Consider the following 53,791-nt stretch of genomic DNA (forward strand, 5'->3'; position numbering starts at 1 on the left):
ATTGCCTTTCCACGAATCCTAACTTCAGCAATTAAGATTCTAGGCGATAACCGCTTCCTGCTTTCTACGGCCAGGGAAGCGGCCCCTTACACCAACATTCGGCACGCGATCAGTTTTTCAACGGGAATTCGATAAAAGGTGTCTTTGTAGCTGCAATTTAAATATGAGTCACCACACCTCAACCGTTACGTCAAATAGCTTCTGAGTCAAACCGAGCACATAAGCGAACCAATTTAATACAACCACCTGTAAAAAATCTGAGGCACGTTTTCGATATGACAAGAGCCGCTTGAACGAGGAGTACTTGAACCCCACCGCTCTTGCAGCTCTTGAGGGCACTTTGCCGGATCTTGAAATTACTTCGCTCTAAAGCAAGAAGTACTCACTGTCGGAGGATAGGTTCGGCCCGAGCCACGGATCGCCATCCAAGAAGAACTCAGGCCAGCGCCGCATGAACAGTGCTTGCTAGCGCTTCCAGCGGCGAAGTTTTTCCTCGTTGCCCTCTCCCCTGCCGCGCGAGGTGAACTCGTGGTGGTACAGCTCTGCATAGGGCGTAAAGATGGTGCGGTAGCCGGCCACCCACACCCGAGGGCAAAAGTCTGCGTCGTTAAAGCCGGCGGCGAGTTCCTCGTTGTAGCCTCAAACCTGCTCAAATACGTCGCGTAGGACCATCTGGTAGGCGCCCGTCACGGCACTGAAGTTGCCCGGGCGCACAGCACGGGCAAGATAGCCCCCACGCTTTGCAAAAGGCATCTTTGTGGCCGCAAATTAAAAAACGCAATATCATGCCCATATCGATACGTCATATGCGGCCAGCGCATTCTATTGATGTGGAAACCGGTTCGATTCCTTGATTTAAACCGAAGCCTCTACAGCAATTAATAGCGCCTCCAACAACACCAGCACCAGAGGCATGCCGACCGAGTCATCATCGACGGTCTCAGAAACTTAGCAACGGTTACCATGTCAGCCTTCGGCTCGATCGGCTTCTTAACAGCAGCCTCGGTGATAGTCGTCTTAGTTGCAACAACCGTGGGCGTTACCATGCCTCTAACAGGTTTTTCGTGCTCACGACGCGCTTTCCTAGATGATTATCGGCCAATCCGCTACAACCAGTGAACGCTGGTTCGGAATCCCAATCTTTCCACCACCAGCGTAGCGGGATCGTCTTCAAATCACGTATGCGGAAGAAAATATCAAAAGTCTTGGTTCTACGACAAAGCTTTATTTAACAAATCGAAAGGGCCGATAAAACGTATGATGAAACCAATCAAGAGCTTCCTGAGACCTTCCAACATTAAGCAAATCGTGAACACAGCTGTTGGAACCAGAAGTACCTGCAACATTCCCAGTCCAACGCCGACACGCGTAAAGGGAAACTGCGAGCTCCAGATCCAATTTTGGATAGGCCCATAGTCAGAAATAAGATAAGTAGCAAAACACAGTTTCGCAACAGTGTTAACGAAACGGGAGGAAAAATGCGGCATTTTTAAATCGATCAACAAGACAGAGATGGCTATAACTAGTGAAAAAATAGACGCCGGCGAACCAAAAAAGCCGTTATACAAATTCGCAAAGGTCGAGCCCAGCAAACCATCAAAATGGAATTGACCATAAAACGAGATTGCAACTCCAACAAAAGAAGCAATGCAGCAAGCAACCAAGTGCCTTATATTCACTGTTGACAAATCTACATACCAGCGAATATAGCAAACAAGAACGCAAATTATAATAAAATCCACTAGTAGCCCGTCGATGGGAATCCAAAAGAGCGGCACATAACGCAGGAATCCAAAGGCGAAGACCAGAAAGATTGATAGATAAAGATGTAGTTTCTGGTCCAACGCATGCAAAGCCGGAATTAAAAAGGGCAGTAAAAATACAAGCCAAGCATAGACGGTTACAAACCACCAACTAGAACCAGTAAGAATTGGTGCAAAAATATCTATCAAATTGGTTGGACTTACTTGAATATCGCCGCGAAGCATGAAGAAAAAACCCAGCGCAATACTATAAAAGAGAACCGTGCCTTCGATTGAAGCTATCTGTTTGACAGCTTGTTTAATGGAGTATCCAGCTTTCCCCGCAACAAACCAGATTGTTATTGCAACAAAACAGCCGACCGCAGTTCTTCCAATTGGATAGAAAAAGATATTGTAGAAAAACCTAGTAAACGAACCAGGAAATACGGAAACAGAATCAGCGTTGTGAACAACAAAATGATGAGCTATTACCGTCCACATAAGGACAATGCGAAGTAATTCGATACGGGAATCTCGTATTTTTGCCATAATGCCCCCAAGTAAAATCAAAACCTAATTAAGCCTCGACCTAGAACCGCTCGAGAATCTCCTCGGCATTTTCTCGCAGATAAATATCTAAATCCGGCACGGCAAACTGCACGTAACCCCTCTGTGGTGCCTGAATAACCTCTCTTTGTAGCAATTTGGCCCTAATAGAGCTGATCTCATTGGTCTTTTTACCCATGCGCTTAGCAATCTCGGCTGATTTGGACTGTTGTTTATCCTCGCACATGGCCAAAAGGTATTTGATATCGTTGAGCCCCAGTCCAGAAATCGCGGGCTCGTGAACAACATCGTGAAAACGAGCCTCTGCCAACGCAATGCCTTCGGTGACGTCGCGCTCGCTCACAATGGCACTTTTGGCACGATGCAAGTTGGCGCGCTGCCAAATGGAATAACCGACCAGTTGCACCAGATAGGCATAGCCCTTAGTGGCCTCAGCGGCTCTCGACAGAAGATCGTCCTCTATGGTCAAACCAGTCGCGACAAAGCTATCGCCCATAGAGAGCGCTACCTCCACCTGGTTGATAGGCGCCAGATCTTCGGGGAGGGCACGACGCAAGAACGTAAGCGCCTTGCCGTTAATAAGATCCATAACGCCGGCCGGTAAGCCGGCAAAGGCAAGTGCGATATCTACTTATATCGGATAATATCGAGTTATATAAGCCTGTATAAACTTATCGCGAAAGTATCGACCTTTCGTAATTTGTCTTAATAAGTATTCCAATGTTGCTTTCTTCCAAGCTCATACCGAAAGAAAGTTAAGGACTTCCTAAAAACCATTGCCTTAATACGAGAAATACTCGCTCTCAGCGGATAAATTCGGCCCCAACCACGGATCGCCCGTCAAGAAGAACTCCGGCCAGCGCTGCATGAACAGTGCCTGTTCGCGTTTCCAACGGCGCAGCTTTTCCTCGTCGGCCTCTTCCCTGCCACGCGAGGTGAACTCGTAGTGGTACAGCTCGGCATAAGGCGTAAAGATGGTGCGGAAGCCCGCCTTCCACACGCGCAGGCAAAAGTCTGCGTCGTTAAAACCGACGGCGAATTCCTCGTTATAGCCTCCGATCTGCTCAAATACGTCGCGTCGGACCATCTGGCAGGCGCCCGTTACGGCGCTAAAGTTGCCCGGACGTACAGCGCGGGCAAGATAGCCCTCTCGCTTTGCCGAGAAATCCTGGTTGGCATGGGCAAGTGCGCCGCGCACACCAATCAAAATGCCATCGTGCTGCACCGGATGATCGGTAAAGAAGAGCTTGGCACCCGCCACGCCCGCATCGGGGCGCTGCAGATACCCCATCAATTCCTCGATAAAGCCTGGCACTATAACCTTGGTATCGTTGTTGAGCAGCAGGCAGTCACCCTTAGCGCACCCAACGCCATAGTTGATAATCTTGGAGTAGTTAAACTCGCCTGGACGGTATTCAACGCGAGCGCTACCCTTACCGTCAGACGCGGCAGGCACGCGCTCCGGCAGGGCCTCGTAATGCGCAAACGTCTCCGGATCTTCGCTGTTGTTCTCCACCAAGACGATTTCGTAGTTGACTTACGTTGCATTCTCGGCAATCGACATCACGCAGGCATCGAGCGTCTCGACGTGATCCTTGGTCGGAATCACAATGCTCACCAGCGGCGCAGGTTTAGGCAGAGCATAGCGCATGCAATAGACAAATGGGGTCTCAGTCTCCTCGACCGTTCCGCAAATATCCAGCGAAGCAAAACGCCTGGCCAAGTGGACCGACCGCTACGACGTCATCCAGGGTTCGCGCCTGGACTTTGACGGCGGCGCCTTCTTTTGGCAGTACCAGCTCATCCTTTCGCTTGGTATCCCCAACCCCATCGCTAAGTGGGACCTGGGCCCCAAGGGCTACCGCGCCATGAACCAGTTGTGCTTTGAGGGCGGCCTGTTCTCACGCCGTGTTGTCGACAAGATCGGCCTGCCTGACGCTCGTTTCTTTATCTATGGCGACGATGCCTGCTATGGCTATGTCGCCAGCCAACACTTCCCTGCCGTCGTAGTCGCCGATGTGGTGCTCAAGCGCGCCCGCGCCGTCTCCAACTGGGATATCGCCGGTAAGCGTCAGCTCAATTCCACCAGTGACACCAATCGCTACTACATCATGCGCAATCGCGGCTATTTGGCCCGCTACATGCAGATCTACGGTGATTACCACCCCATTTTGTTCCGTTTGGGCAATGTGGCGACCTTCTGCAAGGAGTTTATCCGCCTTGCCGCCGTCGACAAGTGCTTTAAGACCGGCATTCCGGCGCTGCGCCGTGGCATGAAGGATGCCCGCAAGATCGTACGCGACCCCAACTGGAAGCCCATGCCGCCCATGAAGGAAACCGAGTAAAGCCGGCCCTCCTATAACTTCTGACATGCGACGGCAACTCGTTGCCCATCAAAGCCAAACCCCCAGCGCATGCGGCCCACGGCAGGACGCGGCACGCGAATGTCGTCGAGACCGCTCCGTTCGATATCGAGCAATGCCTGCACTGACAGAAGCTCTAGGCCCAACGCATCGACATCGGGGTCGTACAGCATGCTGACCGAGATCAGCGGGCGGCTATCCAATATGCCAAGTGTATCCGCCGCATCAAAGGTATTGGCGGTCGGAAACACCTGGAAACCCCCAAACTCCGAACCGTGCGCTCGTTTTGTAACAGGGTCGGCATATCCAGGCAACCCAAAACAAAGACCCTGCAGTGCCAAACGAAAAGCCAGTAGCAAATCCGACTCGTCTCCATCGACGCCCAAATCATTAATAATTACGCCCAAAGCTCGCCTAACTGCACGCTCGTCTCCGCGGCAAAGACCCTCTTGGAAATCGTCGATAGTCTCGGCACTCTCGGCAGCGCACTCGAACCATTCGATAATCACATGACGCATCGCATACCGGAGCTCGTTATTGGGAAGGCGCAGGGCGCGGGGCAGACTGCCGTCCGCCTGGCGATCAGTCGCATCTGTCGTCAGGAGTCCACTCAAATACAAATCGGTCCAAATACCTTCCGCTGTCCCGGCATCAGGCTTCACGGCGTCCAAGCACAGTGGCGCCTCAACACAGCCATACGGATTAAGCAAATCAAACATTGCCGCAAGCCATCTTAAATCCCAGGCGCCCACAGTCTCGTTCAGACAATCGGCATAGCAACATACATCAAAGCGGGTTGGCGGCAGGCAGCCCCGAGCCAAGAACTCAACCACACGAGCCGGGTTCGAACAATAGAACCCGCCAAACCGGTAGCCTTCGAACCATTCACGCGCGCAAGCCAGTCTGTCGCTCTGACCAGTGCAATCTAGCAGCGCCCTGTTTTCGGCATCCGAAAAACCAAAGCGGCGATCGCACCAGCTCGACAAGGGAGAAGCCAAACAATACGGGCAGTTGCGATGCGCAAATGCCGCCTGTGCGGGGCCGGGTCGCTCCCCCATCAAGCAAACCAGCCGCAAAGAATCGATCGAGGAGACAATGCCCTCAAAGAGCAAGCGGTCAAGCAACTCGACAAAGCACGAGCCATAGGCGCCCTTCGCCTGCATATGATTCGTAAACGCCGCGTCATACCCATCAACCAGCAGCACAACCTGTTCATCACATGCCATACGGAGGAGCAAGATTAACACGCCAAGAGCCGAATCGATTTCATCAGAACCGGCAACACCACGCGCTACGCGCTCGATATGGCGCACGTCGCCGCGCGCTAAATCGGGAACGTCCAGCAGCGGCAACAGACGAGCGCACTCACGAGCGACCGCATCGCGCATGGCGGCCTCGGCATCGGCGCCTCGATAGGAGGAAGTAGAAAAATCCAAAGCAATGACCGGATAGCGTGCATACTCATCACGATAGATGCCATCTTCTGCGTCCCATATTTGGCTACCGATGAACAGATTCACGCTCGACGAGCCGGGCACAGGACGCTCCAGATAACATTTGAGCATGGAGAGGTTCATGCTCTTGCCAAAACCATGAGGCCGACAACAAAGCGCCACAGTCGATTCGCAATCTAAGATATCGGCAATAAACATGGTCTTATCAACTAAAACACAATGATCGGCGGCATCGGCAAAATCATGAATATCAATCGGCAGAACAGCATTTCCGCCGGGATTGAGCAACTTCACGTCAAAGGTGTTATCAATATCATACATTGCCTGTTCAGACACCGTTTTATCTCCCCTTTTATAATAACGATGCCATTTTAGCGACCATCTTGATAACAATTTTGTTGTTCAACAAATGATTCGGGTAACGGTAGATGTGGCTCCATAAAGGGGGGCATAACAAAACGATTCGCAACAAATAGGGGTCCGGTGCTATCGCATCGGGCCCCTATTTGAATCGCTAAGGCAAAACGCTCGCTGAGAGCCTACTTTTGGGCGTCTTTCTCCGCAGCGTCTTTGTTTTGCTGATCAAGTTTATGCTTACCGCTCACAATAGACGTAGCGCCCAATGTGGCCAAGCTCGCGCTGGCAAGGCTCGCCATCAAAATCAAGTCACCCGTCTTGGGCATGCTGCCCTTAGAGGACTCAGTCGTCGTGGCTGAAGCAGTCACAACCTTGGTCTTACCCTGGTTCTGGTCGGCGGCATCATCAACCAGGCCCTTGGACCCATTGTCGTCCGTGTGCTTGCCATCCTTATCAAGGCGGGGATCCTTCGATTCCGCACCGTCTGATTCCGTGCCCTTGTCGGAATCAGACCCCTTAGAACCCTCGTCCTTCGAATCGCCCTTAGCATCCTCGGTCTTTTCCGTAGCGCCCTGGTCGGAGCCATCCTTCTTGGAAGACGAGCTGCTGTTGATGTCAACCATCAGCGAGGAGCCAAACATGGAGCCAAGTTGTTCGCTCGCAGAGGGTTTGCCATTCGTCGACGAGTCGCTCGAACCGGCAGTCGATCCACCGGCGGAAGAACCAGACCCTGCCGCAGCATCTGCGGAATTCGAAGGCGAGGCAGACCCCGCGCTGCCGCCCGATGCGACATCGCCATTTCCGTCGCTTGCTCCGGCATCGTATGAAGGAGCATCGACGGTATCCTCGTCAGCACCATTGGTATCGGCACTAGGCCCAGAGGGAGCAACGGGAGCGGCGGGCGCCTGGCTAGGCGCTGGAGTCACGGGCTTGGGCTCAGGCTCGGGTTCAGGCTCGACCGGCGGCGTCGCCGCGGCCTCGTCCTCGGTAATATAGACCAGGCAATCCTTAAGCTCGTTCTTGTAACGGTTCTTCCAGCCCTCGTGATATTGCGGCTGGCTCGAGTACTTACGGGCAACGTTATTGACCACGCTGCTGGAAAGCGCCGTCACAAATTCACGGTCGGTCATATCGTTTGTAAGATTTGCCCAGCGGAAAAAGTCCTGGCAGCCATAGGTGCCGCACATGTTGGTGATGCTCCACACCATACCCTTGACGCAATCGGCGCGGCCAGAGATATCAATACCAAGCGCGCTCTTGAGCCAGGCCTCGGTCACCGCGTAATAGGAGTTGTATGCATATGAATCTTGCAGCGCCGAGAACTCAGCCGGATCGGCGTTATAGGCGCCCTGGAAGGCCTCCTGTGCAATGCGGCCCAGCTCCGTCAGCTGGCCATTGGAATACATGGGGTTGCTTGCGTTGGAGATATCGCCCCCGCGGTCAATTGCAGACTTAAGCATGCCGTACTTGGCAGGATTGTAGTTATAGACCTGCTTCATAAACGGGACGAGCGACCAGCGTCGGTCGAACTGGTAATAGCCCAGCGCGTTATAGCCGTCGCCATACGAAAAGCCCTGGTTATAGTTGCCGTGGCTCTCATACTTGGTAAAGTACTTCATCTCGCTGGTCACATTGACAAACGAGACGCCTTGGACCGACCTCAGCACGCCCGAGAAAGACTGCTGGGTATAAAGGCCCTTATCGATATCGGTGGCATCCGAGGCAACGCCCGGCGTGGGCTCATCCGCAGCAGCGGGCGCGGGCGCGGCAACGGCGCCAAACGAAAGAGCCAGCGTCAATCCGGCAACAATCGCAGAATGCTTGGGCTGCATAAGATCCTCCTTGCATTGGTGTAGTTAAAGTGCAGTTTGCAAAGATAGATTTAAGTATCGCAGCAAGACCGATGTCGTACAACAACAACTCGACAAACGGTAACACCCTCCGCGAAATCTTAAGGAATTGTGCTCGAGTTACAGCTTGATATCGAAGTTAATCTCGGGCACGGCCGCCAAGTCGGCCAACGTCACGCCGTCGACGTACTTTTCAATCACGTCGTCCAGACCGCGCCAGAACTTCACAGTAGAGCACAGATCGCTGCGAGTGCAGTTGTTATCGATGCCATCGCACGCGACGGGCGCCGTGCTGCCCTCGACGGCGCGCAGTATGTCGCCGGCTCGCACCTTGGCCGGGTCCACGGCCATCATGTAGCCGCCGCCCTTACCGCGCACACTCTTGAGCAGGCCCGCCTTCATAAGCGGACGGACCAGCTGCTCCAAATACTTTTGCGAAATATGCTCACGGTCGGCAATCTCGCGCAGGGCGATTTTGCCCTCGGCGTCACCGAGCGCCGCGATATAAATCATCAAACGGAGGGCATAGCGGCCCTTAGAAGAAATGAGCATACCTACCCTCCCGGTGCGCTTGAGAAAAAATCATCAGCAGAGTTTGCCCCCGATGCCAAGCGTGTGGGACAGACGATCCCGACTATTATGTCCCACATCTGAAAAGTCGAGTGGATTAGTCGGATTTTCCCTTGACTAACGCCGAACCCATAGTAACTTTATTCCGAGAAGATTCCTAGGGTTTAGTACACCTATGAGTACACCATAAACAGAGAGGGACAGCATGAGCGCAAATCCGCTGCTTTCCATCGAAGGTCTGACCGCCTCCGTGGACGAAAAGACCATCCTCCACAACGTCAACCTCAACGTCGCCGCCGGCGAGACCCATGTGCTGATGGGGCCCAACGGCGCCGGCAAGTCCACCCTCGGCCACCTGGTCATGGGCGACCCCGTCTACACCGTGCAGAACGGCCGCATCGTCTTTGACGGCCAAGACATCACCGAGCTCACCACCGACAAGCGTTCGCGCGCCGGCCTGTTCCTGAGCTTCCAGGCTCCGGTCGAGATCCCGGGCGTGCCGCTGTCGAGCTTTTTGCGCGCCAGCATCGCCGGCCGCCCCGGCCTGGAGATGAAGGGCAAGGAATTCCGCCGTCGCGTCAAGGAGCTCGCGGCCGAGCTCAACATGGATACCGCTTACCTCAACCGTGAGCTGGGCGTAGGCTTCTCGGGCGGCGAGAAAAAGAAGGTCGAGATGCTCCAGCTTCTGCTGCTGCAGCCCAAACTCGCCATCCTGGACGAGACCGACTCCGGCCTGGACGTCGACGCCCTGTCCACCGTCAGCCACGGCATGGACGCCTACCGCAAGAGCTGCAACGGTTCCATGCTCATCATCACGCACAACACGCGCATCCTGGAGCACCTGGATGTCGACCGCGTCCACGTTATGGTCAAGGGCCACATCGTGCGCGAGGACGACGCCTCGCTGATCCCCTGGATCGACAAGAACGGCTTTGAGGCCTTCGAGCGCGAGGCTGCCGAGCAGCGCGCCCAGGCCGAGGCCGTCGCTGCCGAGCAGCAGGCGTAAAGGGGCGACGCAATGACCAAGAACCGCACCGAGGTCGCGGACATCGACCGCAGCCTCTACGACTTCACCTATGGCGAGGAGGGATTCGAGCGCCTCGACGCCGGCATCACGCCCGACATCGTGCGCGAGATCAGCGCCAAGAAGGACGAGCCGCAGTGGATGCTCGACCTGCGCCTCAAGTCCCTCGAGATTTTCAACCGTTTTCCCGACCCGACGTGGGGCCCCTCCATCGAGGGCCTGGACATGGACAACATCGTCACCTACGTCAAGCCCAACACCGACCAAAAGCACGACTGGGAGTCGGTGCCCGACGACATCAAGAACACCTTTGAGCGCCTGGGCATCCCCGAGGCCGAGCGCAGCTACCTGGCGGGCGTCGGCGCGCAGTACGACTCCGAGCTCGTCTACCACAACATGCAGGACACCGCGTCCAAGATGGGCATCGTCTACTCCGGCATCGAGGAGGCCCTGCACGACCCGCGGTGGGAGCCGCTCATCCACGAGAAGTTTATGACGCTCATCCCGCCCACCGACCACAAGTTTGCGGCCCTGCACGGCGCCGTGTGGTCGGGCGGCTCGTTTGTCTACGTGCCCAAGGGCACCAAGCTCGATTTTCCGCTGCAGAGCTACTTCCGCCTCAACGCCAAGGGCGCCGGCCAGTTTGAGCACACGCTCATCATCGTCGAGGACGACGCCGACCTGCACTTTATCGAGGGCTGCTCCGCGCCCAAGTACAACGTGGCCAACCTCCACGCCGGCGCTGTGGAGCTCTTTGTGGGCAAGCGTGCGCACCTGCGCTATTCGACCATCGAGAACTGGTCCAAGAACATGTACAACCTCAACACCAAGCGTGCGCGCGTGGATGAGGACGGCGACATCGAGTGGATCAGCGGCTCCTTCGGCAGCCACGTGGGCTACCTCTACCCCATGAGCGTGCTCAACGGCCGCCGCGCCCGCTCGAGCTTTACCGGCATCACCTTTGCCGGCGCCGGCCAGAACCTCGATACCGGCTGCAAAGTCGTACTCAACGCGCCCGAGACCTCGGCGACCGTCGAGACCAAGGGCATCTCCAAGAGCGGTGGCATCCAGACCTTCCGCAGCTCCATCGTGGCCACGCCCAAGGCCGAGGGCTCCAAGGCAACCGTGAGCTGTCAGTCGCTCATGCTCGACGACCAGAGCCGCTCCGACACCATCCCCGCCATGGACATCCGCGCCAAGAACGTCGACATCGGCCACGAGGCCACCATCGGCCGCATTGGCGACGACAAGGTGTTCTATCTGATGAGCCGCGGCATCTCGGAGGAAGAGGCCCGCACCATGATCGTCAACGGCTTTGCCAACCCGGTCTCCAAGGAGCTGCCGCTGGAGTACGCCGTCGAGATGAACAACCTGATCAAGCTCGAGATGGAAGGAGCGATCGGATAATGAAACAGACCACCAACACGCCGAACGCATTTACGTCATCCGAGCTTCTGCAGTGCGACGTATCGGGAGCGACGAGCCCGACGACGCGTACTAAAGGTACGCGAGGAGGGTCGGAGCCCCGAGACGGCGTGCTGCAGGAGATCGGGGGCGTCAACGCGATGCCGGCTGCCACATGGGGTTGGCTCAAGATGAACCAAACCAAGCTCGAGCTTTCGGACGAACTTGCTGCCGCTCCTGCCGAGGCCGTTGAGGTCGAAGGCCTGGACGAGCAGATCCATGGTGCGGGCGACGCCTTCGACACCGCCATGGACGCCATGGCCGAGCGCTTCCCCGAGCGCCGCGCCTCCGCCCCCGGCGACGCCGCCGATCGCGCCCGCATCACACCCGAGACCGAGCTCGACGTGCCTGCCACTTCCGTCTACCAGGCCGGCGCCATCAAGCTCGAGGAGGAGCTCTCCCCCGCCGAGGCCTTCGAGACCGGCATGGGCGAGGCCGCCTACACCTATCTGGCCGACCACGCCACCAAGCGCATCGTCATCGATGTGCCCGCCTACGGCCGTGCCACGGTCACCGTGCGCGTGAGCGGCGTCGACGCCGCCGCTGCCATCGCCGCCATCGATGTCGTCGCCCGTCCGCAGGCAACGCTCAACCTGCAGATCGCCCTGGACTCCCCCGTTACCGGCGAAGGCGTCGTGGGCTCCGTGCTGCGTGTGTGCGCCCACGAGTACGCCACCGTCAACGTTGCCTGTACGCAGACGCTCGACGACAGCTGGATCACGCTCGACGACACCGGCCTGTTCCTGGACGAAGGCGCACGCGTCAACGTGCAGCACACCGTACTGGGTGCTGGCGCCAGCGCCACCGGCCTTGCCGGCGACCTGCTGGGCGACACCGCCAAGGTGACGATCGATACCGATTACCTGGGCGCCCGCCAGCAGGTGCGCGACTTTAACTACGAACTTCGTCACCGCGGCCGCAAGACCGAGTGCGAAATCGATGCCAACGGTGTACTGACCGGCACGTCCAAGAAGGTCTACCGCGGCACCATCGACCTCGTGCACGGCTGCAAGGGTGCCGTCGGCACCGAGCGCGAGACGGTGCTCTTGGCCAACAAGGGCGTCGACAACAAGACCGTTCCCGTCATCCTCTGCGACGAGGACGACGTCGCCGGCAACCATGGCGCCACCATCGGCCACGTCCGCGACGAGCAGCTGTTCTACCTCGCCTGCCGCGGCCTTGACCAAAATGCCGCCGAGGACCTGTTCATCCGTGCCAAGCTGGAGGACGCCGCACTTTCCGCCGCCGACGAGCGCATCCGCGCCGCCGTCGTCCGCTTGGGCAACAACCTGATCGATAACTTTGAGGAGGAGCTCGCATGATCGACACCGAGCACGTTAAATGCGATACCTGTACTGCCCCCGAGCCCATGGAGTTCGACGCCAGCGACGAGGCCTCGCGCGGCTGGCCTACCGTCGACATCGAGACCAATCCCTACAAGGCGCAGTTCCCGCTGTTCCAGCAGCACCCCGAGATCGCCTTCCTCGATAGCGCCGCCACCGCGCAGCGCCCCGCCTGCGTGCTCGACGCCGAGCGTGACTTCTACCAGCGTATGAACGCCAACCCCCTGCGCGGCCTGTACTCGCTGTCCGTCGAGGCCACCGAGGCCATCGCCAAGGTCCGCCAGCAGATCGCCGACCTCATCGGCGCCTCCCAGGCCAACGAGATCGTCTTCACCCGCAACACGAGCGAGTCGCTCAACCTGGTCGCCAAGAGCTTTGCGCCCACGGTGCTCGAACCCGGTGACGAGGTCGTCATCACCATCATGGAGCACCACTCCAACCTGATTCCGTGGCAGCAGGTCTGCCGCGAGACCGGCGCCAAGCTCGTCTACCTCTACCCCACCAAGACCGGTCAGCTCACAACCGAGGAGGTTCTATCCAAGGTGGGCCCCAAGACCAAGATCTTGGCCGTGGGTCAGATCTCTAACGTGCTGGGCGTCGAGAACCCGGTCAAGAATCTCGGCAAGCTCGTGCACAAGCACGGCGGCTATCTGGTCGTCGACGGCGCGCAGTCGCTGCCGCACATGCCGGTCAACGTGGCCGATCTGGGCGCCGACTTCTTTGCCTTTAGCGCGCACAAGGCCATGGGCCCCATGGGCATCGGCGTGCTGTGGGGCAAGATGGATCTGCTCAACGCCATGCCGCCCATGCTTACCGGTGGCGAGATGATCGATTCGGTCACCGAGCAGGACGCCGTCTGGGCGCCCGTCCCCGAGAAGTTCGAGGCCGGTACGCAGAACGCCGCCGGCATCTTCGCCACGGGCGCGGCGCTTGATTACCTGGTCAATACGGTGGGCTACGAAAACATCCAGGCACGAGAGCAGGCACTCGTCCACTACCTGATGGGCGAGCTCATGCAGCTCGACTTTGTCCAGATCATCGGCTCCATCTATTGGGACAACCACCACGGGGTCGTCAGCTTTAACGTCAAGGGCATCCACCCTCACGACGTCGCGAGCATCATGGACATGGACGGCGTCTGCATCCGTGCCGGTCACCACTGCGCGCAGCCGCTGCTCACCTGGCTGGGCGTCGAGAACCTTGCCTGCTGCCGCGCCAGCGTGGCCTTCTACAACGACAAGGCCGATATCGATAAGTTCATCGCCGGCCTGCATCACGTTTGGAGCACGTTCAATGGGTAATCTGTACACCTCCACCACGTTTATGGAGCACAACTCCCACCCCGACTACAAGTACGAGATGGATGCGCCCACGCACGAACACGACGGCATCAACCCCAGCTGCGGCGATGAGCTCACCCTGCAGCTGCGTGTCGAGAACGATGTGATCGAGGAGGCCTCGTTTACCGGGCACGGCTGCGCCATCAGCCAGGCCAGCGCCGACATCATGGCCGACCTCATCACGGGCGAAACGGTCGAGGAGGCTCGTCGTCTGGCAGGGCTTTTCCTCGCCATGATCCGCGGCGAGGAGCTCTCCGAGGAAGACTTGGAAGACTTGGACGAGGCTGCTCAGCTCCAGGACATCTCACACATGCCCGCCCGCGTCAAATGCGCCGAGCTCGCCTGGCGCACCCTCGACGGCATGCTCGAGGGTCAGGCTAACCAGTAACGGATGCCCCGAATCCAAGGTTTTTGATTGCCGAGCCGCCCGATACGGGCGGCTCGGCTTTTTCATAACGAGCGCACGCGCAGCCACGCTTCCGGCGCCCAATCTGTCATTTATCGCACGGCCAACCGCAAGCACAAGCGTTTTTCACAGTACCAAAGGCTTGCCACAGGGCCACGGGGCACGCCGAGCAAAGCGCCAGGCACCGTCCTACTAGGCTCCGGCTCGCCTCCTGCCTGCCGCAGACGGGTCCCATAGGGTGCGGCGTGCATTTTTGCGAGTTTTCAGCACGCCAAGCTATGTGCATACAAATCACGAGCATCAATTAGCGCCTTCGGGCGCGTATATATTGCGTTTTAGAACAGGCATTACGGTCTACGGGGACGCAAACGCGTGCTTCGGGGCGTATTGGCAGACAAATAATTGTCTCGGGGCCCGCAAGTTGCAAGGTTATAGCAGTTCCGACAGCACTACGATGCTGAAAACTCCGCTTTTTGCACGGCGTGGACGGGGGTAGGTACGGGCAAAACCGGACTGAGCTATTGTTTTATGCAAGACGGCAATCATTCTATGCATATTTAGAAGTGTAGCTAACGTCCAAGCATTTAGAATGATGGTCCCAGTGGGCAGACAGCCCTATCCCAGGCTGTCATCAGTCCGCACCGCCGTTCGAGCACGGGCGCGCACAATACGAGAAGCGGTACTTTTGCTTATCCCCGTATACCGCTCAATCTGGCGCACCGTAAAACCAGCATCGCGCAATCCAAGAATAACGATATTACGCTGCGCCGGCGGCGCCGCTTTAACCCCCTGGAGCGCAACCCCGCATCCCTTCGCCAACTCGTCGGCAAAGGCGCGCCGCTCCAACTCCATCTCTACCAAATCGCGCATCGCCGGATCGCCGCCGTCGGGCGTCGAAAGCGAATAGGCAATAAAGGCCTTAGCCGAACCAAAAAGCTCAAGCACGCAAGAAGGATCGGAAAATACCCTCGTAGCATCTGCCTCGTCACCGTCGTAAACGCGCAGATGCTCCGCAAAGCTGCTCCAGGGATAACGCTCAATTAGGTTGATGCCCGCATCCTGCGGATTGGCGTGAACGGAGCGAACAGCCTCCATCACCTGTCGGTCGGTATCGAGCGAGCGGCGCTCAAAACGTTCCCGGAACAGGCAGCCCGATCGCCCGGTACGCTTATTGAACCGACGAGCATACGTCAACAGCAGGCGTTGCATGGCTGCACTCATGTTGTCCTCATAACTCCAAAAGTACCAGATCCACGTGGTCGCCCATGAGGCACCACGCCACAATCGTTACCTGGGCATCGCGGCAGCAGTCGCGCATCAGCTCCAAAAACTCCCACCGGTCCTCGTCGCTCTCAAAGATCAGCTGACTGCCCATACCGCGGGCACAGACATGGTAAAAACCGGTGATCGTTTTCCAAACACGCTGCATGGCGCTCCCTTCGCCGGGACCTGCTTACCATCCAATACATCACGATTGAAACGTGCCATCAAAACATTCACGCAAAATGGCACCCGTCGACGGTAAAAGGCGGCAAACCGACGGCGAAAGGCATCATAACCACAGGCTAGACACCGCAACAGGGGCAAGAACTAACCAAATACTTGACCAAAGCTGACCCCCTAAAACGTAACGCATAACCGCAAACCACCTTGTTAAATCGTTTCAATTGAAAGTTCCGCGCTTCTCGTTACGAAAACTGCGCCGTTCGCCGAATATTCCGTGCATTTCGCGGTATTATAGGGGCTGCATGTCATGTCCCTTTCGAAGGGTCGCCCGGCAATCACCAGCCACGACCTCCAGACGGGACGCCAACACGATAGAGAGGAGAGGCATGCAGTACTCACAGGAAGTGGAGAACATGTGCCCCGTTGCCAAGGGTGCATACCACGGCCCCGCACCCATCCCCGAGGAGGGCAAGTGGGTCCAGGCTAAGGAGATTTCCGACATCTCCGGTCTTACGCACGGTGTGGGTTGGTGCGCACCTCAGCAGGGCGCCTGCAAGCTCACGCTGAACGTCAAGGACGGCATCATCGAGGAGGCCCTCGTTGAGACCATCGGCTGCTCGGGCATGACCCACTCTGCTGCCATGGCTTCCGAGATCCTTCCCGGCAAGACCATCCTCGAGGCCCTCAACACCGACCTCGTCTGCGACGCCATCAACGTTGCTATGCGCGAGATCTTCCTGCAGATCGTTTACGGCCGCAGCCAGACCGCGTTCTCCGAGGGCGGCCTGCCCGTGGGCGCCTCCCTCGACGACCTCGGCAAGGGCCTTCGCTCTCAGGTCGGCACCATGTTCGGCACCAAGGCCAAGGGCGCTCGTTACCTCGAGCTCGCTCAGGGCTACGTCACCCGCATGGCTCTCAACGACAAGAACGAGATCATCGCGTTCGAGTTCCTGAACCTCGGCAAGTTCACCGACGCCGTCAAGGCCGGCAAGACCCCCGAGGAGGCCATCGCTGGCGCCATGGGCCACTATGGTCAGTGGGAGAACGCTGCCAAGTACATCGACCCGCGCACCGACGAGGAGACTCACTCCGTCGCCAGCGTGTTCCCGGTTCACGAGTAGAAAGGGAGGGAAATAACTATGACTGTTACGTTCGAAGGTTACGAGCGCCGCGCTGACAAGATCAACAAGTGCCTCGCCGACAACGGCATCGCCTCCCTCGAGGAAGCTCTGCAGATCTGCACCGACAAGGGCTTCAACCCGCGTGAGATCGTCAACAACACCCAGTCCATCGCCTTCCAGAACGCTGAGTGGGCCTACACCCTCGGCTGCGCTCTCGCTGTCAAGCGTGGCGCCAAGAACGCTTCTGAGGCTGCCGCCATCATCGGCGAGGGCATCCAGGCCTTCACCGTTCCCGGCTCCGTCGCCGAGGACCGCAAGGTCGGTCTGGGCCACGGCAACCTGGGCGCTATGCTGCTCTCCGACGACACCGAGTGCTTCGCCTTCCTGGCCGGCCACGAGTCCTTCGCTGCCGCTGAGGGCGCTATCGGCCTGGCTCTGAACGCCAACAAGGCTCGTAAGAAGCCGCTGCGCGTTATCCTCAACGGTCTGGGCAAGGACGCCGCCCAGATCATCGCCCGCATCAACGGCTTCACCTACGTGAAGACCCAGTTCGACTACTACACGGGCGAGCTCAAGGTCGTCGAGACCATCCCCTACTCCGATGGTCCCCGTGCTGCCGTTAACTGCTACGGCTCCGACGACGTCCGTGAGGGCGTTGCCATCATGTGGCACGAGAACGTCGACATCTCGATCACCGGCAACTCCACCAACCCCACGCGCTTCCAGCACCCCGTCGCTGGCACCTACAAGAAGGAGCGCATCGAGGCTGGCAAGAAGTACTTCTCCGTCGCCTCTGGTGGCGGCACTGGCCGTACCCTGCACCCGGACAACATGGGCGCCGGCCCTGCCTCTTACGGCATGACCGACACCATGGGCCGCATGCACTCCGACGCCCAGTTCGCCGGTTCTTCCTCCGTGCCTGCGCACGTCGACATGATGGGTCTCATCGGCATGGGCAACAACCCCATGGTCGGTGCCACCGTCGCCTGCGCTGTCGCCGTCGAGGAGGCCCTCAAGGCCTAATCGCGCCCGCGCGATGCTCATATAGTTGAGCTTCGGAGCCGCTATCCACCCGGATAGCGGCTCTTTTTTATTCCAAAACAGCCAATCGCTTTGGATTGCTCCACGAAAACGGCCCATCTACCACGTTTAACCCGCGCAGCTCGACCATAGCCGGGTTTTTTGAAAATCAATAAGCCGTCTACCTGCGGTTTTATTTTTGTAATTCTCGGTATGGTTGGGGGTGACCGCTCAAACGTAGTAGATAGGCCCATTTCGTGGCGAGCGGATCGACCCGAGGCGCAGGACAGCTCGTAAAGCCCCGTCTCAAATTGACTAATCCAAAATAGATGTCCGATATATCAGTTGCAGCGAAATACGAGATGCCCGGAGACGAAGCCAGCGAATGCGTATGACGTCCACCTGCCATATTCGCCCTTTACCGAATAGCGCGGCCTTTGCGTCGCATTAGTCGATCACCCATGCGAAAATGCGCCGGACGAGAAAGGAATCCCATGGAATCGACTGATGTACTGGTAATAGGATCTGGCATTGCGGGCCTTTGTGCCGCCATAGAAGCGGCGCGCGCGGGCGCAACCGTTGCCGTCGCAAGCGCCGGCAAGACCATGAGCGGATCGAGCTTTTTCCCGGGCACCTGGGGCCTAGGTCTCATCGGTCCCGTTAACGAAGACGACGAGCAGGACCTCATCGACACCATCCAAGGCGTCGGCGGCGGTGTCGCCGACCCTACGCTCGTCCAGACGTTCGTCCACGGTATTCCCCAGGCCATCCAATGGCTCGAGCAGGATCTAGGTGTTGAGCTCCAACGCCCGCAAAGCGCCGAGAGCGCCCAGCAAAAGCAATTTATCCCCTGCTTTGACCATAAGACACGCAATTGGCGCGGCCTCACCCGCAAGCCCCTTGAGGACGCGTGTACGGCCCAGATCAAGTCTCTCGGCATTCGCCTGTTCCCCCGCCACGAGCTAATCGACCTTGTTGAGGACACGACCGGAAAGATTATCGGCGCCGTACTCTACGACCGCACAAACGGGCATCTCGTGCCTATGGCAGCTAAGGCCACTATCATCGCTGCAGGCGGCACGGGTGGCCTGTTCGAGCGCAGTCTCACTTCCGCCGACGTGCTCAGCTCCTCGCAGGCCATCGCGCTGGCACACGGCGCAACGCTCACTAATATAGAGTTCATGCAGATGATGCCGGGCTTCATCGAGCCCAAGCGCAACCTTGTCTTTAACGAGAAGACCTGGCGCTACGTACATGTAGACCAGCCGGTCGATATCGCCGACGACAAGCTGGACGATCTACTTGAGCAACGCTCCGGATATGGCCCCTTCACTTCGCGCTTGGCCTCCCGCGCCATCGATCTTGCCATCGATCAAACGGGTGCCGAAGGTCTGGCGCTCCACTACGATTTCCCCCGCGAGGACGTCCCCGAGTTTGTGCAGACCTTTGCCACCTGGCTACAAGACGAGCACGGCATCGCGCCGACCGACGAGATGCGTGTGGCGATGTATGCCCACGCCGCCAATGGCGGCATCAAAATCGACAAGACCGCGTACACGGGCGTTGAGGGCCTCTATGCCTGCGGCGAGGCGACAGGCGGCATGCACGGGGCCGATCGCATTGGTGGCCTGTCAAGCGCCAACGGCATCGTGTTTGGACGCATCGCGGGCGCCTCGGCAGCCCAAGCAGCACAGAATGCACCTGAGGTGGCCCCAAAGGCGGATGTCGCCCTCCCCCAGCATGGCATTGCCACAACAGACGCCGAGCGCCTGACCCGCGGCCTTAAGCACACGATGAGTACCTATTGCATGATCAACCGCACCGAAGGGGGCCTATCCAAGGCGCTGCAAGAGCTTGAGGGCTTGAAGACGGAGGCAACGACCTTCAGCACACAGAAAGCTCAGGACAGCGAAATCGCAGCCCTCGCCCGCCTGCAATCGCAGATTCAACTAGCACAGGAAATGGTCAAAGCCATGCGCAAGCGAACCGAAAGCCTCGGATCGCACTATCGAGCGGACTAAACTGGACACTCATCTAAAGCAGAACACAACTAATCGATATCTATGGGCCCCGTGAGCTCGAGGTGGCACGGGGTCCATTGTACGTGGCAGCCTCATCGACCGTGGAATTGTCCCCGAGAATCTACCGCCTGCCGAGGATACAAAGAAGCTCGAACGTCGCGTGAAAGCAGACGAGAAAAAACTCAAGGAGGGCACAGACGGATTCACCGACCCCCAGGGCAGGCTCGACTTGTAAAGCGTCTGTGCCCTTTCGGGTTCGACCCCATGCGAGGTCAACAAAAAAGACGGCCAACTTTCGCTGACCGTCTTAACATGCTTTGGTGGGCTGTCAGGGGGTCAGCCTGCTGCGCAGGCGGCCGCTGCGGCGCTTCGCGCCTTGCGCGCTGCGCTGGTAAATGTTTACGCATTTCCTCAGCTCCGCGCCCTTTCGGGTTCGACCCCATGCGAGGTCAACAAAAAAGCGACCAGCCTAAGCCAGTCGCTTTAACATGCTTTGGTGGGCCGTCAGGGGGTCAGCCTGCTACGCAGGCGGCCGCTGCGGCGCTTCGCGCCTTGCGCGCTGCGCTGGTAAATGCTTACGCATTTCCTCAGCTCCGCACCCTTTCGGGTTCGACCCCATGCAAGGTCAACAAAAAAGACGGCCAACTTTCGCTGACCGCCTTAACATGCTTTGGTGGGCCGTCAGGGGGTCGAACCCTGGACCTTGGGATTAAGAGTCTTGAACGAGCATTTCTGGCAAACGAACTACGAGCAAAACTGCAGGTTGCGATTATCGCGGTCGTCCCAGATTTACTCAAGCGGCATTGGAGAACGGATATTTACGGTTATAGAGTCATGCATAAAGCCCCTCTCCGGCAAGTCTGCCGGGGAGGGGCTAGCGCTTATGGCCTGTCGATGATCACCTGGTCGCCGTCCTCGTCGAGGTACGGCGTGATCGCAATGCCGCGGGCGCTCTCGACCACGATGTAGGCGCGGTTCGTCGAGCGCTCGAGGGCGATATAGGAGTTCACGTTCTGCGGAAGGTCGTAGAGCGGCCCGTCGGACTGATCCATGACCGTGGCGACGCCTACGGCGCCCGCATCATCCGGACGCGCGAGCGAGCAGACAACGACGATGGCCGCGAACATGGCGAGAACCGCCGCGATGGCGTAGATGACGCCGAGCAGTTTGTCGCTGGTCCTCATGTCACTCCTTGATGAGGTAGTCGTCGGCCTCGGGCTTGCCGGTGGCGCGGCCAACGGCGATGTAGCGGATCTTCCCGCTGCCGCCGGTATAGCGTCCCCAGATAAAGCCGTCCGCGGACTTATACCAGTCGTCGAGCACGACAGTCTGCCCCCTGCTGTAGGAGGCCACCACGGACCCGGAGAGAGACGGCGCCGAGCGCACGTTGAGCTTGAAGACGGTGCAGCGATAGCGGCCTCCGAAGCTCTCGGTCTCAGCCGCCTGCTGGTTCGTCTGCTTCGCAGGTGCCTGCTGAACGGTCGCGGTATTCGATGCCTTGATACCGAAGCTCTCGAGGTAGATCCGGGCCAGCTCGTCGATGTTGGAGTTGAACTTCTGCAGATCACCGCCGTTGTCGATGAAGCCGTTCTCGCACAGGCGGTAGTTGATGCCGCGTGCGGCAGCCCTGTTGACGTTGGCGAGGTCGGATCGCTTGACGAGCTTCTGTGCTCGACCAGGCATGAACGCGGACAGCTTGTCCGCCAGCGCTTTGTCGTAGGCGTCCGGGCTGAACTTCGAGCTGATGATCACATGGGCACCGTGAGGTGTCTTGAGGCCGCTGGCATCCATATGCAGCTCAACGACGGGACCGTCAGCCTTGAGGCTGTTCAGCCCGCCGTCCGCATACCAGTTGCGCGAAGTGTCGCAAAGCACCACCCGATCGCCGCCAAGCTCCTTGATGCGCCTACCGAGCGCACGCACGCGCTCGGCCTCGGTGTACCCGCCGGCGCTGCAGCCGGGGTCGCCGGCGCCGTGCCCGCAGATGACGAACAGCTTGGCCATGCTATTCCTCGCCGCCCTCGTGAGACGGTCCCGGCTGCGCGCCGCCAACCTCTGGCAGGTCGGTCGCGACACTGGTTAGCAGCGACACGACGGCGGCGACGCCCGCCACGCTCGCGGCCTGCACCCAGTCGAGGTCCGTGAATCCGACGCTCCCGGTACCGATGAGCGCCACCGCCGTCTGAGCAGCCGTCTTGACGGCGCGGGTGAGGGCAGCGATTGCCCATTCCTCGTACTTCTCCATGATGCTAGTCCTCCGATTCTCCCCTGATGGGGGCGTTGACGATTTCCTGGTAGTAGTGGGTGCCGGTGCCATTTCCGCCCATGCCGTGGTAGGCCCCGTAGACCTGCGAGGCCTCCTGCTTGACCCAGTCGGGGCAACCATTGCCGCTCACCACGTAGCGCTCATGGAGGTCCACGAGGCGGCTTCGCAGCATCGTCCGAGTGCCTTCCTGCATCGCGTCCATGAGCCGGTACAGGCGCATGAGCGCACCCGCGAGGGCCGCGAGGACAACCGGTACGGCCCACTGGACGGCCACGCGGGCTAGTTCTTCCATTCGCGCGCCTCCACTAGGCAGTCAGTTGCTTCCACGCGCCGTCGCTGCCGAACGTGCCCGGCTCGATGGTGTTGCCGTCCATCAGAGACTCGTAGACGCTTCCGTACTTGGTGACTCGGTCGTCCTTGGCATACGTCTTGCCGCCGACCCACTCGGTGACGTCAGCGCCACCGGCCGTGGACGCAACGACCTTCGTCCAGTGCTGGGGGTCGGATGCAGGGTCCGCGGAGGTCGCCGTGTGGCCGGAGATGGCCTTGTAGAGCGTACCCTGCCAGAGCACGCGGTCTCCCTGTGCGTAGACGTGGCCGCACATGTATGGCGGATAGAGCGCCGGAACCTTCAACGCGTCATCGTCTGAGAGGGCGGCCGCCTGAATCTGGGCGAGCATGATGGAAGCGTCCTGAGGAGTTCCTGCATCGGGAACGAGAGTCCACACCTGCCAGATGGCTCCGTCATGCTGCTCATAGGAGAGCACCGTGTGGTAACCGGCTCCGGGGTTTGGTTCCTCCGCTTCGCGAATCGGCAGGCCGGAGCCGTCCGTTGTCAGGTAGACAGACCCTGATACAAATTGTCCGTAAAGCATTTTTCTCCTTAATGGTCGATTCTTTCCCAAAGCTCCGGAGACGTGTCGGGCTCAGATCCGACACGGGGCGCATGCGTCTGCAGGCACTTGTAGAGGTCGTCTCCATATGCCACGCGCGCGCCGGCGGCATACGAGGCCTCACCCACATACCACGGCCGGATGAGCTGGAGCACCTTCAGCGCGTCCTCATCACCGAGAGTCTCGGCGACCATGGCAGCAAGCCGCACCGCGTCATCGAGCACACCGTCTGGCACGACACTCCATACTTGGAAGATGTAGCCGCCCCGCTGCTCATACGACATGACCGCCTTGAAGCCATCGGGGACCTCGGGCTCATCAGACGCGAGAATCGGGAGACCCCTTCCGTCTGTCGCCAGGCGCACTGCGGGCCCGACAAGGGTCCCGATCAATGCCATTTAGACTCCTTTCTCTCGACCTCTCGTGGTAGAAATCCCACGCGCGTATCCTCTCCTTGAGAGCCCACGCGTCTGGGATTTGCGGGATTGGAGAACATGATGAAAGTTGCAGAGGCCGCCTCGAGGTACATGGACGACAAGCGCGGCAGGCTGCGCGCCTGCACACTTGCCGGGTACGAGAGCGCACTCACGCTCCATGTGCTGCCCCGATGGGGGGAGACGGAGCTGGAGGCGATCGCGCCCGAGGGCATACAGGCATGGGTCGACGGGTTCGAGCTCGCCGGCGCGGCCGAGAAGGCCTACAAGACCCTGCGGCAGGTTATCCGCTGGGCCATACGCAGGCTCGGCGTGAGGATGTACGACCCCACCGCCGCCGGTGTCGAGCTTCCCCGCAAGGCGGCGCACCGCCCACGCACGATGGAGGCCGGCCAGGTCCGCGACTACCTCCGTGCCCTGTGGGGACACGAGTGCGAGGCCGTGGCGATCTGCTCGGTGACCCTCGGGCTGCGGCGCGGCGAGGCGTGCGGCCTCAAGTGGTCAGACATCGACTTGCGAACCGGAGAGGTCCGCATTCGTCGCTCCCGGCAGGTGGTCCATGGCCGCGAGGTCATTGAGGCGCCCAAGACGGAGCGCTCGGCCAGGTCCTGCTGGCTCCCCCGCTTCGCCGTCAGGCGCCTGAGGGCACTGCGCAAGGGTCGCTCGGGCTGGCTGTGCGAGCTGTCGCCCGATGCTATCGCGCGGCACATCAAATCCGCATGTCGCCAAGCAGGAGCCGCCTGGACCTCGATGACGGAGTGCCGACACACATGGGCGACGCTCGCGGTCGAGGCCGGCGTGGGTATCGAGACTGTGGCCATGATGCTTGGCCATACCGACATCGGGACGGCATACGAGCACTACATCGTGCCAAGGCCACGCATCTGCAAGGATGCGCAGAAAGTGGTTGAGCGGCTGATACTCGGGGGCTAGGATTCCGTATCCCCGACTACGTTATTCGCGAGCGACCTGGGGTCGACCGAGAGCATCTCGCTATCGGAGCCCGTCTCCAACTTCCAGTTCGTGGACATCCTTTACGGTCGCGGGCGAAGCACCCGTGTGCGCCCGAGCCGAGACCGTCAAGTGATCCTCTCGGACCATGTGTATTCAAAGGTCAACAACGCTCACTACATCTCCTCGGAGATGATCGAGGTTTCGGGTTCGTCCATCGCGCGGTCCGTCTCGGGCAATTGCGGCCGGTTGATTATCTCCGGGAAGGATATTCAGGCCGACTTGAGTGGACTTCAGGCCATCAACGCCGTTTTTGGATACCGCTAGCATTCCGTAACCCCGAGCTACTTCTCATCGAAAGGTACGGATAAGCTCACCGTGGTCGCGCAGCGCGAAGGCATCATCGAGGTGGAGGCATGGTACGAGAATCAGTGGGGATACGACGGTAAGGACGCGTCCATCTCCCTTCGATGCCCTTCCGGGCTAGTTGAGCTCGTGAGGGTGGATGGAAGCATCTACGGCGGAAACACTGTCGGAAGATCCATGCACGCGCTGCTCATAGCGTCGGAAGCGCGGTCGGGAGAGAGTTATACCTTCACCGTCGGCTTCGTCCAATTGGGAACCCGAGGGGTCAAGCACATCTTTGCGAGGTGCTTATAGGAATAGCATTTCGTATGCAAGGACACTACATGGTTAACCTTGTGGTCGGGAAGCGACGGACAGTATATTAAATACAGAGGTGTACGCGGTGTGTGCTACATCAGTTCTGATCTCGACCGCTTCGGAAACGGAGGGAGTTTCCCAACGGCCTTCCCGAGTGGGCGCGACCTGACATGCAACTTTATATAGCTTGCTCTATACAGATCTACGCAGGAGACCGCACAGGCCTTATGTCTGTTGGCACAGGAGGCTATGTCAATGTATACGACTTCATCACTTCGAGCAACACCGCTCGATCGCACGTACTAGTCTGCTGGTCCGTCAATATTTGATACCCGGCGTACGTGATCTAGATGCATACTGCGAACATTCTCATATCCCCTGCAACCTGAAAGTTGCCTACATCCTTACGCGTGAACGTATAGGTTATGCCTGCCTTTGCATCGTTAAAGACTGCCTCAGTAATCATGGGCCTTTTGACCAGGTCTCCTCCATTTATCGATGCTAAGCACATCCATAGCGCATTCAGATTGTCGCACGCAATACCACACGAGCATGCACCTCCTGCGTATCCGTGTACGCCTTGGAGAATAGCCCTGACGTATATGGAGCAGTTTCTGTTTGGGGTAATCGTGAGTTGATTTCCAAGGTGAGTTTGGCTGATCGCGAAAACGTTAGGTGATACGGAATGCTAGAAACAGCAAAACATTACATCGATGGACTCGTTATTGCCCGAGTAAGTCTGCGCTATCATCCAACGCTGTTTATTCGTTGTTGATTGCTTCGACGGGCGAATAAATCGCACGCCTGACAGTGGAAAGGCGAGCACGAAATTTCTGGCTTTGATTTCCGTATCGAACTCGCCGTAATATAACGCTCCGTACTGATTGTTTGCGGAAAATGTTATCGTGCGTACAGTATAGGATACGGAATGCTACTTAACACATATAACGGCCACATCAAAAGGAATGTAATAGGGATCACTCGCCGTACCATTTGATGTTGGTGTTGTTATCGGGATTACAACTTGAACTACACCATTTTCTAAGAACGTAACTCGCGGATTAGACGCTCTAAATTGGTTTACGTTGCAGAAGCCAGAAATCGGCGTTCCACAATCTTTGGGAAGGTTGTACCTGTAGACATATTCGCGCTTCTCTAAATTGATTACAGCTATGTTTTTACTGGTAAACAACATAGTTGCCCCGTTACCGACTTTGACTACGTACCAGTCATCGTTTTGGGATACGGAATCCCCGAGGGTCGCGAGCGGGGTCAGTTCCGGGATGAGCAGCTTCGGCTGGCCCGTGGTCAGCCCGTCGAACGTGACCGAGCAGATCGGCACGGTCACGTCAGCATCGCCGTCCAGGATAGACCCGCTCGGCACCGAGGGCGCGGTCGCGTCCGTGCCGGGGGTGCCCCGCAGAACGGTCCATTCCACGTTCTCCACGAGGGTCGGATTCGTGCCGCTCACGTCGCGGGAATAGTGGACGCAGATGTAGTCCATGCGCTTCTTGCCCTGAGACCCGCTCGCCACCTTCACGTCCTCGGGTGACGTGATGCCGATGTGCCGGCCCTGCACGATCATGTCGCCGGTCGCGAAGCGCACCGTGTTCGCGTCCACGAGCGATGGGGCGAGCCTGCCTCCCGTCTGCAGGACGTAGCTGCCCGCGCCCACCTCTCCCGCGATGCGGCGGCCGTCGTCGGCAGAGCTGACGTGCGGGACTCCCGCCTTGCCTGTTACTAGCTCCATGTCTCTCCTATCCTATCCTCGTCGTGCCTGGGGTCGCCCCGTATGTGACCGACGCCCCGGCGCCCGTTGCGGTCGTGACGCGGCTCGACACCTCGACCGACACCGTGACGTTCGGCGAGTAGTGCCTTGCCTCCACGATGTCGCCGAGGCCGAAGCTCACGCCCTCGCCGACGGTGACCTTGACGCCGCCCTCGGCCTGCATGTCCCTGAGGCGGTCCATGGCCTGGTCTCGCAGGTCGTCCCCCTCGCTGTTGTTGGCGTCGTAGTACTCCTCGAGCTCGAAGACGCCCGCCATGGCCTTTGACGTGCCCACGTTGCCCTTGGAGTCGGCGTAGGCGTCCACGACCTGGCGGGAGGCGAGGTCGCCCTTACCCGCCGCCTTGAGGTGGTTCGTGACGATCAGGTCGCTCGTGAGGTCGAAGCTCACGAGGTCCGAGTCCACGCGCCCGCGCCAGTCGGTGACGGGCACGGCCCGCAGCCTGCAGGAGCCGTCGACCCACCTGGCGTCGAGGCGCAGCCCCGCCGACCTCATGGCAAGGCGGAGGTTCGTCCAGGCGTCCGGCACGTCGCGCGAGCACCTGTAGCCCACCGAGACGCCGGCGTCAACGTCGGGCACGGAGAAGAACGACGCCAGCCCCAGGCGCTTGATCGCCTGCCTGAGCACGGCGTTCGCGTCGCCGGAGAGCGTGAGCCAGTCCTGCCCGGCGTCCGGCCACAGCAGCCGCTTGGCCAGCACGCCGGACCACGTGGAGCCCTTCCAGTGAAGCTCCGATGAGGTGCGGCCCGTCTTCAGCTCGAAGCCCTCGACGCGCCCGCCCATCTCGGTGCCGTCGGCGAACACGCGCCAGGCGGCCCCGGGGAGCGGCGCGTCGGGGTCGCGGACGATGAGGTCGAACGTGTTGTCCACGCCGTCGCCCCAGCCCGCGTCCATGTCCAGATCGAAGTCTGCGAGCGGGAATAGGGTCTTGCCCGCGCTGTCCGCCACTATCAGCTCCACGGCGGCTCGCCCTCCTCCTGGTAGTGCGTGATGTCGAAGCCGAAAGATCCGTCCCACGACACGGTCGAGGTGCCGGGGCGCAGCGGCTCGAAGCAGTACGAGCCGGAGCCCGCGCCCTCGCCGCGCACGCCGTCGGCGAAGCGGTCCTCGACCTCGCCGTAGGTGCCGATGAGCTGGATGCCCTTCGGGTAGCTCGACCCGTCGATGACGAGGCGCGAGCCGCCCGGCACGGCCACCTTGGCGCTGTAGGTGTTCGAGAACTCGCCCTGCGCCACGGTCACGCGCGGGTTCGTCACGGGGCCGTAGACCGTCAGCCTGCAGTAGGCGGGGACCAGCCCGGCCACGGTGATCGTGCGGTTAGCTCCGCTCCCGCCGTAGTCGTAGTCGAAGTCGTGCGGGTAGTCGAGCGCGGAGCCGTCCGACACCTCGTTGGCGTAGAAGCCCGTAGTGACCTCGCGCCTCCACGCGCCGTCGAGCAGCAGGAATGTCAGCTCGGCCTTGATGCCGCGCCTGCCGTACACCTCCGACACGTCGGATTTGGCGAGGTAGGCCCTCTGGTACCACTCGCCGTCGAAGGTGAGCCTGCCGGGCGACGAGTCTGCTATGTCGCGGTCGGCCTGCTCGCGCAGGGCGTCGGCCGCCCCAGAGCTGAGGTAGGCGTCGACCGTGGCCTCGCGGGCGTCGCGGGAGACGCCGTAGGCGCTCCTCCACGACAGCTCGTAGGACCACTCGCGGCTCCTGAGCTTCGGCGCGGTGCCGACGTAGGCACCGGCAGCGTCGAGCTCGACTACCCTGCCCGTCGACGAGGTGTAGGTGAGCCTATGCACCAGCCATCACCGCCCTCACGTGCCTGTCGAGGTCGCGCTCGAGCGTGACCGGGGTGTACCTCTGGATGATCGCGGGGAGTTTGCGGTCGAGCCACTCGATGACCTCCGAGGGATCGCCCCCGGCGGGACCGATGCCCTCGCCGATGCCGCGAAGGACGCTCGGCCTGAGCGGGATGACGGCCTCGTCGCCCGCCTCGCCGACGCCGATGACGCTCGGCGACGAGAAGACGCCGCCGGACGCGTACCAGTTCACGTGCACGGAGGGCACGGAACCGGACTGCGCGTCGAACTTTCCGGTCATGGAGAAGTGCGGCAGCGCGCCCACCTGGATGCGCGGCAGGGTGAGCCTGAGCGACCCCACCTGCGCGCTCATCTGGCGGCACGCCCCCATGATCGAGAGCCTCGCGGCGCTCGCCGCCGTCCTCGCGGAGTCCGCGAAGGTGCGGAAGGCGCTCGTGGACTTGCTGCCGAACCCGGAGACCGCTGAGGACGCCGAGGACATGCTCGAGCGCACGTTCGCCCCCACCGAGGCGATGGATGCGGCGAGCACCAGCGCGGCGGAGGCGGCGGTGCCGCATGTGGCGGCGAAGGCCGCGAGGGCCGGGGTCCCCGCGAGGAGCCCCGGGGCTGCGGCGACCGCCGCGGCGGCGACTGCTGCGAGGCCCGCCGCGGCACCCGGCGCGCCGGAGGCCACCTTGGGCATCGCCGTGCCCATGGTCTTGAGGGAGGAGGCGGACGTCTTGAGGCCCGCCGCCACGGTTGTCACCGCCGCCGCGAGGGCGGCCATGCCTCCCGCGAGGAGCGTGACGCCGCCCGCTGCGAGGGTCGCCCCTCCCGCGAGGAGCATGACGCCAGCGGAGGCGACCATGGCCCCAGCGCCGAGGAGGATGAGGCCCGTCCCCGCGAGGATGGAAGCCGGGCCGATGACCATGACGGACGCGGCAACGAGGGGCGCTCCCGACGCGCAGAGCGCGAGCCCCGAGCCCGCCACGAGCGCACCGGCCCCGAGGAGCAGGAGCCCGACGCCCGCCATGACGGCCGAGACGGCCAGTGCCGCCACGCCCACCGCCACGGCGACCGTGGCGACGGAGAGCGCCAGGAGCCCCACGGAGGCCACGATGGCGCCCGGGCCGAGCAGGAGCATCGATGCGCCGAGGGCGGCGATGCCCACCGCGGCTGACGCCCCGTACATGGAGACCGCGGGGAGCGCCGTCGAGAGGACGAGGATGCCCGCGCCCGCGAGCAGCACGCCCGCGCCGACGAGGGCGATGGCCGCGCCGAATGCGACCATGCCGACGGCACCCGCCGTGAGGGCGGGGCCTAGGGCGGCGGCGCCCACGGCGAGCAGGGCCACCGTGCCGACCATGGCCGCCATGGCGATGGCGGCGGCTGGGCCGGACGACGCGATCATGACGGCCGCGTTGGCGAGGACCAGCAGTCCTGCGCTCGCGAGCAGCACACCCGCGCCCACCATGAGCACGGCCGCGCCGAAGGCGAGCATCTGGCCCGCCGAGACGCCGGCGGCGGCCGTGCCGCCGACGGCTGCCGAGAAGGCGGAGACGAAGCCCGCGACGCCCTTGGCCACGCGTAAGGCCGCGAACGCGACGGCGAGGCCCTTCACGTAGGGCGCGGCCTCGCTCGCGTGGTCCTTGAGCCACCCGGTGGCGTCCGAGACGCCCTTGACGACCGGCTTCGCAGCCTTCAGGGCCTTCTTCAGGCCGTCCGCCGCGTCCTTGGCGGCATCCCCGGACGGCTCCACGCCGAGCAGGGACAGCGCGAGGCCGCCGAGCGCGCCGCCCACGTTGCCCGCTGCGGTGCCCAGCTGCCCGATGATGTCCGATAGGGTCTGTGCCGCGCCGTTCTGCTCGCACGAGGCGACGAAGGCCGACACTCCGTCCGTGACGGCGGCGATGGTGTCGGTCGCGCCGTTGATGCCGCCCGTGATGAGCGGCTTGAAGGCGTCGAGCAGGACCATGCCCGCCTTGACGCCGGCCGCCTCGAGGTTGCCCATGGCGCCCTCGATGGTGGCGGTGGAGGTGGCCGCCTGCTTGGCCGCGTCGGTCATGCCGAGGTCCATGATGGAGCGGTTGAACTCCTCGGCGGAGATCTCGCCCTTCTCCATGGCCTCGCGGAAGTCGCCCGCGTACGCGCCGTTCGCCCTCAGGGCCTCCTGCAGCTTGCCTGAGGCTCCAGGGATGGCGTCCGAGAGCTGGTTCCAGTTCTCGGTGGTGAGCTTGCCAGCGCCAGCAGTCTGGGTCATGACCATGCCCACGGACTTGAACGTGTCGGCGTTGCCTCCGGCCACGGCGTTGAGGTTGCCAGCCGCCTCGGCGAGCTGGGCGTAGTTGTCCACGCCGTTCGCGGCGAGCTGCGCCGTCGTGTTGCGGATGTCGGAGAGGTCGTAGACCGTCTCGTCCGCGTAGGCCTGCGTCGAGGCCGTGAGCTGCCTGATGGCCGAGTCGTCGAGGCCAGCGAAGCTCAGCGTGCTCGCGAACTTCTGAGCCGAGTCCGATGCGTCGGCGATCTCGCCCATGAGGCCCTGGACGGCCCCTATGAGCTTGGAGCCGATGGTCGAGGCGAGGCCGCCGAGCGCGCCAGCGATGGCAGCCTCCTTGGCGGAGATGCCCTTGCCCACGGACTCGCCCATGGAAGAGCCCGCCTGCGTGCCCGCGCTCCTGAACTTCCCGAGGAACCCGCCGCCAGGCTGCGCTGCGCCGCCGAACTCCTTGGAGAAGGCCGCGCCGCCAGACTTGCCCGCGCCGCCCAGCTCCCTGTCCATCTTCGCGGCGAAGCCCGACATGGTGGGCATGATCGTCACGGACGCCGAGCCGACGTTAACTGCCATCTACACACCCCCTTCCGGGATGCCGAGAATCCTGTCTATCTCGCCGCGCGAGCGCTCCGCGTTGGCGCGCCGCCGCTCGGCGTCCGCCCTCTCGCCCGGGGTCTTCGGCGGCTGGGGGGCACGCCGCCCCTTCTGGCCGTCCTTGGTGCACTGCCTCCACGCCAGGAGCCTGAGGTAGTAGACCGCCTGGTTGAGCATGTACTCGCCCTCGCTCCACTCGAGCGCCGGGCTCTGCCGCCTCGCCGTCCTCGACTCGCGCGGAAGCGCGTGCCACAGCATCGCCCAGCGGCGGCAGTCCTCGTCCCCGGCCTCCAGTGGGAGGTCGATGCCGTAGAACTGCCTGAAGTCAGCCACCGTGTCCTCGCGGTGGCAGAGCCAGTCGCGGGCGAAGCCGGTCAGTTTTTTGCCGAGATGGCCTCCGCCATCGCTGAGGTGAAGGCCGACCAGTCATCGGCGGAGCACCCCAGCTCGTCGGGGGCGTTGCCATCGGCGTCTGGGATGCGCCCGATGTAGTCGACCAGGTGGCCGCAGCAGACGATGTCCATGGCCTCGTTAGCGGCCCTGGGGTCGCGCTCGCCGAGGTTGAGGGCCGTCTGGACCTTGAGCGACGCGAACGCCGTCTTGTCCACCTCGAACGTCAGCCCGCGGAAATCGAACTCGACGGTATCGTGCTTCTTCTTAGTCGGCATTCGCCGCTCCTTGTCTCTTCGTCGGGTAAAGGGCGGGCGCGGCGCGCCCGCCCGTCATCAGTCCTAGGCGGCCTTGGTGGTCTCCGTGGACTCGTAGTAGTCGTAGCAGGTGTTGCCCTGCTCGTCGGTCAGGTACTTCATCGTCAGCGCGCGCTGGCACAGCTCGGAGCTCGCGATGGTGAGGTCGTCCAGCTCGGAGGACTTGCCCTTGGGCACGACCTTGCGCCAGCGTCGGCCGTTCTTGAGCACCAGCTCGAGCACGTAGGCGAAGGTCGGGTGGGAATCTGAGTTGTGCTTGACGGTGATGATGCCGTTGGTGTCGGTGACGTTGTTCTCGCCGTACTGGCGCTTCAGGGTCTCGGCCTTGATCTCGGCGAGCGTGAGCTGGGCGGACTCGACTCGGTTGGAGTTGGTGGAGTCCATGACGTCGCCGTTCATGTCGGGGATGTCGTCTGAGTCCTCGTCGACCGTCTCCACGTATCCGTCCTCTGAGATGAAGCCGAGGCACTTGAAAGCTTGGTCGAGCTTGGTCTCGATGTCGGTCGGCAGGTCCGTGCCCACGGGCGCGGAGAAGATGTAGCCGCCCTTCACGCCCTTTGCTGAGCTGACGTTCGCCTGGTTGTTGGTGTTGGTTTCTGCCATTCGCAGGCCCCTTTCTTGTCTACTCGCAGACCCACAGCTGGATCTGCACGATGTAGCGAGAGCGGCCCGTGTCCGGGTCGTTCTGCCGGTAGGTGTTGGTGACCTCGGGGTGGAACACGTTCGGCTCCTCGTCGAGGTCGTAGACGGCGGCGCCAACCCTCTCGGAGAGTGCCTGCGCCGCCTTCCTCTGCTTCTTCTTGGCCCAGCAGTCGACGGCGAGCTGGCACGGCTCGAACATCGAGCCGCCACCGCCGATGCGCTCGACGGTGATGAAGCTGTCCGGTGCCCCCTCGGGCACCTCGAGGTACGCGGGCACGCCGACGGCCTTCGAGAGCCTGCGCGCCACGGTCGCTTCGATGTCCATTCGCTGCTACCCCCTCGCCGCGCCCAGCGCCTTGGAGAGCGTCTTGCGCTTGGCCTCGCTGTAGCGGGCCTGGTCGGTCTTGGTGCGTACGACCCTGCCGCGCGCGAGCTTGCCCCGGAACTCCTTCACCTCGTGGTCCTCGTAGTCGTAGCCGCCGTGGGAGAGGCCAGCGTCGGCCGATGACTTGACGGCCTTCGCCTTGCGCTCGATGACGGACTGGACCCCGGGGGAGTCCATGAGCGCGGCGTATCCCGCGCGGCTCATCTTGAACTTACCGAATTTGACGCTAGCCATCTGCGCGGGTCACCTCCGCGGCCATGTTGAAGGGGCCGGGCGTCGCCGCCTCGGTCGTGCGCTGCGGGTCGCCCACTACGTCGTAGGTCTCGCCGCGCACCTCGACCGAGCAGCCGCGCAGGCTCCCGGCGTAGGTCTTGGGGAAGTGGAGCGTGAAGGCCACGGTGACCCCCTCCGGGCGCGTCGCGTCCATGTCAGAGGTCGCCCCCGGGCACACGACGCAGCGCACCTCCTCGCGCTCGACCCCCACCTCGACGGGCTCGCCGAGGTCGTCGCGCTCGATGCTCGGGCGGATGACGGTGACCGGCTCCGTGGGGATGAGGCTAAACATGGTCATCGCCAGCCGTCGGGACGATGATCGCGTACGTCTCGGTCGGTATCCCCGGCATCGGGATCATGCCTCCCCCTTCCTGTCAGCGGCGGTCACGGCCTGGATGCTGCGCACGCGGCACCCGGCCAGGCCGAGCCGCTTGAGGTCGGAGCGCCCCAGGTAGAGGTCGCCAGTCGGGTTGGCGAACGTGACGCTCGCCGAGTACGGCCCGGTCGTCTGCGACTGCTGGGTGATGCCGGCCATGGCGCCGGGCGCGTTGACCGCCCGGGCGACCATGGCCACGCAGACGGACTTCACGTTCTCATCGAACGTGGGGTTCGAGCCGGCGAGGTACTGGACACCCATACGGCGCCGATATGCCCCGCGCAGGTACGCCGAGGCATCCTCGAGCAGCGCGGCAACCCTGGCCTCGTCCTCGGCGGCACCGCAGCGCGCCTCATAGTCGGCGACGGTCGCGAAGGCGTCCACTAGAGCGTCTCCAGGATGGCGGCGAGCTCCGCCTTGGTCGCCTTGCGCGGGGCGAAGCCGTTGGCGGCCTCGATGGCATCGCGCAGCTGCTGCACGGTCATCTCGGGTGAAGGCTTCTCGCGCACGGGCTGCTCCGGCTCGTCGTCCAAGACGTCCTCGCCCTCGTCCGCCTCGTCCTCGACGGGCTCCGCGCTAGCCTCGGGCCCGGCGGGCGGGAGGTCGACGTGGCCGCCGGCGGACAGCTCCGCGAAGCGCTCGTCGGTCAGCTCGACCTCCTCCCCGGCGAGATGCACCGCGAGGGTCTCGCGGTCACGGTACGGGTAGGTGACCAAAGCGATCATGGATGCTCCTTAGGGTTGCCTAGGCGGTCGGGGCGATGGTGCCCTTGACCACGAAGTCGATGTACTCGGCGAAGAACACGAGGCCGACGTAGGCCACGGTGTCGTAGGTCAGGCTCTTGAGCTCGGGCGAGTGGGACACGGCGATGTAGCCGCTCTCGTCAGTGTAGAAGCCGAACAGGTCGTCTCCGTCGGTCGGGGCGACGTAGACCTTGATGTTGTCCTTGACGGTGGCGTAGATCGTGCCAGCGGCGACGGAACCGGTGGAGACGAGCGTGCCCAGGCCCGCCCAGTTCTCGATGTAGGAGATGCCGAAGGCGCTGAAGACCTCGGACTCGCCGATCTGCTTGGCGAAGTCGACCGGGTTGGCGAAGTATACGGTCTCGCCGCTGCCGAAGCCGTACTCCTCGGTGAGGTTGGACAGGGCTGCCCAGGCGTTCGCGGCGGTGGCCACGAGGCTCTTTCCGGTCGCGGCGGTGGTGCCCTCGGCTCCGAGCGCGGCGACGAAGTCCTTCTTGATGTTGCGCTGCATGTCGGAGATCATCGCGGCATCGGTCTTGTCGACGGCGCCGTCGTAGCCGCGCTTCTTGACCTCCTGCAGCGTGGTCTGCTTGCGGTAGGGCTTGAGCGTCACCTCGTAGGTCTTGACGTCCTCGTAGGAGTAGCTGGACAGCGGGATATCCTGGCCGGGGGTGTAGGAGGCCTCGGAGAGCTTGCCGGTGATCTTCTTCTGGTGCAGGGTCTCGCCCACGGCGGCGTGGATGGGCGCGCAGGTGGACAGCATAGCCGTGAGCTTCTCCAGCGACTTGGTGAACGTGTTCACGAGGTCGACGTTGCGCGCGGCTGCGAGGGTCTTGATATCGGGCATTGGGGCCCCTTTCTCCCCTTACTTGAAGAGGTCGATGTTGGCGGCGATGGCCGCCATGCGTTCCTTCTTGTCCTCGATTCCGAGGATGTCCTTCTTGGAGGGCTTGCCGGGCTTGGGCTTGCCGCCGGCCTCTGGCGCCATCGGCGCGCCGCCGGCCGGTTTCGTGATGGCCGCCACGGCCTTGGCCTGCTCGGTGAGGGCGTCCTCGTCCTCGCCGTTGAGCGTCGCCACGATGGAGCGGTCGAGTCCGGTGGCCTTGGCCACGGAGTCGACGAGCGCGGAGCGGGCGGCGCTCGCCTTGAGGGCGGCGTTCTCGCTCTCGAGCGCGCTCAGGCGCTCCTCAACGGTCGGGTCCGCCTTGGGTGCCGCGGCCTTGAGCTCGTCGAGCTCCTTGAGGTTCGCCTTCGATCGGGCCTCCCACTTGCGCGACTCCTTCAGCGCGTTCTCGTAGAGCGCCTTGTAGTCTGGCTCCTGACCGGTGTCTCCGCCCTGTGCAGGTTCGGTCGGCTCGGTCTCGGCGGGCGTGGTCTCCTGGGCCATGCTCCCTCCATTTCCGCCCCGTGCGGGGCATCGTCTTGCCCCGTGCGGGGCGCTTTTCGGCATGAAAAAGGCCACCCGTGCGGATGGCCTGGTTCAACGTTTTGGTCGGGGCGGCGGGACTCGAACCCGCACGGGCGAAGCCCGCGTGCTCCTGAGGCACGCGCGTCTGCCATTCCGCCACGCCCCGGTGTGGTATATTTGTCTTGGACGGCGAACACCCCCCGGGTTAGGAACCTGGGCAGAGTATCGCCGTCCATTTTTTATTTGAGACGTGTTCCGTCTTGTCCAAGCACCATGACCTCGTCGAGCGTGCCGTCTCCGGTAAAGTTGCCGGCCGAGTCGAGCGCACCCTCCTCCGCCTCCGGCAATCTGATCAGGCTGACTACCGCGGCCTTTTCCCTGCCTGGGTAAGCAACGAACTTCTTGGACGCATTCAACAGCAGGCTGTTAATCTTGCCAATGGAGCGGGGAGTCTTAAACTCCACGAGTCCGTCTTCCGACTCGAAGTCAACGCTCGGATGCTCGTGGCTGGCATAGAGGAAAGTTCCAGACATGCGAGCCTTCACCGCGATCCACAGTTCCTCTCCATTCGGGTCTGCACCGTTGCATCTGCCGTGACTGTTGATGAAACGCTCTCCGCCAAGCTGGATGTCGTAGACATCGCCAAGGCATGAGAGGAACCCACCGACGTTAGCGTCGTACGAAAGCGTCGTCTTTTCTCTCCTGAACCTTTTGAGTGCGTCCTTGATTCCGGCGTCCAGATAGTCGGCCAGCGTCTCGCCGCCGATCGCGACCCGATACGCCTCGCCCCCTGCCGCATCGATGCATGCCGCCTTGAGGGCGTTCTCCTGCACCTTAGGAAGCCCCCAGGACTCGACCTCCTTGAACCGGACCCAAAGGTCGCGCAGCTCCTCCGGCCTCACTCCCTCCACGAGCTCCGCGTCCGGGTCGTCCTCGAAGCCGGGGACGACCTTGCAGTCGCAGTTCCGGTGGAAGTGCTTGAACTCGCCGGCCGACTTGCGCGTGTGGTAGACAGCGCCGCGGCTCGCGAGCATGATGCAGAAGGTGCAGGTCTCGAAGCCCGTCGGCACGCGCGCGAAGCGCACGCCGCGGTCCTTGTCGCGGCCCACGTTGGAGATGATCGTCTCGTTCAGGCTGCGGAACGCGTCGTTACGGGCGTACTCGCCGCACGCCCTGGCGAACGCCGCGTCACCGCCCTTCACGAGCTTCTTCGCCTGGTAGCGCGCGACCTCGTCGACGGACTTCGGTTTGTACGTCGTCATGGTGACGGCCTGCTGCAGCCTGGCTCCGTTGCGCTCGGCTAGGCCGTCGTACCACTGCGCCGCGAACTCCGCCGCGACGTCGTCGTAGCCCTGGACGAAGCCCTCCATGATGAGCTTCGCGGCCTCGCGCTTCTCGGCGACGGTCGCGCCCTCGTGGGCGCGGCACCAGGCGAGCACGGAGGCCTCCACGTCGGATGCCGCCCTGTCGCCTATCTTCGCCACGGCGCGGTTGTAGGCCGCGAACTCCGCCGCGCTAATCATCGGCGGGCGGCGCGGGTTCCGCCGCCTGGGTGACGCCCGCCATCAGGTCGAGCGCCGCCGAGCGCGTCACGTTGCGCCTGATCTCGGACGAGACGTTGCGCACCTCGTCGTCATCGAGGCCGTTGAGGCGCCAGAAGGTCGGCGTGCCGGCGAAGCCCTCGACCACAGACGCGAGCTTGATGGAGCTGTCGGTCTGCTGGGCCAGCGTCGGCATGGCGGGGTTCAGGAAGTGGACGGACACGCCGCAGGCGTCCTCCGCCTCATCGTAGGAGCACCCCAGCTCCGTCGCGACCGCGGCGGTCGCGGCCTTGGCAAGCGCCGCCTTGGCCTCGCGGATGAAGCTCTTGCACTTGAGGATGAGCGGCTCGTTCTCGGCGTAGATGGCCTCGGCGGAACTGGGGTTGTCGCTCATGATGCCGAACTGCCCCACGTGGATGCCCGTCGCGGCGCTCATTCTCTTGCACAGGTTGCCGAAGTGCTCGGTCATGGGCTGCATGCTCGGCTGCGTGAGCTGGCCGAACTGCGGAATCGTGCCGTCCTCGGTCTTGGTGACCTCGAAGATGGAGCCGATGAAGGCGCTCCACTTGGTCTTGTCGGCGAACGCGTCGCCGTCCGTGCCCAGCAGGTACTTCTGGGTCGAGGCGGCGAACGCGGCGGCGATCTCCTCGTTGACGTTGGCGCGCATGGCGCAGTCGATGAGCCAGCGCACCTCGGAGTTGATCCTGGACACGCCGAACGGCCGGTCGTCGTCGGGGTTGTGGGGCATGACGAACATGGGCACGGCTCCCAGGCCGTGCTCCACGTACTCGGCAGCCCACTCGTTTCGGCGCACCTCGCGGATGCGCACCATGCGGTCCGGCAGCATCACGTTGACCCAGTCCGGTCGGTTCGTGGGAATCCCCCGTTCCTTGGCGAAGGACACCACGAACATGCCGGCGGAGAGGCACTCGTGCACGTCGTCCCAGATGCCCGTGCACAGCGTCGGCGGGTACGCCGAGATGCGGGCGTGCCCCTCCTCGTCCGACGTCACCACGAGCATGGAGAAGCAGTACTTTAGCGCGGAGTTGACGGCCTTGCCGACGCGCGTGGCCATGTTGTTGCGCTTGGCCACGGAGGTGAGCAGGCCGTCGAAGTCCTCGTCGTCGGGGCACGTGAACCCGTCGAAGGCGATATGGTCGCGCATGACCTCAACGCACTTGTAGCCCCAGCCGCACGCGACCTCCAGGTCGCGCAGCGAGTCGGGGACGGAGATGCCGAGGTCCTTGAGCATGTTGCGCGCCTCGTAGTAGTCCGAGCGCAGGAGGTTGCCCCTGTAGTGGGTCTGCCAGCTGTTGAGCAGGCAGCGCACCGTCTCGCGGTCCTCCTCGAGCAGGCCGTCGGCGGACGCCACGGCGTAAGGTATCGAGATCAAGTGACCCTCGCCTTCATTCCGGGTTTTCTCTTCGATGTGTTGAGCGCGAGCAGCGCCAGACCCGCGGCCTCGATGGGCGCGGCGTTGTCGCCGCCGAAGCCCCAGCCGCCCGACGAGCCGATCTTGCGCTTGGGTGAGGTCTCGGCGGAGAGGTCGAGCGCCGGGCACGCGATGTGCGTGACCGAGCCCGCCTTCGCGCCGGACGAGATGAGGCTCGCCGCGGTCACGGCCTGGTCGGTGCTCGGGCGCAGGATGTAGTCCTTGGGCATGCCCATGCCCTCGAGCTTGTCGCACAGGGCGCCGGCGCCCGCCTTGCCGTCGATTGCGACGCAGGCGTACCTGCCCGCCCTCGCGGCGATCCAGTAGGCCAGCCAGTCCGTGCTGGGCTCCGGGTCCTCGCAGAAGGGAAGCTCAACGTGCACGGTCGGCGAGCCGGGCGGCCGCACGGCGCACGCCACGGCGACGGTCGAGCCGTCGGCGCTGAACCTCACGCCGGCGCAGATCCTGCAGCCGGCGGTCAGCTCGGGGCCGCTCCCCACGAGGCACGCGCCCCATGCGTCGGCGCCGATGACCGGCGGCTCAACCTGCTCCTGCGGGGGCAGCCAGTAGCCCAGGTACTCCTGGGCGGCCCCCAGCTCGTCCATGTCCTTCATTCCCGTGCGGATGGCGCGGATGTCGGCGTGGTATCCGAGCGAGGGCATGACCTCCGGCCATCGGCTCTCGTCCCAGATGTCGCCGACCTCCTCGACGCCGTACTCCAGCCAGAGCAGGTCGGACGCCTTCTCGCCGCCCTCCCACGCCTGCTGCCGGAGGTTCTTGAACACCTCGGCGGGGTTGCCGGCGCGGGTCGGCGTCCCGGCGTACACGATCATCAGGTTTTGCTTCGCGCCGGACGTCGTCGTCGGGTTGATGACCTGGGTGTGGATGCCCGTGAGCTCCTGGGCCTCGTCGTATATGACGATATCGAAGGAGAAGCCCAGGCGCGAGGACTTGGTCCTCGTCGAGAACTGGATGACGCCGCCTGAGCTGAACCGCATCCACTCCTGGCCGGTCTGCGAGCAGACCTCGACCAGGAGCTTGCGCCAGCGCGGGATTCCCTCGGACGTGTCGCCGACACGGCGCCCGAAGATCTTGCGGAAGCGGCCGACCATCTCCATGGTCGTCGAGTAGTTGTGCTCGGTCCAGAGCACCTTGTAGCCGGCGAGCGCGGCCATGACCGCGACCCACACGATGATGTCGACGGACTTGCCCTGCTGGCGCGGTATGGAGATTCCGACGCGTGGGTGGACCCATTTTCCGTTGGCGTCCACGGCTCCGATGTCGTGGGCGAGCTGCTCCTGCCACGGCACGAGCCTGTATCCCATCGTCGGGGCGAGCTCGACCGCGAGGGAGCCGATGGACCTCTCGTAGGGCTGGACGAGGCGGAGCCTCGGCTTAGCCGAGGACGTCGCGCAGGACCGAGACGGCGTTGATGATGACATCGTCGCCACCGTCCTCCCCAGCCCCCTCTATCCGTTCAATCTGCTCGAGCGTCTCGCGGTACTCCTTGGCGAGCCGGGCCGCCTGGCTGGGCTCGGCTTCGTAGAGCTGTCGCTCGATGATCTGCCGCACCCACCGGAGCCTCCCGAGCGTGTCCTGGCGGCCGTCCGGGCCGTCCGCGGGGGGCGCCGAGACGCCCGCGACCACGGACTCCCCCGTGGACTCGCCGGTGGCGATCTCGCCGCTCTCCTTCATCCTCTTGATGAGGGCACACACGCCCGAGCGCGACCGCTTGAGCTTCTTCGCGATAGCCGCAGGTCCGAGCGCCGGGTACGCGTTTCTGACGAACTCCCTCTCGTCCGCTGTCCAGGGCTTGCCCCTCGGCTTCGTGGACTTCGTGGACATTCCATGCACCTCCCGGTATGGACTCGGTTTCGGGGCCTGCGCAAAAAAGGCGCAACGCCCACGGGCGAGCCTTCGGCCCCGGGGAGGGGGCCATCCCCCAGGGTCGCGTCACCACGACAGCGAGGTCGAGCAGCCCACGTCGCGCGGGCGCGGCGATATCGAGCCGTTCAATGCGGCGAGGCTCTTGTTGCCGCGCCGCTCGTTGCAGATCCGGTGGGCCGGCGCTACGTTCGCGCGGTCGATGGGCGAGCCGCCCTTGGACACGGGCACGATCTCGTCCACCTCGAAGCTCATCGGGTCGCCCGCAGGCAGGTCGTAGTCGATGGCCATGCCGCAGATGTGGCACGGCAGCCCCTGCGCCTTGAGCCAGGCGCGCACCTGCCGGCGGGCGTGGCCGTTGGCGTAGCGGGTCTTGGTGGCCACGGCTAGCGCTCCACGGGAGAGCGACCCAGGTTAGCCATGCACTCCTCGAGCCCCGCGTAGCGCAGGCGCTCGACGGCCTTGCCTGCCCCCTTGCACTTGCGCCCGCCCGCACGGCGGGCGATGCCCAGGGCGCGGCGGAATGCCCACGCCATGACGGTGTCGTACCGGCTTGCGGCGCGAACGATAGCCTCGCGTGTTACCACGGCCCACCTCATTAGGTTGTTGCTTCGCAGAAAGGCCGGGGCCCTGAACTGCTAAGGGGACCCCGGCCACTCATCTGTGCTTCCACGCACATCCGACCCGTATGCCGCGCGGGCGGCGCTGCGAATCGACACCATAGTTATATCCCAAACACAACGTGCAACGGTGTGCAATTGTGTGCAATCGCGTGCAACTGTAGGCAATCACGTGCAACGGTGTGCAATTGTGTGCAATCGCGTGCAGTCCGTAGATAAAGAGAAACCCGCCGGCGCTGGGCCGACGGGCAACGATAGGAATATATCTAACTCAGACTGCAGCGCGTCCAAGACCGGATCGGGCTGCCGCCAGACCGACCATGTCCGTCCAGTCCAAGGCTGCGCACAAGTCGGAGTTAACTGACCTCACCGACACCCCGAGTGTCCCCGCAATCTCCTGCAGTGTGCGGTCCTCGCAGTACCTCAGCTCCAGCACGTCGCCCCAGCGCTTGCCCGGGTTGGCCGAGCGCACGCCCGCGCATAGCTCTCGGCCCAGCTCCACCTCATGCCGGAGCTCGGACAGCTCCGCGCCGCTGCGGCGCTCGTAGTCTATGCGGTCGTCGGTGGACCTCATGAAGTCCGTGCCGTGCGCGCCCTTGCCCATGGCGTCGTAGCGCTGTGCGCGCACCTGCTCGCGCGCCTGCATCGACTCGATGACCGCCAGGCGGCGGTCGATGCCGCGCTGGGCGGCCCGTACAGTCTCCAGATATTCCCTTGCATCCATGTGACCTCCCGCGTGGTACCATGCTCTACGCCACATAGAGGATGCCGGGAGGCGTCTTTGCCAAAGGCCGCCGGCGCTCCAGCGCCAGCGGCCTTAATTATATATCCACCTACGTCTACCTGCGGAAACTCAACATCTCATCGCGACCTCGCGTCTCATGGCCATGATCTCGTCGTGCACCGCGCCAGACCCGGCCAGGTAGCGGTCGACCCTGTCGCGCTTCTGCATGGAGCCCTTGCGCCGGGCCTCCTTCGCGCGGTCCTGCTCGTGTTTTCTCCGACACTCATCCGAGCAGTACTTGGCCTTCGGCGCCCGCGGGATGAAGACCCTCCCGCAGACCGCGCAGTTCCTCTCCTGCACGTCCCACATCACGGTCATCTCATCGACCTCCTGCACCTGCGGGCGCGCCGCGCCTCTATGCTCTTGCGCACTCGGCGGTTCTCGGCGAGCATCCGCCGCAGCCTCTCAAACAACCTCATCGCCTAGCCTTCCTCGACCTCTTGAGCGCGCGGGCCCGGTCGCGTTCCAGCGCACGCGCCCTCCGCTCCGTCTCCCCGATCTGCGCCGACGTCACCCGCGGCGCGTCTGCCCGACCGTGCGCGAGCGCCCGGCGCGCGGGACCCGACACCAGATCGGGAACCGCGCGCCAGGCGGTTGCGCGGAACAGCTCGACCGCCGAGGTCACAGCCTCGCCCCGCAGAACGGGCAGAACCTGGCGTTCTCAACGTACGCGCTGGCCTCCACTTCCGCGCTGATCGAGCTGCAGTGGAGTGAGTTGCCGACCTCGACGTCCATGTCGACCCACGTCTCGGTCTCGACGTCGACCCTAATGAGCGGGGCGCCGTCGTAGCGCCTTCCGAGCGCCATGGTCCCGACGGTTCGCGCGGCCCCGTCCCGCCTAGGCTCTGAGTGGACGGAGGCAGCGCGGGACCCACCGCAGAAATCGCAGCTCATTTCCCGCTCCAATCCTTCTCGACTTCCTTCTCCTCCGCGACCATGATCAGCGCGCGGTTTACGCATCGCCTCGCCTGTCGCAGCTCGTCGCATGCCATGGCGCGCATGCCCGCGCCGAGCGACCTCTTGGCGTCCTCGAGCCTGCCGACGGCGAGGTCGATCCAGTCGTCGGGGCCGCACCTGTAGCTCACCGCGACTCACCCCTCACGCCGAAGATGTCGGCCAGGATGTCGCCCGGCGTGGCCATGAACGGCTCGCTGCTCACGGGGTCGTACTGCACCTCGAGGTAGTTCGGGTAGCCGATCGTCACGCCCGTGGGCTCGCGCCCCGGCAGGCACTGGTAGCCCCAGATCACGCTCACCCTGTGCTCGTCCAGGACGGTCACGGTGCGCTCGATGCGCAGCCTGTAGCCGCCAACCCTCTCGGTGTCGTACGTGTCGTCGGCCCAGGGAATCCGATGCCTGTCGAGGGCGTCCCGGTAGGCCCTCATCACCGCTGAGATCTCGGTCAAAACCTCTCTCACTCTCCTATCTCAAAAGAATTAGGCGTTCTTTGCCGCGGGGACTCCCCCGCCGGCCCCGTCTCCGCCCTCTAGCGGCGGGAACCCCATCGCCTGCTGGCCCAGCTGCCCGGCCGCCGTTGGCACACCTTTGGCATACCTCCAGATCGGCTCCTCGCCCCTCGCGATGGCGGCGATGTCCATGCGCAGGTCCTCCTTGGCGCGCTTTCGCGCGCGGTACTCGTCGAGCTTCTGCTTCTTGGCCAGGCGGGCGCCCTCGTCTGCGCTGATGACGTTGGCCATGTAGATGCGCGTTATGTCGAGCGGGCGGCCTGCGGCGGGGTCGAAGCCGTCGAGCATCTCCCTGAGGGTGATCACGACGCCTCACCCAGCTCACGCTCCAGGGCGGCGATGACGTCGTCCTCGGTCTCGGCTGGCTTCCACACCGCCGCGCGCTCGACCTCCTGCGAGGTCTGCCCGCCGCGTGCCTTCCGGTCCGCGTCGAAGCCGACCTGCTTGCGGCTCCAGTTGCGGGCGAGCGCCCATACGTCTGTCACGGGCAGGCCGCTCGGCAGCGTCCAGCCCTGCGCCGAGTAGTGGTCGAAGAACTGGCGGGCGTCGCCCCGGAGGCAGTTGGCGGCGAAGTACGCCTCCACGTCCTCCTCCGACGGGGGCTCGAAGCCATCGGGCGCTTGGCTGGCCGCGCTATAGCCCGCTAGGGCTATCTCCTTCTCCTTCTCTTTCTGTCGGCTACCCCCTCGCCTGCTTGGTTGGCTACCACCTTGGCTACCCCCTTGGCTACCCCCTTTGCTACCACCTTGGGTATCTGCGCTGCCGCCTGTCTTGGCGGACCTAGCCTTACCCCCTAGGCTGCCGTTGACCATGGCGTCGATGCGTCCCCTCGCGAAGGTGAACGCCGCCATGGTGGTGGGCTTCAGCTTGGGCTCGACGCCCTCGTAGCCGTAGCGCAGCATCGCCCACGCGAGCGCCATGCCCTCCCTGTCGCCCAGGGCGCGGCAGCCCTCGTAGAAGTCCCTGTTGAAGTTGAAGTTATTCATCCGTCTCACCTCCGTGAATCGAATCGGTAAAGGCCGCGGCGGCGGCCTGGTCGCGGCCCGGCATGACCGAGCCGTAGGTCTCGAGCGTCGTCTTGACGTCGGCGTGCCCCAGGCGCTCCTGTATGGTCCTCATGTCGAACCCGTGCATGAGCAGCCACGTGGCGTGCGTGTGGCGAAGCGAGTGGAACGTCGTCTCCGGCGGAAGGCCCAGCTCACGCGCTAGCGACTTAAAGTGCTGCGTGACGGTCGAAGGGCGCGCGATGGTGCCGGCGGGGCTGAACGTCACCACGGGCGCGGCCGGGCCCCTCCGCACGAGCCACGTGTCCTGCCACTCCAGGTGGCGCTCCAGCCGCGCCTCGACGGCCGGCGCGAGGGCGACGTTGCGCGGGCGCCTGCCCTTGGTGTAGGCCTGCCGGTGCAGCTCGGGCTTCTCGACCGCCTGCCCCGCCACGTGGAGGTCGTGCAGCGCGCGGCGCCAGTCGCGGCGCTGCAGCCCGCAGACCTCCCCGACCCGCATGCCCGTGTTGAGGGCCAGGTAGGCCGCCATGGCCTCGGTTCGTCGGGCGATGTTGGCGCCCGACGCCGATCGCGAGGACATGGCGGAGGCGAGCGCGCGGGACAGCTCGTCCACGTCGCACTCGGACAGCGCGAAAGGCTCCGAGGGCGGCGCGGACGGCGCGGGGACGTCGAGCATGATGTCGCGCCCCAGCGCCGGCCGCCACGAGCGGTATGCGCCCTTGAGGAGCGCGTGCATCTTGAGCAGCGTCTTGGGCTTCACGCCCCTCCCCGTCCTTGGGGCGAGCAGCATGCGGTACGCCGCCGACACGTCCCAGGGCTCCACCTGGTCGTAGGGCAGACGGCCGATGGTCGGCTCCACCATCGTCCTGACGACGCTGCGGTACGTGGCCACCGAGTTGTCGGACAGGCCGTTCACGGGGTCAGAGATATAGGTCTCGAGCATCGAGGACAGGCGCTTTGAGCTGTCCCGGGCGGACGACGGGATGAAGGACGCGACCCATGAGTCGCACATGGCCTGCGCCTGCTCGCGCGTCAGCTCCGCGTCCCACGACCTGTACGGCCTGATCCGCCTGCCGGTCACGCGGTCGGTGCCCATGTAGGGGCGGGCGAACCAGCGCCCGTCCGCCCCGCGCTGCACGACCGCCCGGCGCCCGCTAGAGGTCGACATCGACGACCAGCCCGTTGATGGTCGAGAGCGCCGCGCAGCGGCAATCGAGCGAGCGGACCTCTCCGCACGCCTCCACCGTCACCCTGACCTTCTCCTCGCTACTCATCCTTCTCCTCCTCCTTGGCGCTCGCCTGCACCCTCGCCAAAAGCCATTCGTCATCCCCGCCGGGCCTAAAGCCCGCGCTGCGGACGATCTCCCAGTGCTCGAGCCACCCATCCGCGTCATCGCCTCGCCAGCTGATGTTGAGCATCCGCATGCTGCGCGCCGTGCCCATCCACCAGAATCCGATCTCGTAGGCGCTCGGGGACGAGGCTCCGCACCTGCCGTAGAAGGCCTCCATGACCGCGGCCTCGGCGCTGTCGCAGTCGCCGCCGTCGGCGAGCAGGTCGTCCACGTAGAAGAGCGGATCCGTGCGTGCCGCGCGGACCGCGTCCTCCAGCTCGCGCGTGCGTCCCGGGGCCTCGTGCAGGACGAAGTCGACCATGCGCGCGTACAGGTCCACGAGAGCGGCATCCTCGCGCTTGGCCTCCTGCTCCGCGATAATCTCCTCCTCGGTCTTATCGGCCTGCCCGCCCGAGCCATCGTCGGGCCCGTAGAGATACCAGCCGCTGCCGGTATTCACCGCCACGGTGCCGGTGGCGATGTCCAGCCCCTCGAGCTCCTTGGCCACGGTGCCGTAGCACGCCCAGAGCACGTAGATCGAGCCATCGGGGCGCTCATTAACCACCGGGATGCCAGCGTCGCCGAAGGCGTCGTAGTCCTCGGCCTTTGCCTCATCGCGCTCGATGCGGCGGCGGATCTGGTCGGCCTTGCCCGCCCAGCCGTCGCCGGCGGCGAGGACCGCCTCGACATCCTTCTCGTCGTCGAAGGCGCTCGCGGCCTCCAGCTGCTCCAGCGTCACCTGGCGGCCCTCTATACTCCCGCGCAGCCTGCGCGCAGCCCGGATCTGCCCGGCGGTGGCGCGGCTCGCGCGCTCGATGCGCTGCTCGTCGACGCCCAGCACGAGCATCTGCTGCACGCCGCGGGCGCGCTCGGCCTCGGTCAGCTGGCGCTTGTCGTCGGTGGCGAGCATGGCGACCAATTCGTTGGCCTCGTCCATGGTGTCGGCCACCAGCGCGGACACCTCGCGGTCCTCCCCGTAGAGCGACGACAGCGCGCGGTAGCGGCGCTCCCCGTCCACGATGCGGTAGACGTTTCCGTCCGCCACCACCACGGGCGGGTTCAGCGGCTCGCCGCCGGTCGCCTCGATGCTGCGGGCCAGGGCGCCGATGTCGCCGAAGTCCTCGCGCGGGTTCTGCCCGCTCGGGCGGATGTCGCCCAGGCGCACAGACTTCTTCTCAAACTGCATGCCATATCCTCCTGACTAGTAGTACATCCCGCTCGGGGCGGTCCCCTCGATGGCGCCCGCAAGGGCGATGAGCGCGAGCATCACGACGGCGCACGCCACGCTGCGCACGCGCTCGGGCAGCGAGTCCCACCACGCGCCGAGCCTGCAGCCGGCATCCCAGATAAGGTCGACCATCACGCCACCCGCCTCGGACGGCGAGCGGGCACGCAGTCGGGCGAGGGCAGTGCCGGCATCGCCCCGCGCGCCCTGATGGCGGCGTCGATGTCATCGCTGCTCACCACCTCGCGAGAGCTGTTCGGGTTGAGCGACGGATAGCGCGGGATGATCCCCTGCATGACCATCGCTCGGAACGTGACGTTGTCGCAGCAGGCGTAACGCGCGCCCTTGGCTATCGACATCCACATGGCCTTCTCCTTTCATTCGTATGGGCCAATCCCTTGCCGGAGGGCCGCACCGATAGATGCAGCCGGAGGGCGCTCCCCCGCCAAAGGGAGCGGTGCCGCCGCCCCGCCAAGTCGGCGGCGGACACCTTGCGGGCCGGAAGTAGGGGGTCCGGCCCCGTCGCGCCGCGGGCCCCGCGGAATGGGGGCGGTACGAACCCGTGGCGCGACGGGGGCGGGCCCGGCCTCAGCCACGGAGCGAGGAGAGCACCCACGCCGCGATGAACGGCACGGCGGCCGAGAAGCACACCCGCGCCAAGCCGTAGGCCCCCTGCGCGGTGCACGCCCACCCCGCGGCGTCCATCACGACGGCCGAGGCGAGCAGCGCCCGCCTCATTCGCGACCGCGGCCGAACGGCCACTCGCCCGGCGCCGGGTCGATCTCCATGACGTCGTAGGACACCGGGTCGAGCGCCTGCCTGCGGTCGAGCTCGACCAGGCGCGCGAGGTAGGCGACGTCGCCGGCCAGGACATGCTCGCGGAACGCGGAGCGCGCGTCCGCGAGGAACTCGAACACCTCCGTGTGCCACTCGGCGTCCTTGTCAGCCCACGACACCATGCCGCCCAGGGTCGTGATGTCCTCTGGCAGCTCGTAGCTCTTGCCTGTCATTCCTCTTCCTCCAAATCCTCCATGGGCACGCCAAGCGCCCTCGCGAGCCGCTTGGCCGCCCCGTACTTCGCGTCGGCTATCCCCCGTCGCTCCCAGTTCCGTACCGTCGTCTCGGTCACGCCCGCCTTCACCGCGAGCCTGAACTGCGAGAGTCCCGCCTTCTTGCGGAGCCGTCTGATCTCATTCATCTCCGTGTCCCAACGAACCCGTAAACTCCTTTGCGTTCATCCCTTTACGCGAGAGGAGGTGATTACATGCCAAAGGCCATCAAGGGCCTCAAGATCGACCGGAAAGCCCTCGACCGCGTCGCCGTCAGGGGAATCGAGAAGGCCGCTGCAACCGGCTCCCTCGAGATAACCTGCCAGACCTGCGGCAAGCGCTTCACGCTTCGCGGTCACCAGACGAGCTGTCCACGCTGCGGAATGTCGTATCGGACGCGATAAGATCGGCCCCGATCTCCACGCCGTCCGCGAGCGAATCCAAGATCTCGCGGGCGGCATCGATGTGGCCGGCGGCCTTGTCGAGCCTCTCCTGCAGCTCGTCCACGCCCTTCAGCTTCACGTCGAGCGTGAGCTCGCCCACCTTCTTGCCTTCCATCTCTTCCCCCTTCCGGCCTAGGCGGCCTCGTCCGTGTTCCAGCCCATCAGGTCGTTGGGCGTGCAGCCCAGCGCCTGGGCGATGGCATACGCCTTGTCGACGCCCGGGACCATCGAGCCGTTCTCGTATCCGATGATTGAAGATGCCGAGAGCCCCGCCTTGTTAGCCAACTGCTCCTGAGACATATCGGCTCGAGCGCGGGCGGCGCGCAGGTTCGCTCCGAACTCGTCCTTCGAAAACTTCATGTCTTCCTCCTTCTTAAATAGGGAACTTCTTCCCTGTGCAAATCAAAGTATAGGGAATCTTTTCCCGATTGCAATAGCAAACTAGGGCTTTTCTTGCCTTTTCTTTTGTGTATCTATAGAATCCTCGGTAAATACTTCCCTATATTGGAGGTGACGATGAACCTAAAACTTAAGCAGGCTAGGAAAGAAAACGGATATTCACAGGCAGATCTGGCAGACGCGCTGAACGTTGATATCAAGACGGTAGGCAACTGGGAACGAGGGAAAACTCTTCCCGATATTGAGCAGCTCTGGAAGTGCGCGAAGATTCTGCACACCGACCCCAATGACCTCCTAGGCTGGTACGAGGAGCATCCCGAGGACAGGCCGACGGCGACGTCTGGCGCGGAGGGCGAGCTGATTACCTGCTACCGACAGAGCACCGAGAAGAGGCGCTCGAAGATCCTGGAGACGGCACGCGACCAGGCCGAGCTGTCCCAAGCGCAGGCTGCAGTGCTTGAAATCGAAGGGCTGGAAGCGGATCAAGTAAGGTCCGCGTAGGCAACGGGAACGGAATATATGATTGGAGGGTGAACTTATGCCAGGAGATTCGAGGAGACATATGAACTCGCTGATCGGCGAATGCGACTCAATCCTTGCCGGGGTCTACGGCGAGGACACGCAGCAGCACATCGACAACTTCATGACCGAGATGGAGGGGTTCAGCTTCTATCTCCGCTTCGGCGGACAGGGCATCCTGCAGAGCCGGACGCTCGACGGCGTACGCAGGGCGCGCGGATGGCTCATAGCCAACATGACCAACATTTGCGGACCCGAGCCGGCGCCCGCCGCCACGATCGCCACAAATGCGACCGCCACGGCGCAAGCCGAGGCGAACGTAAGCGCCGAGATCAGGCAGACGGTCGATGCCGTGCGCTCGGCGGACGGCCTCACCGATACCGAGAAGGACCTGCTCGAGCTTGCCATCAGCAGGATGCGCAACGAGGCGGATGCAGCAGATGAAAAGGGTTTCGCCAAGCGTGCAGCCGAGGCGCTGGATATAGCGTCCAAGGCCAGCGGCCTCATCCCCACGGTAGCCGCCGCCATCGGCGCGCTCGCGAAGCTGTTCGGCGCATAGCGCCAGTTACTCCCCCATTTTCGTAACCCCACGAAAATGGGAAGGTGGCTGATTAAGTTGTTGCAGAAAGTGCAACGACTGCTACTAAACGAAGAAACCCCGTGCAGCGATCTTGGCTGACCCGCACGGTCAAGTAAGGTCCGCGTAGCCGGCAGGCAATCTCACTTGTCCGCCAAAAAACGCCATTCCTGACGGACAAAAAAGGTTGTCCGTCAGGAATGGCGGGCAGTATTGAATTTCAGCGCAAAAGTTAGCATAATGCTAACTACAAAAAGGAGCGAAATGGGGAGAACCAAGTACAGACCAACCTATTCGCTTGAGATGGCGAAGAGACTCACGGCAGAGGGGTCAGCTCGGATGAAAAGGCGGGCGACAAAGTTTCTCATCGAGCATTACGCACATGCGGATTTAGTCGCCGCAGACGTATTCAGCAAGATCGAGGAAAGGCATTTCAGGAAATCCGTCGAACTCGAGCGCAAGCCGGGGACGTGGGCCGACATCTACTGCGGAATGGTTTACGACGAGACCGAATGGTACGTGAAGTTCTTCATCGAGGACGAAGAGCCCGTCGTGGAGATATGGTCAATGAACTGGGACGGCGCCTTCCATTAGGAGGAATTATGAGATGTACCGAATGCGGCCACGAGCTGAGGCTCACCAGCGAGCCGCTCACGGAAACGTATCGCGGAGAAGAGTTCACTATCGAGGGAATCGAGCGCCTCGCATGTGACGAGTGCGGTGAATACGAAATTGGCATCAAGGAAGCTGGCGCGCTCTCAGAAGCGATAACCGAAGCCTACGCCAAGAGGCACGGCCTTCTCGCGCCAACGGAAATCAAGAAAATCAGAAAGTCGCTCAAGATGACCCAGGCGCAATTCGAGAAGCTGCTGGGGGTGACGAAGCCGACCGTTTCCCGCTGGGAGAACGGCGCCTCGCAGCCAACGACTACAGCATGTCAACTTATGCGCGCCATAAGGGATTGCCCATCGGTTCTACCGGTCCTTGGATTTCGCGTAGAAGGAACCGGCTCCGGGGTCGAAGGCAACACGTTCTCGGTGATTCACGGCGGAAAGTCAGCCTGGCGCGCACAGCCACAGGCGGAGACCGATGAGAGCAACTTCGAGATGAGGATGTAGGAATGGCCGACACGATTAAGCAGTCAATCGAAATCACCCCCCTTAGATGCGTCGGAAGGAAAGTCGACAGCGTCTCCTTTAGCGGCGGCTCGGTGCCGGAAAACGGCGAAACCGTCTCTGAGGGGGCCTTCTCTCTCTCCAATAGCATCGTTGGCCAGGGAGAAGGCGAAGATGGCACGACGCATAAGCAGCTCGCCATGACACTCAAACTTGAACCGCGAGACAAGGCCGACGGTTACTACGGGATGGAACTTTCCGTATCGGGGCTGTACTCGGCCAAGGACGTTGCCGACGAGGACCAGTTCAATGCGCTCGTCCTCTCGGTCGGCGCAAGCGACCTATACGCGTACGCGAAGAGAATCGCCGAGACGCTGGCATCCGGCGGGGCACGCGGAGACCTGAATTTGCCCATCCTGACGTTCGGACTTGAGGGCGGAAGCTCGGCCTTATAGCGCTTCTCATCTCGCATGCGCCTGCTGCGTCCTCGATATCGCCAAGCACCTGCTCGGCATGCTCGACCTATGACTGCGGCGCAAAGACCATTAGACCTAAAGAAACCCCGTGCGGCAATCTTGGCGGATCCGCACGGGGCATATGCCCTCCGGCAAAAAGGGAAAGGCAGGACCATTATATGGCAAGCAACGATACTTCTAGGTCAAAACTCGGCTCCAAGCGCGAGGTCGCGCCCGGCAAGTGGGTGATTCGCGTCCAGGCGGGCTTCCGTGCGGACGGCCACGTGCGCCGCGTGTCGCGCACCGTACACGGTACCGAGACCGATGCCGATATCGCCATCGCGCAGCTCGCCCGCGAGCTCGGCGTATCCCAGGCGGCGCACGCCGGCGTGACGCTCGACATGTACTACTGGGGAGTTTTCCGCGACTCCCCCAGCAACCGCGGCAAGCCGCGCTCAAAGGCGAGCCTGCGTGAGTACGACGGGCAGATGTGCAACTACATCTCCCCCGTCCTGGGGAGCATCGACATCTCCGAGATAACACACGACATGATGCGCGGCTGCATCGAGCGCTCGGGCGCGCCGGCCAAGACCAAGACGACGCTCCGCGCCGTCATGCGCCGCGCCTTCGACGACGGCTGGGTGACGGTGGAGCCCTTCCGCCGCCGCGTCATAGCGCCCAAGGCGAAGCAGGCGCCCGTTGAGCCGTGGAGCATCCCCGAGGCCGCCGAGGCGCTGCGCAGGCTCGCCGCCAGCGACGACCGCGCCGACCTTGTCATGAACGCCTACCTTATCCTTGGCTTGAGCGGCCTGCGCAAGGAGGAGGCGCTTGCCGTGCGCCCGTGCGACCTCAAGGTCACCACGACCTACGACTTCGCCACGGGCCAGCCGACCGTCTCGGAGTACATCGAGGTCTGCCGCGCGTACACGGATGAGGACGGTGTGAAGGAGACCAAGAACGCCCATTCCGTGCGCACCGTGCCGGTTTTATTGGCGGGCCGCGAGCGCCTGCACCAGATCATGGACGAGCTGCGCCCAAGCATAACCGTCGAGGGCGGCACTTCGGTTACGGAGCAGGTGCGCGAATGGAGCGGGCAGCGCATCGTCAACATGCGCGGCGACAACCTCGTGCGCGCTTGGCGGCGCATGTGCGCACGCCATGACCTGCGGTATATCCCTCCCAAGGCCCTGCGCCACACCTCCGAGACTATCATGGCGGCGACCGAGGTCGACCCGCTGAGCATCATGGATTTGCACGGCCATACGGACCTGGGGACAGATTACCGCCATTACATAAAACCGGGCCTCGCGGAGCGCGAGAAGGCCGCCAGGCAGGTCGGGCGCGCCCTGCAGATCGTCGAGGGCGGCGGCGCGGACGGCGGTTTTAATGGCACCGGTCGCAGCGCCGAGACGCTATAAATTGCATTTTCTAGGTCCACTACCTGCAAAATGCATAAAAAGCCACCTGCCGCGCATAAACGGCAGGTGGCGTAAAACGCGAACGGTAACGGACGGTTATGATTTGATGTCTCGGCAAACAAAAAAGGTCAGCGCCGAAGCGCTGACCTGTGCGTTCTCTGGTGGGCCGTCAGGGGGTCGAACCCTGGACCTTGGGATTAAGAGTCCCCTGCTCTACCAACTGAGCTAACGACCCAAAGCTAAAGTCCGTAGTAGCGGACT

At 62.7% G+C, this 53,791-nt stretch carries 66 protein-coding genes, 2 tRNA genes and 1 pseudogene; 17 read left to right on the forward strand and 52 right to left on the reverse strand.

All coding sequences use genetic code 11. The annotated features are described in order from the left end of the window. Positions 1–1,211: 1,211 nt before the first annotated feature. The 4 genes from ACTNA2_RS00005 to ACTNA2_RS00020 form a co-directional block, all read right to left on the reverse strand. The gene (locus tag ACTNA2_RS00005; protein ID WP_441048141.1) at positions 1,212–2,291 is read right to left on the reverse strand and encodes an acyltransferase family protein; all 1,080 of its coding nucleotides are present in this window, start codon (positions 2,289–2,291) and stop codon (positions 1,212–1,214) included. Positions 2,292–2,331: 40 nt separating this feature from the next. Further along, on the reverse strand, positions 2,332–2,898 hold the full coding sequence (locus ACTNA2_RS00010; protein ID WP_441048143.1) for a hypothetical protein: 567 nt from the start codon (positions 2,896–2,898) through the stop codon (positions 2,332–2,334). A 192-nt stretch (positions 2,899–3,090) separates the two neighbouring features. Next, a complete protein-coding gene (locus ACTNA2_RS00015) occupies positions 3,091–3,834 on the reverse strand; it encodes a glycosyltransferase family 2 protein (RefSeq protein ID WP_441048325.1) in 744 nt (247 codons plus the stop codon). Between the two features lie 12 nt (positions 3,835–3,846). After that, positions 3,847–4,032, reverse strand: coding sequence for a hypothetical protein (locus tag ACTNA2_RS00020; protein ID WP_441048144.1), 186 nt, complete (start codon positions 4,030–4,032; stop codon positions 3,847–3,849). A gap of 145 nt (positions 4,033–4,177) precedes the next feature. Between ACTNA2_RS00020 and ACTNA2_RS00025 the strand changes: the two genes are divergently transcribed. Continuing rightward, positions 4,178–4,654: a hypothetical protein gene (locus tag ACTNA2_RS00025; protein ID WP_441048145.1), complete on the forward strand. Its 477-nt coding sequence runs from the start codon at positions 4,178–4,180 to the stop codon at positions 4,652–4,654. 11 nt (positions 4,655–4,665) lie between these two features. On the opposite strand, the gene ACTNA2_RS00030 is transcribed toward ACTNA2_RS00025, so the two are convergent. The 3 genes from ACTNA2_RS00030 to ACTNA2_RS00040 form a co-directional block, all read right to left on the reverse strand. Further along, entirely contained in the window at positions 4,666–6,462 is a 1,797-nt protein-coding gene (locus ACTNA2_RS00030; RefSeq protein WP_441048146.1) for an AAA family ATPase, read from the reverse strand. 203 nt (positions 6,463–6,665) lie between these two features. Then, positions 6,666–8,315: a hypothetical protein gene (locus ACTNA2_RS00035; RefSeq protein WP_441048148.1), complete on the reverse strand. Its 1,650-nt coding sequence runs from the start codon at positions 8,313–8,315 to the stop codon at positions 6,666–6,668. A 138-nt stretch (positions 8,316–8,453) separates the two neighbouring features. Further along, on the reverse strand, positions 8,454–8,885 hold the full coding sequence (locus ACTNA2_RS00040) for an RrF2 family transcriptional regulator (RefSeq protein ID WP_441048149.1): 432 nt from the start codon (positions 8,883–8,885) through the stop codon (positions 8,454–8,456). Positions 8,886–9,108: 223 nt separating this feature from the next. On the opposite strand from ACTNA2_RS00040, the gene sufC reads away from it, so the two are divergent. Genes sufC through sufU form a run of 5 tightly spaced genes read left to right on the forward strand, consistent with a single transcriptional unit; the run spans position 9,109 to position 14,462 of the window. Continuing rightward, positions 9,109–9,909: a Fe-S cluster assembly ATPase SufC gene (sufC, locus tag ACTNA2_RS00045; protein ID WP_427747480.1), complete on the forward strand. Its 801-nt coding sequence runs from the start codon at positions 9,109–9,111 to the stop codon at positions 9,907–9,909. Positions 9,910–9,921: 12 nt separating this feature from the next. Beyond that, positions 9,922–11,334, forward strand: coding sequence for a Fe-S cluster assembly protein SufB (gene sufB, locus ACTNA2_RS00050; RefSeq protein ID WP_427794570.1), 1,413 nt, complete (start codon positions 9,922–9,924; stop codon positions 11,332–11,334). Further along, complete coding sequence (locus ACTNA2_RS00055; protein ID WP_441048150.1) at positions 11,334–12,713, forward strand: SufB/SufD family protein; 1,380 nt, start codon at positions 11,334–11,336, stop codon at positions 12,711–12,713. The genes sufB and ACTNA2_RS00055 overlap by 1 nt, the downstream gene beginning before the upstream one ends. Continuing rightward, positions 12,710–14,035: an aminotransferase class V-fold PLP-dependent enzyme gene (locus ACTNA2_RS00060; protein ID WP_441048151.1), complete on the forward strand. Its 1,326-nt coding sequence runs from the start codon at positions 12,710–12,712 to the stop codon at positions 14,033–14,035. The genes ACTNA2_RS00055 and ACTNA2_RS00060 overlap by 4 nt, the downstream gene beginning before the upstream one ends. Further along, a complete protein-coding gene (gene sufU, locus ACTNA2_RS00065; RefSeq protein ID WP_427718807.1) occupies positions 14,028–14,462 on the forward strand; it encodes a Fe-S cluster assembly sulfur transfer protein SufU in 435 nt (144 codons plus the stop codon). Before ACTNA2_RS00060 ends, sufU begins: the two co-directional genes overlap by 8 nt. A gap of 633 nt (positions 14,463–15,095) precedes the next feature. On the opposite strand, the gene ACTNA2_RS00070 is transcribed toward sufU, so the two are convergent. Further along, entirely contained in the window at positions 15,096–15,701 is a 606-nt protein-coding gene (locus ACTNA2_RS00070; RefSeq protein WP_441048152.1) for a hypothetical protein, read from the reverse strand. A gap of 7 nt (positions 15,702–15,708) precedes the next feature. Continuing rightward, positions 15,709–15,909, reverse strand: a complete 201-nt coding sequence (locus tag ACTNA2_RS00075; RefSeq protein ID WP_441048153.1) for a hypothetical protein — start codon at positions 15,907–15,909, stop codon at positions 15,709–15,711. Positions 15,910–16,312: 403 nt separating this feature from the next. Here ACTNA2_RS00075 and ACTNA2_RS00080 point away from each other — a divergent pair, with 403 nt between their 5' ends. The 3 genes from ACTNA2_RS00080 to ACTNA2_RS00090 all read left to right on the forward strand — a co-directional run bounded on the left by ACTNA2_RS00080 (position 16,313) and on the right by ACTNA2_RS00090 (position 20,088). Further along, the gene (locus tag ACTNA2_RS00080; protein WP_006235554.1) at positions 16,313–17,047 is read left to right on the forward strand and encodes an iron-sulfur cluster assembly scaffold protein; all 735 of its coding nucleotides are present in this window, start codon (positions 16,313–16,315) and stop codon (positions 17,045–17,047) included. 18 nt (positions 17,048–17,065) lie between these two features. Then, positions 17,066–18,070: a GGGtGRT protein gene (locus ACTNA2_RS00085; RefSeq protein WP_154518278.1), complete on the forward strand. Its 1,005-nt coding sequence runs from the start codon at positions 17,066–17,068 to the stop codon at positions 18,068–18,070. A gap of 491 nt (positions 18,071–18,561) precedes the next feature. Beyond that, on the forward strand, positions 18,562–20,088 hold the full coding sequence (locus ACTNA2_RS00090) for an FAD-dependent oxidoreductase (protein ID WP_441048154.1): 1,527 nt from the start codon (positions 18,562–18,564) through the stop codon (positions 20,086–20,088). An 881-nt stretch (positions 20,089–20,969) separates the two neighbouring features. On the opposite strand, the gene ACTNA2_RS00095 is transcribed toward ACTNA2_RS00090, so the two are convergent. The 6 genes from ACTNA2_RS00095 to ACTNA2_RS00120 are packed head-to-tail and all read right to left on the reverse strand — an operon-like array spanning position 20,970 to position 23,645. Continuing rightward, positions 20,970–21,272 carry a hypothetical protein gene (locus ACTNA2_RS00095; protein WP_441048155.1) on the reverse strand — a complete coding sequence of 101 codons (303 nt, stop codon included), beginning with the start codon at positions 21,270–21,272 and terminating at the stop codon, positions 20,970–20,972. Position 21,273: 1 nt separating this feature from the next. Beyond that, complete coding sequence (locus ACTNA2_RS00100; protein ID WP_441048156.1) at positions 21,274–22,092, reverse strand: N-acetylmuramoyl-L-alanine amidase; 819 nt, start codon at positions 22,090–22,092, stop codon at positions 21,274–21,276. Between the two features lies 1 nt (position 22,093). Then, positions 22,094–22,333: a holin gene (locus ACTNA2_RS00105; protein ID WP_441048158.1), complete on the reverse strand. Its 240-nt coding sequence runs from the start codon at positions 22,331–22,333 to the stop codon at positions 22,094–22,096. A 4-nt stretch (positions 22,334–22,337) separates the two neighbouring features. After that, positions 22,338–22,646 (reverse strand): hypothetical protein, encoded by a 309-nt coding sequence (locus ACTNA2_RS00110; RefSeq protein ID WP_441048159.1) that lies wholly within the window; start codon positions 22,644–22,646, stop codon positions 22,338–22,340. A gap of 13 nt (positions 22,647–22,659) precedes the next feature. Beyond that, a complete protein-coding gene (locus ACTNA2_RS00115; protein WP_441048161.1) occupies positions 22,660–23,229 on the reverse strand; it encodes a carbohydrate-binding protein in 570 nt (189 codons plus the stop codon). An 8-nt stretch (positions 23,230–23,237) separates the two neighbouring features. Beyond that, positions 23,238–23,645, reverse strand: a complete 408-nt coding sequence (locus ACTNA2_RS00120; RefSeq protein ID WP_441048162.1) for a carbohydrate-binding protein — start codon at positions 23,643–23,645, stop codon at positions 23,238–23,240. Positions 23,646–23,744: 99 nt separating this feature from the next. On the opposite strand from ACTNA2_RS00120, the gene ACTNA2_RS00125 reads away from it, so the two are divergent. Further along, complete coding sequence (locus ACTNA2_RS00125) at positions 23,745–24,614, forward strand: tyrosine-type recombinase/integrase (protein ID WP_441048326.1); 870 nt, start codon at positions 23,745–23,747, stop codon at positions 24,612–24,614. Positions 24,615–24,989: 375 nt separating this feature from the next. Further along, positions 24,990–25,292, forward strand: a pseudogene (locus ACTNA2_RS00130) (hypothetical protein); the annotation flags it as partial. A 934-nt stretch (positions 25,293–26,226) separates the two neighbouring features. Here ACTNA2_RS00130 and ACTNA2_RS00135 read toward each other — a convergent pair. The 36 genes from ACTNA2_RS00135 to ACTNA2_RS00310 form a co-directional block, all read right to left on the reverse strand. Further along, positions 26,227–27,045, reverse strand: coding sequence for a hypothetical protein (locus ACTNA2_RS00135; RefSeq protein ID WP_441048163.1), 819 nt, complete (start codon positions 27,043–27,045; stop codon positions 26,227–26,229). Between the two features lie 7 nt (positions 27,046–27,052). Continuing rightward, complete coding sequence (locus ACTNA2_RS00140) at positions 27,053–28,042, reverse strand: hypothetical protein (protein ID WP_441048164.1); 990 nt, start codon at positions 28,040–28,042, stop codon at positions 27,053–27,055. Next, a complete protein-coding gene (locus ACTNA2_RS00145) occupies positions 28,033–28,869 on the reverse strand; it encodes a hypothetical protein (protein WP_441048165.1) in 837 nt (278 codons plus the stop codon). Before ACTNA2_RS00145 ends, ACTNA2_RS00140 begins: the two co-directional genes overlap by 10 nt. Continuing rightward, positions 28,862–31,714 carry a tape measure protein gene (locus ACTNA2_RS00150; protein ID WP_441048166.1) on the reverse strand — a complete coding sequence of 951 codons (2,853 nt, stop codon included), beginning with the start codon at positions 31,712–31,714 and terminating at the stop codon, positions 28,862–28,864. Before ACTNA2_RS00150 ends, ACTNA2_RS00145 begins: the two co-directional genes overlap by 8 nt. After that, positions 31,715–32,068, reverse strand: coding sequence for a hypothetical protein (locus ACTNA2_RS00155; RefSeq protein WP_441048167.1), 354 nt, complete (start codon positions 32,066–32,068; stop codon positions 31,715–31,717). Between the two features lie 41 nt (positions 32,069–32,109). Then, the gene (locus ACTNA2_RS00160; protein ID WP_441048169.1) at positions 32,110–32,403 is read right to left on the reverse strand and encodes a hypothetical protein; all 294 of its coding nucleotides are present in this window, start codon (positions 32,401–32,403) and stop codon (positions 32,110–32,112) included. Between the two features lie 63 nt (positions 32,404–32,466). Next, a complete protein-coding gene (locus tag ACTNA2_RS00165) occupies positions 32,467–33,045 on the reverse strand; it encodes a hypothetical protein (protein WP_441048170.1) in 579 nt (192 codons plus the stop codon). A 19-nt stretch (positions 33,046–33,064) separates the two neighbouring features. Next, a complete protein-coding gene (locus ACTNA2_RS00170) occupies positions 33,065–33,409 on the reverse strand; it encodes a hypothetical protein (protein WP_441048171.1) in 345 nt (114 codons plus the stop codon). A 6-nt stretch (positions 33,410–33,415) separates the two neighbouring features. After that, positions 33,416–33,703: a hypothetical protein gene (locus ACTNA2_RS00175; RefSeq protein WP_441048173.1), complete on the reverse strand. Its 288-nt coding sequence runs from the start codon at positions 33,701–33,703 to the stop codon at positions 33,416–33,418. Further along, positions 33,696–34,034, reverse strand: coding sequence for a hypothetical protein (locus ACTNA2_RS00180; RefSeq protein ID WP_441048174.1), 339 nt, complete (start codon positions 34,032–34,034; stop codon positions 33,696–33,698). The genes ACTNA2_RS00175 and ACTNA2_RS00180 overlap by 8 nt, the downstream gene beginning before the upstream one ends. 63 nt (positions 34,035–34,097) lie before the next feature. Beyond that, positions 34,098–34,502, reverse strand: a complete 405-nt coding sequence (locus tag ACTNA2_RS00185; protein ID WP_441048175.1) for a Gp19/Gp15/Gp42 family protein — start codon at positions 34,500–34,502, stop codon at positions 34,098–34,100. Further along, positions 34,502–34,843 (reverse strand): hypothetical protein, encoded by a 342-nt coding sequence (locus tag ACTNA2_RS00190; RefSeq protein ID WP_441048176.1) that lies wholly within the window; start codon positions 34,841–34,843, stop codon positions 34,502–34,504. Before ACTNA2_RS00190 ends, ACTNA2_RS00185 begins: the two co-directional genes overlap by 1 nt. Before the next feature lie 19 nt (positions 34,844–34,862). After that, a complete protein-coding gene (locus tag ACTNA2_RS00195) occupies positions 34,863–35,708 on the reverse strand; it encodes a hypothetical protein (protein WP_441048177.1) in 846 nt (281 codons plus the stop codon). Between the two features lie 18 nt (positions 35,709–35,726). Then, positions 35,727–36,248, reverse strand: a complete 522-nt coding sequence (locus ACTNA2_RS00200; RefSeq protein WP_441048178.1) for a hypothetical protein — start codon at positions 36,246–36,248, stop codon at positions 35,727–35,729. Between the two features lie 102 nt (positions 36,249–36,350). Beyond that, positions 36,351–36,435: transfer RNA gene (locus ACTNA2_RS00205), tRNA-Leu, on the reverse strand. A gap of 73 nt (positions 36,436–36,508) precedes the next feature. After that, positions 36,509–37,792: a VG15 protein gene (locus ACTNA2_RS00210; protein ID WP_441048179.1), complete on the reverse strand. Its 1,284-nt coding sequence runs from the start codon at positions 37,790–37,792 to the stop codon at positions 36,509–36,511. Next, complete coding sequence (locus tag ACTNA2_RS00215) at positions 37,785–39,203, reverse strand: phage portal protein (protein WP_441048180.1); 1,419 nt, start codon at positions 39,201–39,203, stop codon at positions 37,785–37,787. The genes ACTNA2_RS00210 and ACTNA2_RS00215 overlap by 8 nt, the downstream gene beginning before the upstream one ends. Further along, positions 39,200–40,552: a hypothetical protein gene (locus ACTNA2_RS00220; RefSeq protein ID WP_441048181.1), complete on the reverse strand. Its 1,353-nt coding sequence runs from the start codon at positions 40,550–40,552 to the stop codon at positions 39,200–39,202. The genes ACTNA2_RS00215 and ACTNA2_RS00220 overlap by 4 nt, the downstream gene beginning before the upstream one ends. A gap of 85 nt (positions 40,553–40,637) precedes the next feature. Next, on the reverse strand, positions 40,638–41,087 hold the full coding sequence (locus ACTNA2_RS00225) for a hypothetical protein (protein ID WP_441048183.1): 450 nt from the start codon (positions 41,085–41,087) through the stop codon (positions 40,638–40,640). 108 nt (positions 41,088–41,195) lie between these two features. Next, positions 41,196–41,510 (reverse strand): HNH endonuclease, encoded by a 315-nt coding sequence (locus tag ACTNA2_RS00230; protein ID WP_441048184.1) that lies wholly within the window; start codon positions 41,508–41,510, stop codon positions 41,196–41,198. A gap of 2 nt (positions 41,511–41,512) precedes the next feature. Further along, the gene (locus ACTNA2_RS00235; protein ID WP_441048185.1) at positions 41,513–41,713 is read right to left on the reverse strand and encodes a hypothetical protein; all 201 of its coding nucleotides are present in this window, start codon (positions 41,711–41,713) and stop codon (positions 41,513–41,515) included. Positions 41,714–42,017: 304 nt separating this feature from the next. Continuing rightward, positions 42,018–42,506, reverse strand: a complete 489-nt coding sequence (locus ACTNA2_RS00240) for a sigma factor-like helix-turn-helix DNA-binding protein (RefSeq protein ID WP_441048186.1) — start codon at positions 42,504–42,506, stop codon at positions 42,018–42,020. A 93-nt stretch (positions 42,507–42,599) separates the two neighbouring features. Further along, entirely contained in the window at positions 42,600–42,848 is a 249-nt protein-coding gene (locus tag ACTNA2_RS00245; protein WP_441048187.1) for a hypothetical protein, read from the reverse strand. Positions 42,849–43,151: 303 nt separating this feature from the next. Then, the gene (locus ACTNA2_RS00250; RefSeq protein ID WP_441048188.1) at positions 43,152–43,424 is read right to left on the reverse strand and encodes a hypothetical protein; all 273 of its coding nucleotides are present in this window, start codon (positions 43,422–43,424) and stop codon (positions 43,152–43,154) included. Beyond that, positions 43,421–43,615 (reverse strand): hypothetical protein, encoded by a 195-nt coding sequence (locus ACTNA2_RS00255; RefSeq protein WP_441048189.1) that lies wholly within the window; start codon positions 43,613–43,615, stop codon positions 43,421–43,423. The genes ACTNA2_RS00250 and ACTNA2_RS00255 overlap by 4 nt, the downstream gene beginning before the upstream one ends. Then, complete coding sequence (locus ACTNA2_RS00260) at positions 43,612–43,935, reverse strand: hypothetical protein (protein ID WP_441048190.1); 324 nt, start codon at positions 43,933–43,935, stop codon at positions 43,612–43,614. Before ACTNA2_RS00260 ends, ACTNA2_RS00255 begins: the two co-directional genes overlap by 4 nt. 30 nt (positions 43,936–43,965) lie before the next feature. Then, positions 43,966–44,301 carry a hypothetical protein gene (locus ACTNA2_RS00265; protein WP_441048191.1) on the reverse strand — a complete coding sequence of 112 codons (336 nt, stop codon included), beginning with the start codon at positions 44,299–44,301 and terminating at the stop codon, positions 43,966–43,968. Then, positions 44,298–44,981 (reverse strand): DUF6291 domain-containing protein, encoded by a 684-nt coding sequence (locus ACTNA2_RS00270; protein ID WP_441048192.1) that lies wholly within the window; start codon positions 44,979–44,981, stop codon positions 44,298–44,300. The genes ACTNA2_RS00265 and ACTNA2_RS00270 overlap by 4 nt, the downstream gene beginning before the upstream one ends. Further along, on the reverse strand, positions 44,974–46,167 hold the full coding sequence (locus ACTNA2_RS00275; RefSeq protein WP_441048193.1) for a tyrosine-type recombinase/integrase: 1,194 nt from the start codon (positions 46,165–46,167) through the stop codon (positions 44,974–44,976). The genes ACTNA2_RS00270 and ACTNA2_RS00275 overlap by 8 nt, the downstream gene beginning before the upstream one ends. A gap of 98 nt (positions 46,168–46,265) precedes the next feature. Beyond that, entirely contained in the window at positions 46,266–47,516 is a 1,251-nt protein-coding gene (locus ACTNA2_RS00280; RefSeq protein WP_441048194.1) for a ParB/RepB/Spo0J family partition protein, read from the reverse strand. A gap of 15 nt (positions 47,517–47,531) precedes the next feature. Continuing rightward, positions 47,532–47,690 carry a hypothetical protein gene (locus ACTNA2_RS00285; protein ID WP_441048195.1) on the reverse strand — a complete coding sequence of 53 codons (159 nt, stop codon included), beginning with the start codon at positions 47,688–47,690 and terminating at the stop codon, positions 47,532–47,534. Then, the gene (locus ACTNA2_RS00290; RefSeq protein ID WP_441048196.1) at positions 47,690–47,920 is read right to left on the reverse strand and encodes a hypothetical protein; all 231 of its coding nucleotides are present in this window, start codon (positions 47,918–47,920) and stop codon (positions 47,690–47,692) included. Before ACTNA2_RS00290 ends, ACTNA2_RS00285 begins: the two co-directional genes overlap by 1 nt. 369 nt (positions 47,921–48,289) lie before the next feature. Further along, positions 48,290–48,565: a hypothetical protein gene (locus ACTNA2_RS00295; RefSeq protein ID WP_441048197.1), complete on the reverse strand. Its 276-nt coding sequence runs from the start codon at positions 48,563–48,565 to the stop codon at positions 48,290–48,292. After that, the gene (locus ACTNA2_RS00300) at positions 48,562–48,753 is read right to left on the reverse strand and encodes a helix-turn-helix transcriptional regulator (RefSeq protein ID WP_195445392.1); all 192 of its coding nucleotides are present in this window, start codon (positions 48,751–48,753) and stop codon (positions 48,562–48,564) included. The genes ACTNA2_RS00295 and ACTNA2_RS00300 overlap by 4 nt, the downstream gene beginning before the upstream one ends. A 193-nt stretch (positions 48,754–48,946) precedes the next feature. After that, positions 48,947–49,162, reverse strand: a complete 216-nt coding sequence (locus ACTNA2_RS00305) for a hypothetical protein (RefSeq protein ID WP_441048198.1) — start codon at positions 49,160–49,162, stop codon at positions 48,947–48,949. A 17-nt stretch (positions 49,163–49,179) separates the two neighbouring features. Next, positions 49,180–49,407, reverse strand: a complete 228-nt coding sequence (locus ACTNA2_RS00310) for a helix-turn-helix domain-containing protein (protein ID WP_006235491.1) — start codon at positions 49,405–49,407, stop codon at positions 49,180–49,182. A 156-nt stretch (positions 49,408–49,563) separates the two neighbouring features. Between ACTNA2_RS00310 and ACTNA2_RS00315 the strand changes: the two genes are divergently transcribed. The 6 genes from ACTNA2_RS00315 (at position 49,564) to ACTNA2_RS00340 (ending at position 53,530) form a co-directional block, all read left to right on the forward strand. Then, the gene (locus ACTNA2_RS00315; protein WP_441048199.1) at positions 49,564–49,947 is read left to right on the forward strand and encodes a helix-turn-helix transcriptional regulator; all 384 of its coding nucleotides are present in this window, start codon (positions 49,564–49,566) and stop codon (positions 49,945–49,947) included. 61 nt (positions 49,948–50,008) lie between these two features. Further along, positions 50,009–50,524 carry a hypothetical protein gene (locus ACTNA2_RS00320; RefSeq protein WP_441048200.1) on the forward strand — a complete coding sequence of 172 codons (516 nt, stop codon included), beginning with the start codon at positions 50,009–50,011 and terminating at the stop codon, positions 50,522–50,524. Positions 50,525–50,806: 282 nt separating this feature from the next. Further along, a complete protein-coding gene (locus ACTNA2_RS00325) occupies positions 50,807–51,136 on the forward strand; it encodes a type II toxin-antitoxin system MqsR family toxin (RefSeq protein ID WP_441048201.1) in 330 nt (109 codons plus the stop codon). Between the two features lie 8 nt (positions 51,137–51,144). Next, the gene (locus tag ACTNA2_RS00330; protein ID WP_441048202.1) at positions 51,145–51,660 is read left to right on the forward strand and encodes a type II toxin-antitoxin system MqsA family antitoxin; all 516 of its coding nucleotides are present in this window, start codon (positions 51,145–51,147) and stop codon (positions 51,658–51,660) included. A gap of 2 nt (positions 51,661–51,662) precedes the next feature. Further along, a complete protein-coding gene (locus ACTNA2_RS00335) occupies positions 51,663–52,112 on the forward strand; it encodes a hypothetical protein (protein WP_441048203.1) in 450 nt (149 codons plus the stop codon). A 179-nt stretch (positions 52,113–52,291) separates the two neighbouring features. Then, positions 52,292–53,530: a hypothetical protein gene (locus tag ACTNA2_RS00340; protein ID WP_441048204.1), complete on the forward strand. Its 1,239-nt coding sequence runs from the start codon at positions 52,292–52,294 to the stop codon at positions 53,528–53,530. A gap of 159 nt (positions 53,531–53,689) precedes the next feature. Here ACTNA2_RS00340 and ACTNA2_RS00345 read toward each other — a convergent pair. After that, a tRNA-Lys gene (locus ACTNA2_RS00345) sits at positions 53,690–53,765 on the reverse strand. Positions 53,766–53,791 lie beyond the last annotated feature (26 nt).

It is taken from the genome of Collinsella sp. HCP28S3_E9, assembly GCF_052065455.1.
Taxonomy (GTDB): Bacteria; Actinomycetota; Coriobacteriia; order Coriobacteriales; family Coriobacteriaceae; genus Collinsella.

Bases quoted from the DNA above. Each gene is read 5' to 3' on its own strand.
- ACTNA2_RS00005 (WP_441048141.1), bottom strand. From the start codon at position 2,291: ATGGCAAAAATACGAGATTCCCGTATCGAATTACTTCGCATTGTCCTT.
- ACTNA2_RS00010 (WP_441048143.1), bottom strand. From the start codon at position 2,898: ATGGATCTTATTAACGGCAAGGCGCTTACGTTCTTGCGTCGTGCCCTC.
- ACTNA2_RS00025 (WP_441048145.1), top strand. From the start codon at position 4,178: ATGAACCAGTTGTGCTTTGAGGGCGGCCTGTTCTCACGCCGTGTTGTC.
- ACTNA2_RS00035 (WP_441048148.1), bottom strand. From the start codon at position 8,315: ATGCAGCCCAAGCATTCTGCGATTGTTGCCGGATTGACGCTGGCTCTT.
- ACTNA2_RS00040 (WP_441048149.1), bottom strand. From the start codon at position 8,885: ATGCTCATTTCTTCTAAGGGCCGCTATGCCCTCCGTTTGATGATTTAT.
- sufC (WP_427747480.1), top strand. From the start codon at position 9,109: ATGAGCGCAAATCCGCTGCTTTCCATCGAAGGTCTGACCGCCTCCGTG.
- sufB (WP_427794570.1), top strand. From the start codon at position 9,922: ATGACCAAGAACCGCACCGAGGTCGCGGACATCGACCGCAGCCTCTAC.
- ACTNA2_RS00055 (WP_441048150.1), top strand. From the start codon at position 11,334: ATGAAACAGACCACCAACACGCCGAACGCATTTACGTCATCCGAGCTT.
- ACTNA2_RS00060 (WP_441048151.1), top strand. From the start codon at position 12,710: ATGATCGACACCGAGCACGTTAAATGCGATACCTGTACTGCCCCCGAG.
- sufU (WP_427718807.1), top strand. From the start codon at position 14,028: ATGGGTAATCTGTACACCTCCACCACGTTTATGGAGCACAACTCCCAC.
- ACTNA2_RS00070 (WP_441048152.1), bottom strand. From the start codon at position 15,701: ATGAGTGCAGCCATGCAACGCCTGCTGTTGACGTATGCTCGTCGGTTC.
- ACTNA2_RS00075 (WP_441048153.1), bottom strand. From the start codon at position 15,909: ATGCAGCGTGTTTGGAAAACGATCACCGGTTTTTACCATGTCTGTGCC.
- ACTNA2_RS00080 (WP_006235554.1), top strand. From the start codon at position 16,313: ATGCAGTACTCACAGGAAGTGGAGAACATGTGCCCCGTTGCCAAGGGT.
- ACTNA2_RS00085 (WP_154518278.1), top strand. From the start codon at position 17,066: ATGACTGTTACGTTCGAAGGTTACGAGCGCCGCGCTGACAAGATCAAC.
- ACTNA2_RS00090 (WP_441048154.1), top strand. From the start codon at position 18,562: ATGGAATCGACTGATGTACTGGTAATAGGATCTGGCATTGCGGGCCTT.
- ACTNA2_RS00095 (WP_441048155.1), bottom strand. From the start codon at position 21,272: ATGAGGACCAGCGACAAACTGCTCGGCGTCATCTACGCCATCGCGGCG.
- ACTNA2_RS00100 (WP_441048156.1), bottom strand. From the start codon at position 22,092: ATGGCCAAGCTGTTCGTCATCTGCGGGCACGGCGCCGGCGACCCCGGC.
- ACTNA2_RS00105 (WP_441048158.1), bottom strand. From the start codon at position 22,333: ATGGAGAAGTACGAGGAATGGGCAATCGCTGCCCTCACCCGCGCCGTC.
- ACTNA2_RS00110 (WP_441048159.1), bottom strand. From the start codon at position 22,646: ATGGAAGAACTAGCCCGCGTGGCCGTCCAGTGGGCCGTACCGGTTGTC.
- ACTNA2_RS00115 (WP_441048161.1), bottom strand. From the start codon at position 23,229: ATGCTTTACGGACAATTTGTATCAGGGTCTGTCTACCTGACAACGGAC.
- ACTNA2_RS00120 (WP_441048162.1), bottom strand. From the start codon at position 23,645: ATGGCATTGATCGGGACCCTTGTCGGGCCCGCAGTGCGCCTGGCGACA.
- ACTNA2_RS00125 (WP_441048326.1), top strand. From the start codon at position 23,745: ATGAAAGTTGCAGAGGCCGCCTCGAGGTACATGGACGACAAGCGCGGC.
- ACTNA2_RS00135 (WP_441048163.1), bottom strand. From the start codon at position 27,045: ATGGAGCTAGTAACAGGCAAGGCGGGAGTCCCGCACGTCAGCTCTGCC.
- ACTNA2_RS00150 (WP_441048166.1), bottom strand. From the start codon at position 31,714: ATGGCAGTTAACGTCGGCTCGGCGTCCGTGACGATCATGCCCACCATG.
- ACTNA2_RS00160 (WP_441048169.1), bottom strand. From the start codon at position 32,403: ATGCCGACTAAGAAGAAGCACGATACCGTCGAGTTCGATTTCCGCGGG.
- ACTNA2_RS00165 (WP_441048170.1), bottom strand. From the start codon at position 33,045: ATGGCAGAAACCAACACCAACAACCAGGCGAACGTCAGCTCAGCAAAG.
- ACTNA2_RS00170 (WP_441048171.1), bottom strand. From the start codon at position 33,409: ATGGACATCGAAGCGACCGTGGCGCGCAGGCTCTCGAAGGCCGTCGGC.
- ACTNA2_RS00175 (WP_441048173.1), bottom strand. From the start codon at position 33,703: ATGGCTAGCGTCAAATTCGGTAAGTTCAAGATGAGCCGCGCGGGATAC.
- ACTNA2_RS00180 (WP_441048174.1), bottom strand. From the start codon at position 34,034: ATGTTTAGCCTCATCCCCACGGAGCCGGTCACCGTCATCCGCCCGAGC.
- ACTNA2_RS00190 (WP_441048176.1), bottom strand. From the start codon at position 34,843: ATGATCGCTTTGGTCACCTACCCGTACCGTGACCGCGAGACCCTCGCG.
- ACTNA2_RS00195 (WP_441048177.1), bottom strand. From the start codon at position 35,708: ATGCCCGATATCAAGACCCTCGCAGCCGCGCGCAACGTCGACCTCGTG.
- ACTNA2_RS00200 (WP_441048178.1), bottom strand. From the start codon at position 36,248: ATGGCCCAGGAGACCACGCCCGCCGAGACCGAGCCGACCGAACCTGCA.
- ACTNA2_RS00210 (WP_441048179.1), bottom strand. From the start codon at position 37,792: ATGATTAGCGCGGCGGAGTTCGCGGCCTACAACCGCGCCGTGGCGAAG.
- ACTNA2_RS00225 (WP_441048183.1), bottom strand. From the start codon at position 41,087: ATGTCCACGAAGTCCACGAAGCCGAGGGGCAAGCCCTGGACAGCGGAC.
- ACTNA2_RS00240 (WP_441048186.1), bottom strand. From the start codon at position 42,506: ATGTGGCGTAGAGCATGGTACCACGCGGGAGGTCACATGGATGCAAGG.
- ACTNA2_RS00245 (WP_441048187.1), bottom strand. From the start codon at position 42,848: ATGACCGTGATGTGGGACGTGCAGGAGAGGAACTGCGCGGTCTGCGGG.
- ACTNA2_RS00250 (WP_441048188.1), bottom strand. From the start codon at position 43,424: ATGAGCTGCGATTTCTGCGGTGGGTCCCGCGCTGCCTCCGTCCACTCA.
- ACTNA2_RS00270 (WP_441048192.1), bottom strand. From the start codon at position 44,981: ATGAATAACTTCAACTTCAACAGGGACTTCTACGAGGGCTGCCGCGCC.
- ACTNA2_RS00275 (WP_441048193.1), bottom strand. From the start codon at position 46,167: ATGTCGACCTCTAGCGGGCGCCGGGCGGTCGTGCAGCGCGGGGCGGAC.
- ACTNA2_RS00280 (WP_441048194.1), bottom strand. From the start codon at position 47,516: ATGCAGTTTGAGAAGAAGTCTGTGCGCCTGGGCGACATCCGCCCGAGC.
- ACTNA2_RS00285 (WP_441048195.1), bottom strand. From the start codon at position 47,690: ATGGTCGACCTTATCTGGGATGCCGGCTGCAGGCTCGGCGCGTGGTGG.
- ACTNA2_RS00290 (WP_441048196.1), bottom strand. From the start codon at position 47,920: ATGTGGATGTCGATAGCCAAGGGCGCGCGTTACGCCTGCTGCGACAAC.
- ACTNA2_RS00295 (WP_441048197.1), bottom strand. From the start codon at position 48,565: ATGACAGGCAAGAGCTACGAGCTGCCAGAGGACATCACGACCCTGGGC.
- ACTNA2_RS00300 (WP_195445392.1), bottom strand. From the start codon at position 48,753: ATGAATGAGATCAGACGGCTCCGCAAGAAGGCGGGACTCTCGCAGTTC.
- ACTNA2_RS00305 (WP_441048198.1), bottom strand. From the start codon at position 49,162: ATGGAAGGCAAGAAGGTGGGCGAGCTCACGCTCGACGTGAAGCTGAAG.
- ACTNA2_RS00310 (WP_006235491.1), bottom strand. From the start codon at position 49,407: ATGAAGTTTTCGAAGGACGAGTTCGGAGCGAACCTGCGCGCCGCCCGC.
- ACTNA2_RS00315 (WP_441048199.1), top strand. From the start codon at position 49,564: ATGAACCTAAAACTTAAGCAGGCTAGGAAAGAAAACGGATATTCACAG.
- ACTNA2_RS00320 (WP_441048200.1), top strand. From the start codon at position 50,009: ATGAACTCGCTGATCGGCGAATGCGACTCAATCCTTGCCGGGGTCTAC.
- ACTNA2_RS00325 (WP_441048201.1), top strand. From the start codon at position 50,807: ATGGGGAGAACCAAGTACAGACCAACCTATTCGCTTGAGATGGCGAAG.
- ACTNA2_RS00330 (WP_441048202.1), top strand. From the start codon at position 51,145: ATGAGATGTACCGAATGCGGCCACGAGCTGAGGCTCACCAGCGAGCCG.
- ACTNA2_RS00335 (WP_441048203.1), top strand. From the start codon at position 51,663: ATGGCCGACACGATTAAGCAGTCAATCGAAATCACCCCCCTTAGATGC.
- ACTNA2_RS00340 (WP_441048204.1), top strand. From the start codon at position 52,292: ATGGCAAGCAACGATACTTCTAGGTCAAAACTCGGCTCCAAGCGCGAG.